The organism is Armatimonadota bacterium, assembly GCA_017303935.1.
GTDB lineage: Bacteria > Armatimonadota > Fimbriimonadia > Fimbriimonadales > Fimbriimonadaceae > JAFLBD01.
This window is the reverse complement of sequence record JAFLBD010000003.1, coordinates 230,686-287,673: the sequence shown is the minus strand read 5'-3', so window position 1 is coordinate 287,673 and position 56,988 is coordinate 230,686. Positions and strand designations below refer to the sequence as shown.

General features: G+C 52.5%; 59 protein-coding genes (2 of these 59 cut by a window edge). 34 read left to right on the top strand and 25 right to left on the bottom strand.

The annotated features are described in order from the left end of the window. On the bottom strand, positions 1-235 hold the 5' end (the start) of the coding sequence (locus J0L72_10480; protein MBN8691197.1) for a prepilin-type N-terminal cleavage/methylation domain-containing protein. It extends 698 nt beyond the left edge of the window; 235 of the gene's 933 nt are visible here — the first part of the coding sequence; it begins with the start codon at positions 233-235; the stop codon falls past the left edge of the window. 163 nt (positions 236-398) lie between these two features. Between J0L72_10480 and J0L72_10475 the strand changes: the two genes are divergently transcribed. From J0L72_10475 to J0L72_10440, 8 genes are all read left to right on the top strand, one after another. Beyond that, on the top strand, positions 399-749 hold the full coding sequence (locus J0L72_10475; GenBank protein ID MBN8691196.1) for a hypothetical protein: 351 nt from the start codon (positions 399-401) through the stop codon (positions 747-749). Between the two features lie 648 nt (positions 750-1,397). Then, the gene (locus J0L72_10470; protein MBN8691195.1) at positions 1,398-2,372 is read left to right on the top strand and encodes a PEP-CTERM sorting domain-containing protein; all 975 of its coding nucleotides are present in this window, start codon (positions 1,398-1,400) and stop codon (positions 2,370-2,372) included. Positions 2,373-2,462: 90 nt separating this feature from the next. Next, on the top strand, positions 2,463-3,863 hold the full coding sequence (locus tag J0L72_10465; GenBank protein ID MBN8691194.1) for an erythromycin esterase family protein: 1,401 nt from the start codon (positions 2,463-2,465) through the stop codon (positions 3,861-3,863). Positions 3,864-4,000: 137 nt separating this feature from the next. Next, positions 4,001-5,365 (top strand): hypothetical protein, encoded by a 1,365-nt coding sequence (locus tag J0L72_10460; protein MBN8691193.1) that lies wholly within the window; start codon positions 4,001-4,003, stop codon positions 5,363-5,365. A 64-nt stretch (positions 5,366-5,429) separates the two neighbouring features. Then, complete coding sequence (locus J0L72_10455; GenBank protein ID MBN8691192.1) at positions 5,430-5,774, top strand: helix-turn-helix transcriptional regulator; 345 nt, start codon at positions 5,430-5,432, stop codon at positions 5,772-5,774. Between the two features lie 53 nt (positions 5,775-5,827). Continuing rightward, positions 5,828-6,187, top strand: coding sequence for a VOC family protein (locus J0L72_10450; GenBank protein MBN8691191.1), 360 nt, complete (start codon positions 5,828-5,830; stop codon positions 6,185-6,187). Positions 6,188-6,295: 108 nt separating this feature from the next. After that, entirely contained in the window at positions 6,296-8,041 is a 1,746-nt protein-coding gene (locus tag J0L72_10445; protein MBN8691190.1) for a hypothetical protein, read from the top strand. Positions 8,042-8,043: 2 nt separating this feature from the next. Continuing rightward, complete coding sequence (locus tag J0L72_10440; protein ID MBN8691189.1) at positions 8,044-8,373, top strand: DUF4190 domain-containing protein; 330 nt, start codon at positions 8,044-8,046, stop codon at positions 8,371-8,373. A gap of 81 nt (positions 8,374-8,454) precedes the next feature. Here J0L72_10440 and J0L72_10435 read toward each other — a convergent pair whose 3' ends face one another. The 5 genes from J0L72_10435 to J0L72_10415 all read right to left on the bottom strand — a co-directional run bounded on the left by J0L72_10435 (position 8,455) and on the right by J0L72_10415 (position 12,383). Continuing rightward, a complete protein-coding gene (locus tag J0L72_10435) occupies positions 8,455-9,168 on the bottom strand; it encodes a hypothetical protein (protein ID MBN8691188.1) in 714 nt (237 codons plus the stop codon). A 165-nt stretch (positions 9,169-9,333) separates the two neighbouring features. After that, on the bottom strand, positions 9,334-10,218 hold the full coding sequence (locus J0L72_10430) for a hypothetical protein (GenBank protein MBN8691187.1): 885 nt from the start codon (positions 10,216-10,218) through the stop codon (positions 9,334-9,336). After that, the gene (dcm, locus tag J0L72_10425; GenBank protein MBN8691186.1) at positions 10,179-11,135 is read right to left on the bottom strand and encodes a DNA (cytosine-5-)-methyltransferase; all 957 of its coding nucleotides are present in this window, start codon (positions 11,133-11,135) and stop codon (positions 10,179-10,181) included. Before dcm ends, J0L72_10430 begins: the two co-directional genes overlap by 40 nt. A 157-nt stretch (positions 11,136-11,292) precedes the next feature. After that, entirely contained in the window at positions 11,293-12,174 is an 882-nt protein-coding gene (locus tag J0L72_10420) for a hypothetical protein (GenBank protein MBN8691185.1), read from the bottom strand. 41 nt (positions 12,175-12,215) lie between these two features. Further along, positions 12,216-12,383: a DUF1508 domain-containing protein gene (locus J0L72_10415; GenBank protein ID MBN8691184.1), complete on the bottom strand. Its 168-nt coding sequence runs from the start codon at positions 12,381-12,383 to the stop codon at positions 12,216-12,218. A 599-nt stretch (positions 12,384-12,982) separates the two neighbouring features. Between J0L72_10415 and J0L72_10410 the strand changes: the two genes are divergently transcribed. From J0L72_10410 to J0L72_10400, 3 genes are all read left to right on the top strand, one after another. Further along, positions 12,983-13,627: a hypothetical protein gene (locus J0L72_10410; protein ID MBN8691183.1), complete on the top strand. Its 645-nt coding sequence runs from the start codon at positions 12,983-12,985 to the stop codon at positions 13,625-13,627. 234 nt (positions 13,628-13,861) lie between these two features. Further along, positions 13,862-14,197: a restriction endonuclease gene (locus J0L72_10405; protein MBN8691182.1), complete on the top strand. Its 336-nt coding sequence runs from the start codon at positions 13,862-13,864 to the stop codon at positions 14,195-14,197. A gap of 357 nt (positions 14,198-14,554) precedes the next feature. Next, on the top strand, positions 14,555-15,073 hold the full coding sequence (locus tag J0L72_10400; GenBank protein ID MBN8691181.1) for a hypothetical protein: 519 nt from the start codon (positions 14,555-14,557) through the stop codon (positions 15,071-15,073). Positions 15,074-15,175: 102 nt separating this feature from the next. On the opposite strand, the gene J0L72_10395 is transcribed toward J0L72_10400, so the two are convergent. Further along, positions 15,176-16,135, bottom strand: a complete 960-nt coding sequence (locus J0L72_10395) for a PEP-CTERM sorting domain-containing protein (GenBank protein MBN8691180.1) — start codon at positions 16,133-16,135, stop codon at positions 15,176-15,178. A gap of 639 nt (positions 16,136-16,774) precedes the next feature. Then, a complete protein-coding gene (locus J0L72_10390) occupies positions 16,775-17,194 on the bottom strand; it encodes a hypothetical protein (protein ID MBN8691179.1) in 420 nt (139 codons plus the stop codon). Between the two features lie 52 nt (positions 17,195-17,246). Between J0L72_10390 and J0L72_10385 the strand changes: the two genes are divergently transcribed. Continuing rightward, the gene (locus tag J0L72_10385) at positions 17,247-17,888 is read left to right on the top strand and encodes a DinB family protein (GenBank protein ID MBN8691178.1); all 642 of its coding nucleotides are present in this window, start codon (positions 17,247-17,249) and stop codon (positions 17,886-17,888) included. A 50-nt stretch (positions 17,889-17,938) separates the two neighbouring features. Here J0L72_10385 and J0L72_10380 read toward each other — a convergent pair whose 3' ends face one another. The 3 genes from J0L72_10380 to J0L72_10370 form a co-directional block, all read right to left on the bottom strand. Further along, a complete protein-coding gene (locus J0L72_10380) occupies positions 17,939-18,934 on the bottom strand; it encodes a PEP-CTERM sorting domain-containing protein (protein ID MBN8691177.1) in 996 nt (331 codons plus the stop codon). 513 nt (positions 18,935-19,447) lie between these two features. Beyond that, positions 19,448-20,914 carry a hypothetical protein gene (locus J0L72_10375; GenBank protein ID MBN8691176.1) on the bottom strand — a complete coding sequence of 489 codons (1,467 nt, stop codon included), beginning with the start codon at positions 20,912-20,914 and terminating at the stop codon, positions 19,448-19,450. A gap of 494 nt (positions 20,915-21,408) precedes the next feature. Beyond that, positions 21,409-22,575, bottom strand: coding sequence for a hypothetical protein (locus J0L72_10370; protein MBN8691175.1), 1,167 nt, complete (start codon positions 22,573-22,575; stop codon positions 21,409-21,411). A 46-nt stretch (positions 22,576-22,621) separates the two neighbouring features. Here J0L72_10370 and J0L72_10365 point away from each other — a divergent pair, with 46 nt between their 5' ends. From J0L72_10365 to J0L72_10355, 3 genes are all read left to right on the top strand, one after another. Beyond that, the gene (locus J0L72_10365; GenBank protein ID MBN8691174.1) at positions 22,622-23,035 is read left to right on the top strand and encodes a hypothetical protein; all 414 of its coding nucleotides are present in this window, start codon (positions 22,622-22,624) and stop codon (positions 23,033-23,035) included. A gap of 112 nt (positions 23,036-23,147) precedes the next feature. Beyond that, positions 23,148-24,308 (top strand): hypothetical protein, encoded by a 1,161-nt coding sequence (locus tag J0L72_10360; protein MBN8691173.1) that lies wholly within the window; start codon positions 23,148-23,150, stop codon positions 24,306-24,308. A gap of 367 nt (positions 24,309-24,675) precedes the next feature. Continuing rightward, positions 24,676-24,900 carry a hypothetical protein gene (locus J0L72_10355; protein MBN8691172.1) on the top strand — a complete coding sequence of 75 codons (225 nt, stop codon included), beginning with the start codon at positions 24,676-24,678 and terminating at the stop codon, positions 24,898-24,900. A gap of 6 nt (positions 24,901-24,906) precedes the next feature. Here the strand turns inward: J0L72_10355 and J0L72_10350 are convergent, their stop codons facing one another. Continuing rightward, the gene (locus J0L72_10350) at positions 24,907-25,251 is read right to left on the bottom strand and encodes a hypothetical protein (GenBank protein ID MBN8691171.1); all 345 of its coding nucleotides are present in this window, start codon (positions 25,249-25,251) and stop codon (positions 24,907-24,909) included. 219 nt (positions 25,252-25,470) lie between these two features. Here J0L72_10350 and J0L72_10345 point away from each other — a divergent pair, with 219 nt between their 5' ends. From J0L72_10345 to J0L72_10300, 10 genes are all read left to right on the top strand, one after another. Then, positions 25,471-30,654 carry a hypothetical protein gene (locus J0L72_10345; GenBank protein MBN8691170.1) on the top strand — a complete coding sequence of 1,728 codons (5,184 nt, stop codon included), beginning with the start codon at positions 25,471-25,473 and terminating at the stop codon, positions 30,652-30,654. Next, positions 30,654-31,145, top strand: a complete 492-nt coding sequence (locus J0L72_10340; protein ID MBN8691169.1) for a hypothetical protein — start codon at positions 30,654-30,656, stop codon at positions 31,143-31,145. Before J0L72_10345 ends, J0L72_10340 begins: the two co-directional genes overlap by 1 nt. Positions 31,146-31,259: 114 nt before the next feature. After that, complete coding sequence (locus J0L72_10335; protein ID MBN8691168.1) at positions 31,260-31,421, top strand: hypothetical protein; 162 nt, start codon at positions 31,260-31,262, stop codon at positions 31,419-31,421. A gap of 365 nt (positions 31,422-31,786) precedes the next feature. Further along, the gene (locus J0L72_10330) at positions 31,787-31,951 is read left to right on the top strand and encodes a hypothetical protein (protein ID MBN8691167.1); all 165 of its coding nucleotides are present in this window, start codon (positions 31,787-31,789) and stop codon (positions 31,949-31,951) included. Positions 31,952-32,090: 139 nt separating this feature from the next. Next, entirely contained in the window at positions 32,091-32,525 is a 435-nt protein-coding gene (locus J0L72_10325; GenBank protein MBN8691166.1) for a hypothetical protein, read from the top strand. 614 nt (positions 32,526-33,139) lie between these two features. Next, a complete protein-coding gene (locus J0L72_10320; GenBank protein MBN8691165.1) occupies positions 33,140-33,475 on the top strand; it encodes a hypothetical protein in 336 nt (111 codons plus the stop codon). A 472-nt stretch (positions 33,476-33,947) separates the two neighbouring features. Further along, entirely contained in the window at positions 33,948-34,340 is a 393-nt protein-coding gene (locus J0L72_10315) for a hypothetical protein (protein ID MBN8691164.1), read from the top strand. Positions 34,341-34,372: 32 nt separating this feature from the next. Next, positions 34,373-34,792: a hypothetical protein gene (locus J0L72_10310; GenBank protein MBN8691163.1), complete on the top strand. Its 420-nt coding sequence runs from the start codon at positions 34,373-34,375 to the stop codon at positions 34,790-34,792. Between the two features lie 297 nt (positions 34,793-35,089). Next, positions 35,090-35,881, top strand: a complete 792-nt coding sequence (locus J0L72_10305; GenBank protein MBN8691162.1) for a hypothetical protein — start codon at positions 35,090-35,092, stop codon at positions 35,879-35,881. 119 nt (positions 35,882-36,000) lie between these two features. Further along, positions 36,001-36,426 carry a HEAT repeat domain-containing protein gene (locus J0L72_10300; protein ID MBN8691161.1) on the top strand — a complete coding sequence of 142 codons (426 nt, stop codon included), beginning with the start codon at positions 36,001-36,003 and terminating at the stop codon, positions 36,424-36,426. A gap of 199 nt (positions 36,427-36,625) precedes the next feature. Here J0L72_10300 and J0L72_10295 read toward each other — a convergent pair whose 3' ends face one another. Beyond that, positions 36,626-37,453, bottom strand: a complete 828-nt coding sequence (locus J0L72_10295; GenBank protein MBN8691160.1) for an endonuclease/exonuclease/phosphatase family protein — start codon at positions 37,451-37,453, stop codon at positions 36,626-36,628. Between the two features lie 371 nt (positions 37,454-37,824). On the opposite strand from J0L72_10295, the gene J0L72_10290 reads away from it, so the two are divergent. Next, positions 37,825-38,277 (top strand): hypothetical protein, encoded by a 453-nt coding sequence (locus J0L72_10290; GenBank protein ID MBN8691159.1) that lies wholly within the window; start codon positions 37,825-37,827, stop codon positions 38,275-38,277. Between the two features lie 274 nt (positions 38,278-38,551). Here J0L72_10290 and J0L72_10285 read toward each other — a convergent pair whose 3' ends face one another. From J0L72_10285 to J0L72_10270, 4 genes are all read right to left on the bottom strand, one after another. Beyond that, positions 38,552-39,193 carry a hypothetical protein gene (locus J0L72_10285; GenBank protein ID MBN8691158.1) on the bottom strand — a complete coding sequence of 214 codons (642 nt, stop codon included), beginning with the start codon at positions 39,191-39,193 and terminating at the stop codon, positions 38,552-38,554. A gap of 257 nt (positions 39,194-39,450) precedes the next feature. Then, positions 39,451-40,308, bottom strand: coding sequence for a hypothetical protein (locus J0L72_10280; protein ID MBN8691157.1), 858 nt, complete (start codon positions 40,306-40,308; stop codon positions 39,451-39,453). Between the two features lie 2 nt (positions 40,309-40,310). Further along, on the bottom strand, positions 40,311-41,651 hold the full coding sequence (locus J0L72_10275; GenBank protein MBN8691156.1) for a DNA methyltransferase: 1,341 nt from the start codon (positions 41,649-41,651) through the stop codon (positions 40,311-40,313). Between the two features lie 286 nt (positions 41,652-41,937). Beyond that, positions 41,938-42,180, bottom strand: coding sequence for a hypothetical protein (locus J0L72_10270; protein ID MBN8691155.1), 243 nt, complete (start codon positions 42,178-42,180; stop codon positions 41,938-41,940). A 306-nt stretch (positions 42,181-42,486) separates the two neighbouring features. Here J0L72_10270 and J0L72_10265 point away from each other — a divergent pair, with 306 nt between their 5' ends. Continuing rightward, positions 42,487-43,323, top strand: coding sequence for a fibronectin type III domain-containing protein (locus J0L72_10265; protein MBN8691154.1), 837 nt, complete (start codon positions 42,487-42,489; stop codon positions 43,321-43,323). A gap of 81 nt (positions 43,324-43,404) precedes the next feature. Here the strand turns inward: J0L72_10265 and J0L72_10260 are convergent, their stop codons facing one another. The 4 genes from J0L72_10260 to J0L72_10245 form a co-directional block, all read right to left on the bottom strand. Beyond that, complete coding sequence (locus tag J0L72_10260) at positions 43,405-44,640, bottom strand: hypothetical protein (GenBank protein ID MBN8691153.1); 1,236 nt, start codon at positions 44,638-44,640, stop codon at positions 43,405-43,407. Positions 44,641-44,838: 198 nt separating this feature from the next. Beyond that, the gene (locus J0L72_10255; protein MBN8691152.1) at positions 44,839-45,483 is read right to left on the bottom strand and encodes a hypothetical protein; all 645 of its coding nucleotides are present in this window, start codon (positions 45,481-45,483) and stop codon (positions 44,839-44,841) included. Between the two features lie 117 nt (positions 45,484-45,600). Next, on the bottom strand, positions 45,601-45,894 hold the full coding sequence (locus J0L72_10250; GenBank protein MBN8691151.1) for a hypothetical protein: 294 nt from the start codon (positions 45,892-45,894) through the stop codon (positions 45,601-45,603). After that, on the bottom strand, positions 45,894-46,883 hold the full coding sequence (locus J0L72_10245; protein ID MBN8691150.1) for a hypothetical protein: 990 nt from the start codon (positions 46,881-46,883) through the stop codon (positions 45,894-45,896). Before J0L72_10245 ends, J0L72_10250 begins: the two co-directional genes overlap by 1 nt. Positions 46,884-47,111: 228 nt before the next feature. On the opposite strand from J0L72_10245, the gene J0L72_10240 reads away from it, so the two are divergent. From J0L72_10240 to J0L72_10230, 3 genes are all read left to right on the top strand, one after another. Then, positions 47,112-48,365 carry a hypothetical protein gene (locus J0L72_10240; GenBank protein ID MBN8691149.1) on the top strand — a complete coding sequence of 418 codons (1,254 nt, stop codon included), beginning with the start codon at positions 47,112-47,114 and terminating at the stop codon, positions 48,363-48,365. A gap of 595 nt (positions 48,366-48,960) precedes the next feature. Beyond that, positions 48,961-49,650, top strand: a complete 690-nt coding sequence (locus J0L72_10235; GenBank protein MBN8691148.1) for a PEP-CTERM sorting domain-containing protein — start codon at positions 48,961-48,963, stop codon at positions 49,648-49,650. 166 nt (positions 49,651-49,816) lie between these two features. Beyond that, positions 49,817-50,752, top strand: a complete 936-nt coding sequence (locus J0L72_10230) for a PEP-CTERM sorting domain-containing protein (protein ID MBN8691147.1) — start codon at positions 49,817-49,819, stop codon at positions 50,750-50,752. Positions 50,753-50,878: 126 nt separating this feature from the next. Here the strand turns inward: J0L72_10230 and J0L72_10225 are convergent, their stop codons facing one another. After that, positions 50,879-51,370, bottom strand: coding sequence for a DinB family protein (locus tag J0L72_10225; protein ID MBN8691146.1), 492 nt, complete (start codon positions 51,368-51,370; stop codon positions 50,879-50,881). A gap of 178 nt (positions 51,371-51,548) precedes the next feature. Between J0L72_10225 and J0L72_10220 the strand changes: the two genes are divergently transcribed. Then, positions 51,549-52,259, top strand: a complete 711-nt coding sequence (locus J0L72_10220; protein MBN8691145.1) for a hypothetical protein — start codon at positions 51,549-51,551, stop codon at positions 52,257-52,259. 33 nt (positions 52,260-52,292) lie between these two features. Here J0L72_10220 and J0L72_10215 read toward each other — a convergent pair whose 3' ends face one another. The 3 genes from J0L72_10215 to J0L72_10205 form a co-directional block, all read right to left on the bottom strand. Beyond that, positions 52,293-53,243: a dienelactone hydrolase family protein gene (locus J0L72_10215; protein ID MBN8691144.1), complete on the bottom strand. Its 951-nt coding sequence runs from the start codon at positions 53,241-53,243 to the stop codon at positions 52,293-52,295. A 32-nt stretch (positions 53,244-53,275) separates the two neighbouring features. Then, positions 53,276-54,154 carry a prepilin-type N-terminal cleavage/methylation domain-containing protein gene (locus J0L72_10210; protein MBN8691143.1) on the bottom strand — a complete coding sequence of 293 codons (879 nt, stop codon included), beginning with the start codon at positions 54,152-54,154 and terminating at the stop codon, positions 53,276-53,278. 70 nt (positions 54,155-54,224) lie between these two features. Next, on the bottom strand, positions 54,225-54,947 hold the full coding sequence (locus tag J0L72_10205) for a PEP-CTERM sorting domain-containing protein (GenBank protein ID MBN8691142.1): 723 nt from the start codon (positions 54,945-54,947) through the stop codon (positions 54,225-54,227). A gap of 245 nt (positions 54,948-55,192) precedes the next feature. On the opposite strand from J0L72_10205, the gene J0L72_10200 reads away from it, so the two are divergent. From J0L72_10200 to J0L72_10190, 3 genes are all read left to right on the top strand, one after another. Beyond that, positions 55,193-55,816 carry a helix-turn-helix domain-containing protein gene (locus J0L72_10200; GenBank protein ID MBN8691141.1) on the top strand — a complete coding sequence of 208 codons (624 nt, stop codon included), beginning with the start codon at positions 55,193-55,195 and terminating at the stop codon, positions 55,814-55,816. Between the two features lie 126 nt (positions 55,817-55,942). After that, positions 55,943-56,770, top strand: a complete 828-nt coding sequence (locus J0L72_10195) for a PEP-CTERM sorting domain-containing protein (GenBank protein MBN8691140.1) — start codon at positions 55,943-55,945, stop codon at positions 56,768-56,770. Positions 56,771-56,829: 59 nt separating this feature from the next. Beyond that, positions 56,830-56,988, top strand: partial view of an RNA polymerase sigma factor gene (locus J0L72_10190; GenBank protein ID MBN8691139.1) — the 5' portion only. 405 nt of this gene lie beyond the right edge of the window; only the first 159 of its 564 coding nucleotides appear in the window; its start codon is at positions 56,830-56,832; its stop codon lies beyond the right edge, outside the window.

The window sequence follows — 56,988 nt, the reverse complement described above, 5'->3', positions numbered from 1 at the left end:
ATCCGCCCGTGTCGCCGGCATCGTCTTTGTAGAAGTAGCCTTGCGAATAGGTGTCATCGTTGTCGGCGGTGTACATCATGATTCCCGTCCCCACCTGCTTCATATTGCTAAGGTCCTGAGTCTTTTTGGCAGCGTTTCGTGCCTGGGCAAAAACAGGGAAGAGAATAGCAGCAAGAATGGCGATGATCGCAATCACCACGAGAAGTTCAATGAGAGTAAAAGCACGTCGTTTCATAAGTCACGCTCAGTCCCGATGATTTCGCGCGATTATGAAGACATTGTTACCGCGGTGTTAACGCTGAGTTAAGGCATATTCTTGGAAGAAAACTAGGCAGAACCCGAGTTCTTTTGCTTCGGGCACGGTACTCAATCTCTCCCGAGACTTCAAATTGGAAGCAATGCAAGTGAGTCCAGACTCGGCGATCCCGCTGGACCTGCCTTCAACGCCGTTTTCGGGTGATGCCGTGGCGGCCTCTTTGTCTGCCGCGCCGGGAGCGGTGAACCTGCTCGTGACCCAAGGCAACGCTCCGGGAATGATGACGGAGGTTTTGGTTCAACGGCTGGCTTCGGTTCACCGCGCGGCCTATCCCGAAAAGTTCCGCTCGGCCGGATTCTCGGCTTGGGCATCCGGCGGGACGGTATTGGTGCCGCTATCCGCTGGGGTCTATGCGGTCGCGATCCGTACGGTGAAGTCCGCCACTGGACAGTCTGGGCAGCTGATGGAGATCGGGCGAGCCGTGGTGTCGTGATGCTATCCCGAGAGGTTTGAGTTTTTTTGGGTTGCTCGTTTCTCCCCCCTACCCCCCTCATGGGCTTCGCCAATGAGGGGGGAACTCGGATGGGCGCGTGTGCCAAAGCGTGGGGGAACTTTTGGATTAGGCGACTTAGCGTGATGAGGCCGATCCTAGCGCAAACAAACCTACTGTGCGGATGGATCTGGTTCGCTGGGCTCGTCTTTAATTACGACTTGATGCGGAAAAAGGCCGGAAACACTCAGTACCACCATGATTAACGGTCCGATTACCAAGCCAAAAACAGCCGCCTTCACGGGATTGGCCTGTTCCCGAAAGAACAGGTACTCCACTAAGAGCGAAATGGACACTCCGAGTACCAGATAGTATGCGTTTTGCAGTAGTCTATTCATCCCACTCGGTCCGAAGTAAGTATAGCCACGATGCCCGCGACTTCGGTGAATGACCGCCAACTGCGAATATTAAATCGCGAAAGCTACTCGTTTTCCCCCCTCATGGGCTTTGCCAATGAGGGGGGAAAACGGATGGGCGGCGTGTGCCAAAGGGTGGGGGGATTGGCGACCAACCCAGGGCTGCAACAGCAGGGATTGGGCTAGGCCGACCCAATGATTTTGGATTCGAGGGTTTGGGTGTTATACTCCCAGCATGTCTCGGCGATTGGTTCTTGTATTGTGTGCGGTGGCAGTGTTGGCTCCAGGGGCGAGGGCGTCGTTTGACCTATCTCTCATTCCGCAGGTGACGACTGGGCGAATCCAGCGGCACGACCCGGTCACCAATGTGGCTCTCGGTAGCTTCGGCGCGCCAAACGCCAACAACGTAACACTCGACCAGGCCAACAACCGAGTGTTTGTATCCGACCCGTCGTCTGGCTTCATCCGTTCTTACAACTACAACACCGGCGATTCGATGGGAGTGACCTTTATCGGCGTTAACGTAGCACAGTTCGCGTATAACGCCAGTGTCAATTCATTGTTCTATGTGACAACCTCAGGCACAATTGGCCGATACAATTTCACCACCGGGGCGAATAACACGATTGCAGGAGTGGCTGGTGTTTCCTACCGAACGCTAGATACACGTGATGGCATCGTATCTTTGGCTGGCGTGACTTCCGGCAATGCCCTCCATTACACGGCCATAAACGCAAGTACTTTCGCAATCCAGGACCAGGTTGGCATCGGGTTCCTAGTTTCAGGGACACGGCTGGGGAAGGCGTGCCTGTCAACCAACGGTTCCGGGTACCAATTCGGATATACAGGAGTAAGTAGTACTGGCACGCTCTCCGTGTATTTCGGCGGGGTGACGACTTCCGGCTTCCTTACGTTTGCGACTTCGACGACTTTGCCCAATTTCAACAGCACCGTTGTTTTGCCATCGATCGCCAATGCCCACGATGGCTATTTTGCTATTGGTCAAGATATTGCTTCAACGACGTCGTTGAGAGTGGAAGGCTATACGAACAACGGCGTGCTGCTCCACCAAAATGTGTCCGCGGGTTACAGTTTCGGCGCTGGAAATTTCGGAGCGGCGAATGTGGTTGCCCCCGAACCCGCATCAATGCTGGCTTTGGCCGGAGCGGTTGGGCTTGTCTTACGCCGTCGCCGCAAATCGACCCGATAAGTTTAACCATAAGATGGGCGTCATCCCGACAAGATTCCTTCGGCAGCTTGGCTCATAAGAGTGGGCCCGGGGCAAGGATATAATCCTGCCATGAAATGGTTGAGACTTCTGGTCGTTACGACCCAATTGGCCGCCGCCGCTTTGGCTCTGGGTCAGGAAGCGCTGCCGTTGCCGACAGACGATGAACGTGCCAAATGGGAGCCAGGAGCACTCGCCTGGATGAAGCAAAACTCTGTTGCGTTTGAATCGGACGTGCCGATGCAGTCCGAGCTGAAACCGATGATTGAATGGCTGCAAGATGCGCGCGTCGTGGGAATCGGCGAGAGCACCCACGGCGATCGACAATCACAACTGTTCAAGACACACTTGATCCGCGAACTCGTGCGGCAAGGCAAGATCAACAGCTTGATGCTGGAGATCAACCGCGCTCCCGCGGCAGAATTTGATGCTTATGTGAACGAAGGCAAGGGCGACCTCGCCCGCTTGATGAGCGAATCTGGGCTGTTTTCGATCTGGCGAAACGATGAATTTGGAGCTCTGATGATGTGGCTCCGAGCCTACGTGATCAAGACCGGCAAGCCCATCCGAGTGTATGGCATTGACTGCCAAGATCCAAGTGCCGATTTCGGATTGGCTCTAGACCGCCTGAGCAAGAAAGACCGCCGAACAGCGGACAGACTTCGCAAGGAGTTGGATAGCGTTCTCAAATTTGAGTCCACGGGAAAAACTTATATTGCGTGGACCGGAAGCCAGCCCGAAGGCTCGTTTGCGCGGCACCTTGCTCTGGCAAAAGAATTGGTAGCCGCCATGGAGAAGACCGGCGATGCGGAAGGAATCTACGCGGCAAAAGCAGGGCAGCAGGCTCTGGAATCGTATGAATTTGAATTTGGTCCTGGCCCGCGCGATTACAGCAAGATGCCACCCGAGTACTTCTCGCGGCGCGACCGATTCATGGGCGAAAATCTGATGCATCGCCTCGGCGATGGCAAAGCGGCTCTTTGGGCTCATGATGGTCACGTGATGGGCAACTTGCCCAAAGAGTTTATCGACATGGGATATGTTACGCTCGGCTCCGCCGTCCGTACGCATCTGCAAAATAGATACTTGACGGTGACTTTCGCTTGGACAACCGGCGCGATTCACGCCAAGCGCATGGTCCCGGACGAGCCGATTGAGGTTTCCCAAAAGCGCACGTTTGAGCCTATGAAGCTCACTTTTGACCGCGCAGGCGACCTCGGCGAGTTCCTCGGCCGAGTCGGAAAAGATAGGTTCTTTGTGGACCTGCGCCGCGCCGATGAAGCGACTCGCGGGTGGGGGAGTTTGAACTATATTCGAGCGATGTTTGGCTGGGGCTTTGATCCAAATAGTTGGCGAGAAATGGCCCGTTCACAAGCGGCGCCTACACTCCCGATGACCGAGATTCTCGTCTACCACCGCACCGTGAGTCCATCCACGCTTTGGTTCTTGCCCACGGCTGCAACGGCTCAATAAACAGGCACTGCCAGGTTCGGTACCGAATTTGCACTGGGACACGGCACGAGCAATCTAGAGATTTCGAGCTGTGAGCAGGTTCAGCAAAACTGCACAGGGGCAAACCGTTTCTGGACGATAGCGCGTCAGAAAATACGATGTCTTTGCTCGCCGCGCTCGCCCTAGCCACCATGACCGTCAAATGGGAATACGTCGGTCCATCGGGGCCGAATCCCGCAGAGGTGACTACCGGCCCCGGGATGCACCACGCCATTCGCCAGGAAGTCGCCAGCAACCGAGTGCGGTACATCATAAACGACACAGAGTTGCCCTGGCTGAGCATCGGCAGCAACCCATTTGCGTACACAACCCCCGACGGGAAGGATTGGTACTACACGTTCTGGGATGGCAAAGAAAGAGTGCTTTGGGTGAATGGCAAAGAGGATGCGCGTGGGTTCGATTCGGCGAGCGTGGTGTCGGTCAAACCCAAGATTCGCGTGTTCACCAAAGGCGGCATTTCCCGGCTGGAGCGCGACGGCAAAGTCGTACTGCAATCGACCGACCTTTGGGCGGGAATGACTCCGACGGGCCTGCTCACCACGTTCAAAACGAACGAGGGGCGGTGGGAGGCTCGGCATGACAAATGGCGCGTGACAAGCGATGATTCGCCGACGTATTTTGTGCTCGCCGACAAGCGGGTGGTGCTGCAAGCAGGGAGCATGGCGTACATCGATGGAAAGCTGGTGGACGGCCTACCTGCGATCGGTCCGAACGACGATATTCTGCCGACGCCGAGCGGATATGGTTGGTACCTTGCAAGGTCAGATCGAAGATTTTGGCTCAACGGAAAGGAGGTCAAGGTGACTCGCCCCGGGCTTGAGCTCGTGGAAGATTTGACCTTCGAACGGGGCATTTTGATGAAGGAGCCCGTGGACAAGGACGATGAGGATGCTGGGTTCTATTTGTATCGTGCCCGGACAGACGGCATGACTTGGCCCGTCGCCAGCATCGCCGTGCACGACGTGACGGTATACTCTGAGGGTGTAAAAGGAGGCTACGCGATGCTTGTCGAACTTGGGGAAGACCATTACGCGGTGCTACAGGAAGATCTCAGCCGCGAGACGTCGGTGGCGAAGATCGTCTGGGAATCGAAAGGGAATTATCCCGAAACCACCGAGTACAGTGGCCTTGCCCTGACGCCCTCTGGCGACCGACTCGGGTTTGTGACGGAGAGCGAGCTAGGGATGACCGTCCATGTGAACGACCAACGGTTTGGCCCATACTCGAGCGTCGAATATCTGGAAGGCGACTCGGTGATCTTCAGCCCCGACGGCAAGCGATTCGCCTATGTCGCGGAGCAGAAGCGTGGCGATCCACTCTGCCTCATGGTGGATGGCAAACCCACCGAAGCGACCTTTGACCGAGCCGTAAAGTACGGCGATCCGGTTTGGGAGTCGAACTCGCGCATAAAGATGATGGTGGGGAAGGGTGGCAAGGTCTACCGCGTCACGGTGAACCTGTAGCTGGGGCAGTGACTGCCGAAAACTAGTTCCACGAACGGATTTACGCCGCCGAGCGTCCAACGGTATGCCATGTGGATTTGGCCTTCGACTTGCTGCGCAACCCCGTAAACGGTGGACGACACGGGCTGAGGTCACCCTGCGTCTCGCGCTCCTGTGCGAAGCCATTCGGCGCGACCCGAACCGCGATTGGTCTGTCGCAACCATGGCGCAATTGGCCCATCTCAGCCGGGCGCACTTTTGCCGCGAGTTCGGAATCCTGATGGGAGAATCTCCCAGCCGCTTCGTTCGCCGAGTGCGGATCGAGGCCTATACCAAGAAGATTTCGGAAGGGAAGACTCGCCAACAAGCAGCATGGACCAGCGGCTACAGTTGCGCCAGAGCCGCTCGGCGCGCCAAGGCCCGAATCTAAATTCAGCACATTTGGTCCCCACCGTTGGTGCCAATGCGCGATAAGATGTGGTCATGAGCGAACTCAACAACCTCTGCCACGTCGAGTACTTTGTCACCGATATCGCCCGAAGCCAGGCGTTCTACGAATCGCTATTCGGCTGGAATTTCCAGGCGTTCACCCCCGATATGGTGGTCTTCGGTATTGGCGATCAGCACATCGGCGGCCTGATGAAGAAGGATGTGGTGAACGCGGGAGACTCTCCTAGCCTGTGGTTCCGCGTGGCGAGTTTGGACGCGACCTTGGCGAAAGCGGTTCAGATCGGCGGTTCGACCGACGGCGAAAAGTCCCCGGTTCCAGGAGTCGGATTCTCGTCGGTGATCAAAGATCCGGATGGCAACGCTGTCGGTATCGTGGAATTCGTTGAGCAATAAGCCGGGCGCGACTAAATCGGTTATCTAGAAAACGCGTGAGGATTGCACATGTTCACCCGTGTGCAGCAAATCCTGTGGAACGAGCACCGAAAGTCACTATAATGGAGGATGCTCACTTCGATTCTGCTCTTGGCTACGATGCAGGCTTCCGGGTTCACCGCGTTCCGTGAACCACCTCCAACACCGCGTGCGACGAGAACCGACTTCAAGATCGGAGGGGGATATGTGCTCGAGTGCAGCTACTCCTGGTCCGATTGGAGCCCAGACGGCGAAAGCGGCCTGGATTATTGCAATCATGAAGGATCGAAAAAGGTCCATGTGAGCCACATCGCCTGCACGGATGGGACCTGCCATGTCGAGTGCACCCGCCCGCACAACTTCTATGGCCACGACTACGATGTGGTGGTTGAGATGGATCCGGGATTTGCTCCATCCATGCGAAAGTGGGCCGTCGAATTAGAGCGCTCGAAGAGCATCATCAGCTATCTGTTCCAGGGCGAAGTGTCGATGTCGCCAGTGATTGCCGACCTCCGCGACCAAATCGAATCGCTGCGGAAAGACCGCCAATACAGCCCGTATCTGGGCGAGCATTTCGCGAACTCGTGCGAAGGCGTGGACCGGAACCTAAAGTACGTGATGTCGACTTGCACCTTGTCGTACCGGTTGCGCGCGGCGACACTCGGAACGATCTATGTCGAAGACTCATTCCCAGTCGCAACGCTCAAAACGGTGGGGCAGGGGCTGATCCGGCGCACGCTCCATTGCAAATGTGACCCTGCCCTGAATCCGCCGAAGCCCGTGCGCGAAGTCTCGCTGCTCCCAGGCTCGAACCAAGAGCCAGTGAGCCAAGGCTATGCCGGCGTTTGGGAAGATAAGGACGGCGACGGAGAATACGTCCAGCTCGCGCTTTCGAACATCAGCAAGTACAAGATCGAGTTCCATTCCAGCAGCATGACGAGCTACCAAGTCTCCTGCGCCACTGGGCCGAATGCGCCCGCATCGCTGATCGTCGTGCCCGGATTCACGCTGGATAGCCGAGATTCGAAGGTGCAAGATCTGCTGGTTTGCGGCGGAGTGAAGCTCTCCCCGCGCGAAGGTATTGCCACCGGAAAAGGGCGCGCGGCCTGCCTTGAGATGAAGAAGTCGGAGCCGACGATCAAAACGCCCTACCGAGCGATCGAAACCACCCGCCCCGAGCTGATCGCGCTGGCGTTTCATCAGTCCCAAGAGCGCATCGCGGGCCCGTGGGATCAAGTCCGAGTCTGGATGTTCACGGAAGGCGCGACCTACGCTGAGATCAAGAAAGTGCTGCAGCCGATGGTGACGCCGAGCCGATTCGTGCGCGAGATCGAGGCGATGGGACGACTCGCGATTCCAGCCAACAATCCCAGCTTGAAGACCGCCTTCGACCCCGAATTCGTGAAGGCGGAATCGCTGACCTCGGCCGAGTGCGCCATCTATGCGCAAAAGGCCTGGATCGCCGACGAGTCCCGGTGCCTGAGCTGGATAAAACAGCAACCATCCGTGAGCGGGCAAGGCTTTGCCGCGTTCGTCGCTGAAGGGATGTTCCGCAACCCAGCCAAGACGCTGCCGCTCATCGCCGAGAAGCTCGCCAAGCTAAAGAAGGATGAATTCGCCCGGCAACAAGGGTGGGATTTGGTCGGCCAAGCGCTGTTCCGGTCGGATGCGAAAACCGCGGAGATGGTGCTGAAGCTGATGGAGAGCGCGCCGAACCGCGCGCAATATTGGTACCTGATCAATGCCAACCCGGCCCTCCCCCAAGAAATCCAATCCCTTGCAGAAAAGCTGGCGAAGATTGTCGAGCCAAAACCAGAATCCCGTGATAGAATGTGATCATGGATAACAAGCCACCTCCAGTGCAGGAAGAAGGCATGTACCCGCGCCCAGACCTGCACCCGCCGCAGACGCCGGTCGACCCGAAGTTGCGGTACGTCGCGCCGGTGAACACCTCCGGGCTCGCGATCGTGGCGGGCTACATGGGACTGCTCGCGCTCACCGGAATCATGGCGCCCATCGCCATCTTGATGGGAATCTGGGCCTTGCACGATCTCAAGCGCAACCCGGGAAAGGATGGCAAAGGCCGCGCCATCTTCGCGATCGTCATGGGCTCGCTGGTGTGCTTGTTGATCCTGTTCGCAGTCCTTTCTAGCAGGCCACCGTCCTAACCACCCCACCCCCCAAGCACAACTCGCCCCGTAGAGAAGATATCCCCACGGGGCGAGTTGGAAACAACAAAAGGAGAAGACTTACGCCGCTTTCTTCTTGGCGCTCGCGTCCGGAGCCGCCACAGCAAAGGTCACGCCCGAAACCGTTCCCAGAACCTGGATGGCGGTCTCTTGACCGGTCGCCGTGCTGACGTATTGGATCGCGACCGAATAAACTCCCGGAGCCAAAGGCACCGTCGTCGCCGGGCTACCAGAAGGAAAGGCGAAGTAAGCCTTGGTGGTGTACTTGGCCTTTTGCGGTTTGCTGTTTGCGCTGGTCAGCTTCTGGAACATCAGGGCCGTCACCGTGCCAGCCGAGTTACCTCCGCTCGCCGTCACCTTGATTCCGCCCGATTGCGCGCCCAAAGTGAAGGTCAACGCATCGCCAGTAAAGGCGCTGGCCGGAGGAGTCGCCGGAGCGGTTCCCGCCATGTTGTTCACCTGATAAAACCGGCTCGAAAGCGCGACATACCAGTTGAATCCAGATCGCTTGGTCTTGACTCCGGTCACAGCTTCGGTCTCGGTGATGCTGGCCGCATATGCGTTCCAGGCCGCCGCCTGAGCCGCGGTCAGAGTCTTCCACGCCTTGGTAGCCTTGGAAAAAGCAGACCGGGCCAAAGATTGCGCCGGAGTGTTGGGGTTGTTCACAAACGGCCGATCGCTAAGCTCGGTGCCGTTTTTGGTGTAGCGATATACAGCATTCCCGGCACGCCCACTCACGCCGCTCAGGAAGCTCGATAGTTTAAGTTTTGCCATGTGGCTTTTGGTTCCCGCCGCCACTGCATGACGCTTACCCGCCACCCAGCACCCGGCTTACTGGCGATGATTGGCAGTTGTGGATAGGTTTTGGAGGTGAGAATTGAAAATTGCGGTGAAATGCGCAAGAAAATCGATGAATCTTGCATCTACCGAGTATGAGCGTCAGAAATCATGAAGCGGAACAAGGAATGGATTCGGAGTACTTTCTGAATACGGGAACTCACTTACTGAATCAACAAGCTCCGAATAAGACATAAATACGGCTCGGCCCGGACGAAACTCGATATCAAGTTCGGAAGGCCATGTGTCAGACATTTCCACGAGTGCGACTTCCCATTCAGGATAATAATCGTGCGACGTTCGTATGAACCTCGTGAAATAGTCGAAGTTGATTGTGCCAAGAGCAATTGCAAATCCGCCACCATGGAGCCTACAAAGAGGTGCCTTTCGAAATACCTGCTCTAAAGTTCTCTTCCAGGCATTATTCGGTATTATCCCGGGTTGCTTCACCGATTGCCTGAGCTGCTCGTTTGTCGGATGCTTCATCGATGCCCATTCCAATACGTGCTGAGTTAGGGCACTTGTCGAACTCGTTTCTCCGCCAGCTTGTACTTCAAGAATGCAACTCGTTCGACCGATGTAGTCCTTGTCATCATTCACCAAAATGTAATCAGTGCGAATCGAGCTTGAGGGGCCCTTAGTTTCCCCCTGAGCTCGAAATCTTATAGTCGATTGCGTACCATATTTGAGGTCCTGATGGGATGCGCCCGGGAATAGTACTTTCGAGATTCCTAATAAGATCGACTTGTTTTTAGGACTTGGACTGACGCTAAGAGAGGGCAAAACTCTATTCTCACATACTGGAAACAATTTCTCACCGGATACCACAGAGCAAACCGGTTGAGTTGGGTTTGTTTTCTTCCTGAGCTTAATACATTCTTGGTGAGTGAATGGACAACTCGGGATCGGAGATCCTTCTTTGTAAGGAATGATCTCAGTTGATGAATTTACGCATTGACCGAGATATTCTCCGACGTGTACAGCCACGATCCAACATTACCAGTTTCCGCTTTTTCGGCGCTAACGATGCGCTTCGCAATCCACTCTGCTACATCAACGTTGACTGCATTTCCTAGTGCTCGGAATCTACGTCCGTCCAGTTCTCTGGAAAGCCCTGAAGTGCTTCGTACTCCGAAGCCAGCATTCGTCGAACAAACAACGTCCGATGATCCTCGGCTGTCGAGGGTGTAGGCTTCGCCGTCGCATCTGAATCCCTTTGCTTGCGGGCCGGCGTTTGGCTTTCTGCCGATCGTCGCGTGTTGAATAACGTAGATATCTGCGTCTCGATGGCCCTTTGCAGATCGGGAGGTAGCGTGCGCGCCTGGGAGGCGTGACGGTCCATCCACTTTTCCAATTGTGGTGTGGTCAAAAAAGACTCGGGCGGCGCCGTCTGTTTCAAGACTTGCGACAACGAACGTACGACGGCGACGCTGGGGTGTTCCGAAGTACTTACTGTCAAGAACTCGCCATGCAGCACAATACCCGAGTTCATCCAAAACTGAGAGGACGATTCCAAAATCCTCCCCGTCATGGGAATTAAGGAGCCCGACCACATTTTCGAGGACAAGCCACTTTGGTCGAACTTCTGCAGCAAGCGCTGCAAACTTGTGAAAGAGTCCACTTCTGATACCATCTAATCCCTTCCTTTTTCCTTGGTTTGCTAGTGACAAGTCCTGGCACGGAAATCCTCCGCACCAGATTTCGGCGCTGGGCACGTCAGTGGCGGTCACATTGTTAATATCCCCCACAAGCGGCACATCTGGCCAGTGTTTTTGCAATACTTGCTGGCAAAAACCGTCACGCTCACACTGAAACACAACTTTGCACCCTGCCCGCTCGAAACCGAGGTCGAAGCCCCCGATTCCGGCAAAAAAAGATGCGACGCGTAGTGTTGCGGTACTCATGTGTGTTGAATTAACTATACAATTTCTGGACGCCAGCCATTGCAATTCGGATTCAAATTTCGGGTCCGGCGTTGCCAGTGACCTGAGATGAGAATCCGGTTTGATTCTATCACAGAATTATCAAATTGGTCGGAAGTTGTTGCTACAAAAAAGAAATTTAACTGCCAGTATTCTTCGAGCGAAGAGGTGCTTTATCATATTGTCCTTGAGGTTCATAGTGCCATATCCAGAACTTTGTCCCCTTGCGTCGTGTCGCCAGGCGCCTCGTGCTTTCAAGGCTCACTCCTAACCTCCGCTTTCCGCACTCATCCTTAACATAAGCAACAAATTCCCGCTTTGCTCTGGTCGCCCGCGTCGTTGGACTCTCTGTTGTGTCACCTGAGCCAAGCTCCAACTGCGACTGACCACATCTCGCCCGGTAGTGCGCCACGCATCCATCTGCGTCCTGGAGCGAGTGCCTACATACTCCCGCGAGCAGATCCGCAAGTCCAAGTATTGGTGTTTGTTTTGAGCAACGTTGTTCAAATTTTGCAATCCGAATGAAATGCCTAGAATTTCCAAATAGGTCCTCGATTTGGTACTTGTGAGACCGGTTGCCTCTAGTATTTTTCAGAAACTCTATGAGTTCATCCTGCTGCAAATCTGACTTTTGATCATGGCACCAGTGCCACTGTTTATCTCCGATCCAGTCGGCTACTGATCGAAGGCCGTGGAAGAGCATCCGATGAAAATCCGCACAATCGTCTCGACCATGCAATCCATTTCGACGGCTATCTTGCATGCTCCATGTGAGGCATAGTGCACGACAATCTGGACAATCGAGAAATGCCGTAAGGGCAACCTTGGCCGCCTTGCAGCGTCCGGCGTCATCAATATCTTTAAACTTAATCTCGGTGCGACAACTTTCGGACAGTGCCACTTTGCAGTTCTTATTGAGTCGACCAATTGCGCGGCTCGGCCCAGCAATAAAACTCAGCGACCGAATCAAATCTTCAGTTCCTGATTCATCGGAAACAATAACAAACGGCTCTTCGGACATATTTTAGAAGGGGCGAGGTTTCCGTCGCCCCACTTTTTACTTTACTCGTGTATCGGTGCGCCAGATGAACCCTTGACCAGGGTTATTGCACTGAGGCAATCCTGTTTGTTCTGGTATCCCTCGCCACTATTTGCAATCTTTCGATTATTCGCCGCATAGAGGGTCCAACGCCATTCAGAGTTCGTGTCCTTGTAAATGTAGTAGTACAAAATGTACCTCCTTCGTATATTGCGATTCGGATTGGCCCCGCTCGCCTCGCACCTGTTGCGAAATTTGCTTCATCAACCGAACCTTTCTGCGCTTTGGACTCGTCACTAGAGCGATGTTGCCTAGAATAGCCTTTGAAAAACGGTGACGCAAATCAGAAGAGAGCGGCTCTACCCTCCGATCAAAGCTGGTGGGCCGCGACCTCTTCACCAGTAGACACGTGTGCCAATGCGGAAACGATTCTAACTTTCTTTGATTTTTTTGATCCGCTTCTAGGGTTCTGCAAATCTAAAAGCCCTAACGTAGACATTGGTAACCTTAGTATTCTGTGCAAACGAGCCGAAATTTGCTTTGCTTATACACTTCTTGGGTTTGTTAAAGAGACTGAACTAGATATCCGAAGTGTTTCATTGTGTCAAATATCGTTGGCACTTACCACTCGCTACAAGCGTATGGCCTCTTATCCAGTACCTCCGACATGTAATGCGTAAGTGGTGCCCATGTGTGCGTGCAGTGTGCGTGCAGTGTGCGTGCAGTGTCCATGCATCTCGCCGCATGGACGGGCTGAGGATTTTGGGGGGAGGCGCCAACAATCCACGGTATGGCAAAGGTCAAAGAAGGCATCGTGCTCGGCGGAATCAGCGGGAGGGCTGGCAACGCCGTTTTTGCCCAAACCCCAAACGGGACGGTGCTGCGCGAACGGCCCCTGGTCAACGATCCAAGGTCGCCGCGCCAACAGGCCAATCGCCAAAATCTGGCCCGAATCGGCGATGCGTGGCGGAATCTCACCCTGGCTCAGGCCGAATCTTGGGCCGATTATGCCAATCGCGAAGCGGGAAGTTCGAGCAGTAACCGCGCCAGGCCGAACCTCTTTTTCACCGCTTTGTCTTTCAAGTTTTTGCAGATGAACCCGGGGGCGGAGCTGCCTTTGGATCCGCCCGATTCGCCTTTTATGGGCGATGCGGTGCGGTTTTCGGTTTCGGCGGTGGGAGGCTCGGTGGAGCTGACCCCCGACCGCAGCAATTCGGACGGAGTGGTGACCGAAGTGTTGCTCCAGCCGCTTCTTTCGGCGCACCGCCGCACGTATCTCAGCCGCTACCGTTCGGCCGGTTTTGTGACGTTTAAGGGTGGCGTTCCGGAGCAGTTTGGGGTGGATTCGCGGTTTTGCGCGGTGGCGGTTCGGTTTGTCTGCGCGGCGACTGGGCAGTCCACGGCTCTGGTCGAGCTTGGCAAGTTTGGGGTGTAGTCCCCCTCTCCCCCCTAATTCCTTGATGACACTGAGAGTGTGCCTATGGAGAATTTTGGAATAGGATTGCTGCTTTCGGAGTCTGCCCCGGATTATTCCGGAGCTTTTCTTCGCGCATTTTTTCCGCTTTTTCTGGTGTTTCTTTGCCTGATTTTGATGGGGCTGCTTTGGATCATTTTCAAACGCTGGATACGACGAATACAGCCTCTTCCGTCCCTTGGGCAAATCGAGCAGATGAGCGGAGAAGAGTTCGAGCGCGCACTCCGGCAGATTTTGGAGCGCGAGGGATGGGCGGTCGAGCTGACTCCGCGTTCAAATGACTTTGGAGCCGATCTGGTCATCCATCGACAAGGAAGGCGAGTCGTGGTTCAAGCCAAGCGCTGGCGACGGCCCGCTGGGATCAAATCGGTGCAGGAAGCCGCAGGCGCACGGGATCGCTACCGCGCGGATGAAGCCTGGGTTGTGAGCCCGAGTGGGTTCACTCGCTCGGCTGTCGAGCAGGCGAGGGCCAGCAGGGTTCGGCTCAAAGACGGCGACTGGTTACTAGCCAACTTGAAAGTACCAAAATGAAGTGCCGCGGCGATTTGGAGACCAACAGTGTTCGGTATAGCCCCTCTCCCCCCTAACCCCCCTCATAACAAGTAATGAGGGGGGGAATCTCGGAGCTTTCGCCTGGTGACTGATAAGTGAAAGGGGAAATCGCCAGCCCAGCTTTGCCTCTGTGAAGGGAAGCGTCGCCATGCATTCCAATTCTTTGAATGCTGTAGATCGGGAGTGGTTGCCGGATTGAAACGAAAGGCCGAATGCTCCGAAAAATCCCCCCTCATTGGCGAAGCCAATGAGGGGGGAAGGGGGGAGAAGAGATGATTCGCTCTAGCCAATGGCTCTGGAGTTGAGGCATGATGGAGGTGGGGTGAACCTGCGGCGATGGACGAAGCACCGATACTGACGAGTTTTGAGATCAAGGGCGAAGAGGTGATCTTCTCGGCGCGACCGCCGAATCTCGTCTCGACCCTGGAGATCGTGATTTTGGCCGTGCTCACAGGGGTGTGCGTGGTGTTTGGGACGGTCGGCGTGACGGACTTCGCAGTGCTCTCGATTGGGCAATACTTGTGCTTGGTGTGCGGCGCGCTGACGGGAGCAACTTTGGCTTTCCGGTTGAGCCTGTGGCTGATCCAGTATCGCGCTCGATACGAGCTTAGGCTGAACCTGTATTCGGGATTGGTGACGCTCTTGGATATCCGCGGATTCGACCCCGCTCGCCGGGCCACATTCAGCGCGGAACAGGTTGGGGCGATCACTCTGAACGAGGGCCGGATGTCGCTCACCTGGGCGGAGGAATCGGAGCCTGCCTTGGCGGGGAAGTTCGTGAACGAGTTGCAGAAACTGGCTTACCTTGATGCTGTTCTGCGGTCGAATGAATTCTTCGGTTCGAAGATCGAGTAGTTGGCTTTTCTCCCCCCTATCCCCCCTCATAACAAGTAATGAGGGGGGATTTGTCGGAGCGCTCCCTACAAAACAGAGTCGGGAGGGGAAGTTGTGGGCGAATTAACTTGCGCGGCGGCGTTTGCGGAGTAAGGCAGCGAGCCCTGCGCCGAGGGCGATCATCGTTCCTGGTTCGGGAGCGATGAGGACCGCGATGTCGCGTGGGTCAGTAATGCCTGTTCCGCCAATGACCGTCGGAGAGATGAAGTCATTGGTTCCCGAGTAATACTTGGCGACGCCGAATCCGTTCGAAGTCATACCAGCAACGTGTACCAAGTCTTCGTGTCCTCCAGCCAGTCCTTTAATACTGGTAAACCCAGAGATACCAAAGCTTTGAATAAACGCGAGCGAGGAGTTAAAGACAAAGCCTTGCGTCACCCCTGCTGTGTGAACTAGCAATCCGTTCGCGGCAGTTAGGTAGCCAGGATTCGCGCTGGACGTCACTGTATTGGAGTAGCCGATGAAGCCTCCATTCCAACTACTACTCACAGGGGTTTGGTAGAACAGGTGTCGAGAAAACGCGCTCTGGATGGAACTGCAGTAGACGGTAGAACCGATCACAGCTACTCCTTGCGTCTGATTTCCAGCTTCAGTCAAAGAGAGGTAAGAAGCACCATTGAGGTTTCCGTTAAGCTGGTAGTTGAAGAGGTATCCGCTACCAAATCCATTCCCTGAGGTCACAAAAACGTTGTTACCGACCACGCGGAGTTTGGAATCGCTTCCCGTGGAATAGTACAAGCTAAAACCGCCGAGATAGTCGCCCGTGTTTCCGTTGAACTTTCGTACTCTCGAATTCGAGCCTGGTTGGTCCAAAACCCAGACTTCGTTATTCGGTCCGAGGGAAACAGAGACCGGGTTGCTGAGGAATCCTGCTCCGAACCGCCCCAAGCTGACTCCGTTGATCGGGTCGATTCGGTGGATCGACTTGGTGACACCGTCGGCCACAAACATCATGTCGAAGCTGGCGTGCGCCAGCGTTCCCATTCCGGCGGCGATAATGAGGGTAAGAACGGTGCGCTTCATGGTTGATTCCTTGATGACTGCATTATAGTGGAAACTTTGGTGTGGTGGAAGAGTTGCTTTCACCAGGTTTGCCTTTCTTGTCGACATCTGTTGCGGTGGAGCTGAAGGGTTTCGCTTCCTCTCTCCCCCTAACCCCCCTCATAACAAAGTGAAGAGGTGGGGGACTTGGTTCCGGCTCCGATGACGGGTGTGGTTACCTTGGATTGAACTTGGCTTTGCCACTTGCCTCACATCACTTGGTGGATTCTTCTTTGGATTTCGTCTGGAATCGGTTCAACATGAGGATTGTTGCGAAGTAACCCAATACGCCACCATTAGCACCACCAAGGCTGGTGATTCCGAGGAGTCGCGCCATGGGATAGAAATTAGAAAAGGTGACAGTAACAAAGGCGATCAAACCGATTAAGATGAGCAATGGAAACAAACACAGGTACATGATGGGCTTCCCGGCTGGTCTTCTGAGAAATCCTGCTAGCCCAACGCCCGCCACCAGACCCTTCAGAAAGAATCTGAGAAACAATTCAAGAACGAGAGCTGTGTCCATATTCTTAGTCGAATCATCCTATAAACGCTGTAATTGATACAACTATTCTCATATTCGACACACCTTCATAAGGAACTCTAAAGGTCTCCGCCGTCCTATCTGACCATCGATGCAATTGTTGCGATAATGACCAAAATTGAACATCTTGATGGACTGGACCGCGCCTTATTCGCAAAGTACACCAACGCCGAAATGAGAGCCACGTACACCAAGACAACTGCGAGCAATTGATCGAATGGAATCTTGTCTCTTACTAGTATTGCTGACGCCACGAAAACTGCACTGGCGAACGTGATGAGGGAGTCTGTTCGGCTGTTGCGAATTTGCCAAAGGATAACGATGACCGACGTGATTGCCGCAGAAGCAATTGCAATGTTGCCAAAACCTTGGAGCCTCGGATTGCCTACCAAATAGATACAAACTGCTTGCAACAGTGCGGCGCATTCCGAAAGAATCCCAGAATGCCCGCCATTCTTTGTGCTCACATTTTCTAACGGCAACTGGCTTTGCGCCATAGGTTTAGTTTGGCACGGAATTTCTCCCCCTAACCCCACTCATAACAAAGTAATGAGGGGGGGACTTGGTTCTGGCGCCGATGATGGGTTGGGAGAAGGTGATGGTTCAGCTGCGTTGCTACAGAATCTGATTCATGTGACCAAAGAGCAAGAATTCGGCAAACTGGACGACGGCGAATCGTGTAGTCTAACCGTTATGGAACTTCAAGCCGCACTCAAGGGGCAGTACAAGGCAGGGCTGGCGATGCTCCGCCAGTGTGTGGAAGATTGCCCCGACGACCTGTGGGCCTTGGCGCCGAGCGGGCATCCGCGGACCTTTTGGCGCATTGCCTACCACGCTCTGTTCTACACCCACCTCTATCTGATGCCAATGAAGTCGGATTTTGTGCCTTGGGAGAAGCATCAATCCCAAGCGACTTGCCTGTGGGATGACGACGAGGAAGGAATTCCTCCCGAGGAGACGACTTATTCGAAGTCGGAAGTCCTGAGCTATTTGGACTGGATCGTCAAACAGGTGGACGCCTGGGTGGACGCGCTTGATCTGGCATCGCCCAAATCTGGATTTTCCTGGTACCGGATCCCGAAGCTGGACCACCAGCTCGTGAACTTGCGCCATCTCGGAACGCACACCGGGCAGTTGCAAGAGCTCCTCTTTGCTCGAGGTATGGATTCGAACTGGATCGGCCGCCGGTAAGGCGGAAATTGGCTAAGTCTGGGCTGAATTCACCCGCAAACCGAGGAAACTTACTTTGCCGTGCGCTTGCGGCGTCGGAGAGCAAAGGCGCCGAGACCCAGTGCGGCGAGAGTTGAAGGTTCGGGGACGGGCTGAGTCCAGAGCAGGGCTTCGTCCCGGAAGGTGGCAGAGTTTCGTCCGATCCCGACGATGTAGTAGTTCACCCCGTCTGTGGAGATGGAACGGGCGACGGAGTTGGTGAAGCTTGCGGGTAGGAATGCGTGCAAGTCAACGTGTGAGCCAGAAGACCCGGTCCAGAGGCTGGCGCGCTGGATTCCGCCAAATACAGAACCACCGACTTGGTAGGGGCCGCTGACACCCCATGCAGTTGAGGCAGTTGCACCGGTCGGGTGCAAGTCCACCCAGGAACCAGCAGTTCCTGTCCAAAGGCTCGCGTGGTTTGAACCACCGATTACAGCGTAACCCGCTTGGCTAGCGGCGTCTGCTGCATAGGCGATCGAAGAAGTGGCTCCGGATGGGTGCATGTTGACCCAAGATGCCGAGGTGCCGTTCCATTTTCCGGCGGAGGTCACGCCGGCAATGTTGGCGTAACCGGATTGGATCGAACCAGAGGCTCCGTAGGCGACGGATTGGCTCGCCCCGGTTGGATTCAGGTTCACGAAAGAGCCCGCTGATCCGGTCCAGTAGGCGGCGACTACAGTACTAAATGCGTAGACGGCACCGGCTTGAGAAGTAGGAGTGGCGGCGTACCCGATGGAGCCTAGAGCAAAGCTAGGGTTGAGTGAAATCCATGATCCGGCGGTGCCCGTCCAAAGGCTGGCGTGGGTAGTGACTCCGATATGCGCGTAGCCAACTTGTGAAACGGAAGATGCCCCCCAAACCTCGGAGTAGTTTGCACCGCTCGGGTGGAGGCTTGTCCAAGAAGCCGAACTGCCACTCCACATACCTGCGTTAAGCACGCCGCTAATATTGGCGTTCCCTCCTTGAGTGCTGCCACCTGCGGCGAACCCTGCAGAAACAGATGCGCTGGCGGGATGCAGATTCACGAAAGTCCAAGCATGCGCTGAACTTAGCGTTGCGCAGGTCAGTAAAGTGGTGAGAAAGGCATGTGATTTCATCGGGCTTCCGTGGGTCAACCGAGAAACGTAGCCCAGTTAACAATACGAGTGTATAGGAAAAGAGTGGTTTCTACAAGAGCAACTGAGGAGTGTCCCACAATTGAGCCCTCAAGATTGGTGGCGAATTTCGATGATCAATCCTTAAGGATGAGCCCGTGCCATCGTTGAAACCGCCCAAACACGCTTGCTAATATGAGGGATTGCAGGGAGTCGGTGGGCGGTGGTTCGCCGACGTAGACTTCAAAAAAACCGCCTTCTTTGGCAAATTCGCTTGCAAAATTAATAACTAATTGGAGGTAACGAAGAATCTGAGAATTGGCTTAAGTTCATGCTACGACTGCGCGAGTTTAGAATATCGTGCAGGGAGGACCTTTGCGCGAATATTCGCTAGACGTCTGCTCCAGGCAACCACTTAGTAACTTTCCACTCTGCAGCCGTTGGCTAATCGCCCGCTAAGGATAAATACTCACCAGGATTCCGCATGATTACGCGTGCTGCGACCCGCGCTTCGGCATCCGAGGGATGGGTGTAGGTTGAAACGAGTACGCTGCGAAGATAGGCAGTAACGCCTTCGGCCTGGAATGAGACGTATAGCGGCCACTCGCGTCCGGCAGCGGTAAGTTGAAACTGACTACTATTTGGAGCTAGAATTCTTGCTGCCTTGCTCTTGTATGGAACGACAGTGGGCATGTCGGTATCTACAAACAAATGACAATTGCCGAACCCATCATCCATAAACTGAAAAAATGCGTCGAAAGCCGTACGCAGGCTGAGTTCAGCTAGCCAGACCGGCGCGCCATCGATGAGTTTTCCAATACGCCACTTGGAACGAGTACGGCGCTGTAGAACAAAGAAACTGCCGTCCGGTGTTCCAAAGACGAGTCTAGCACTTGGGTGTTCACCGGCTCTAACGCCGATATAAAACCCAACTCCGTTTGGTCGAGCACACCACAATGTTGATGCAAAGCGCAAGAATGCACGCGAATCACGCCCATCTACTTTCCATGCTGTATCTCCTGGAGGAATGGGTGCGAGACCTTCGGCAATCTCAGCAGTGGGGTTAACGACACCTGCTGATTTGTAATCGGATCCTGCGTAAGTCATCACGGAGTCTGGCGAAAAACGCCGCCATGTGGGCGTATAAAATGACATTGTTGAGTTCGCCATTCCACCGTCCATCGTCAACTGCACCGTGCCAACACGTATCCGGCCATCGCCAGGATGTATTTCAACCCCATTAATGCCGAGGCTACCGCGCTTGAATTCACCGACAACGAGCTCGAATCTATCATCGCCAGGGTCATAGCCGAGCCGGTCTTCAGCGCTCATACTTGCGGTAGGATGGATCCGCCACTTCACGCCTTCATCAACAAATGTAACCTCTACAGGTTCATCCGCGCAGACTCCGAGGCTAGAAATCGAATGGAGAAATTCAACTTCAATACGAGGTTGGTCCGAGGTTCCTGACTCTGCATTTCCTCGACCAGGGCGCGGCGAAGTTTCTATTTCGGCTCCACCTTCTGTTTTCTCAACGGTAGGCGGCAGAGGCACTGGTGCGGACCTCTTAAAATCCAATACGCACGCTACCGTGGAAACGGCAAGAAAAATACTTGCGGTTACCAACCACCTCTTATGGTTGTAGCCGAGCCTTTGCAATTTTATTACTCGAAGCAACAAAGCCGCGGCAACCGCTCCAACTACGATCCAAAACTGAATCACCGGACGTCCGCCGAAAAATGTCGCGCCAATTGCGCCTGCAATCGACGTAACTAGCTGGTTGGCATATTCGGTAATGAAGCTCGAGGATTTCTGTTCGTCAGGTACCTTCTTGCCGCCGAGAAAGGCAAAATGGGCTCTTGTCTTTAGCTTCAGCGCCTGCGACTCAGCGACGCACGCGCCAAAGTCCAATCTGGGATGAACTAGGGCCCCATCAACACGAATCCCGTCCTGAATCCGATTCCGAAAGCGATGACTTGATTCACATTCGTGTAACCAGTCGGGCACCGCAGCGCAAGCGTTAATCAGATATGCTCGAACCGCGATGTATTCATCGTGGCAACGACTAACGGCCGCCGGATCATCCGCGATCCGACGGAGTAAGCCTACGAAGCGAGCCCTTTCCCTCTTAAATCTTGCAAGTTCGGTGATAAGTGATCTTCCTTGTACTCAAAACCGGTCCAAACCTGACGCAGACCGCTGCAGGGCAAAATACTAGGTGCCCAATGATTCAGCGAATACAGGACAGGCCCCATCATTATAACGGGGATGAGAGTAGAAAGTGTGCGAGAATTTGATTTTGAAAAGAGATTGTTTAACTCCATTCAAAGTAAGGGCGCGCAAAGATGGACACACGTTCGTAATCACGTGATAAGTGATCCGTGCGCAATACTGCATCATGCGTACTATCGAGCAACGATTGCGGGGCGGGTGCGGGTTGGCTTAAGCGGTTTCGATGGGTGGATGATGTAATGACTCCAATCCTGTGTCTTTCCGAGCGCATCCCTTGGTGCATCTGCAGGAACGTATTCTGTAGTGATGATTTCGCCCTTGTTGTTACGCTTCCACCCACATATAACGAGTCTGCATGAGCCACTACCCTGACGCTCAATAATGGCAGCGGAATGCTTGGAGCCTGAATAACTCACCATCGATGGGCTTCCGTAGATAGGGCGAATGGTCTTTGAGACTGCATCAAAGAGTGCGATGTACACTGGCGGAGTGGCGCCATTCAAATAGCTGACATCCATGGTCATTGTGAGAGAACGTTCACCGACCCACCTTAAGTTGTCGGCACCATACCAAGATTCGTTTGGAATATTGAGTGCCTCCAATGCTGTTTCACCGAAGCGATCTTCAACGAAACCCAACATTGACGGTGCTCCAGAAATGTCGACCGTACGCGCAAGCATTCCGTATTTGGGATTCCAGCTAGAAACATAGTCTGCTCGCAAATCCAACCTGCCGCCAGACAGGAGCTTCTTATACCAACGGATGTTTCCTGCCTCGTCAAGCACGATCATCGCCAATGCATATGTTGAGCGGTTGTTGTCGTTGGAGCCCTTATTGACTTCAGCGATCAAAACGTTTCCATCCAAGGATGCGCTGTCAAACGTTAAACCTGTTGGAAGTTTACGTTCTTGTTTTCCGAACCACCACCGGTGCACGCGGTTGTTGGGTTTGACCTCAATTTTCTTTGTGATACACAGCACGTCTCCGATCCACCAAGCGTAGGTATTGGGCGGCAAGCGTTTAGCGATCTTTCCGGATGGCATATCCAAAATGAGAGTTTGATACCAATCCGATATCATGATCTGCTTCCCATCGGGTTTCCACCGGTCAATAGCCCAACCATTATCTGAGACCGGAAGTTCTATGGTGCGAGTAGGATTGAACAATCTGAATGTCGATTTTTTTACAGAGTCTCCGTCTTCCGGGCTAAATATATCGATCATCGCCAGTGTTTGACCATTTGGGCTCCATTCCAAAGACCATTCCTGGCCATTGAGAGGGATTTGGCGCACGGCCCCGGTCGTCGAAAGAACTAGACTAAGAACGGCAGGAACCATCATTTCATTCTGACGATCAAGATGCAGGTTTCGTGCGCAATACTGCAACATGCGTACTATCGAGCAACGATTGCACCGTCTAGAGCGAAATGTGATCGGGCAAATCGTCTTGGTCACCCTCGCCATAATCCTTTGGTTGGCTTATAGTCTTTTGATGCCAACTTTGGCTCTCCGAGATCAAGTGCGCGTTGTGGCAAGTCAGAAAGGGGAACTTCATTTTCAGCCAGGATCAGACGGGCCATTCGTCATCACCCACCTCTGCTGGAAGGGCGGCCAAGACGTAGCCGCTCTAACTCGACCGATCGCCATCATCGATTCCGAAGGTGCTAGCCAAGGCAAGAAAGAGCTGGAGAATTTGATCTGGGTGGACCTCGACGGGGCAGCCGTCAAGCCGCCGCCGGCAGACGAGATCGTGGCAATCTACTATCGTGCCGAGTGGAGCAAACCACCACTAGCGCGTTGATTCAGTTCATTTGGCTTGGGCTCTTTCTCCCCCTAACCCCCCTCATAACAAGTAATGAGGGGGAACTTTGGGCTACCTTGAACCTCAATCCGGCTTTGGAGTAAGGTGAGCTATGGGACGGCAAAGGGCACTGTTTTGTGCAGTCGGACTGGTTTTGGTGGGGTGCCAGGAGCCGGCTCAGCGCCCGATGCTGAATCCTGTCACCGGATCTGGAATTGCCGACCAGTATGTGTGTGCTCCCAAATCGGTGTCAGGCTCGGGCGTTCACATGTTCGATTCCTGGCTGTACGTTCGCTATAACTCCAGATTGTATGAATTCAGATTGGAGTCCTTAAACGAGACTACTCCTAGCGCCAAGAGGCTCGATGGGCAGTTGAGTGGAAGTTCGAGCGGAAGCGTGAGCCATGTCGTGCCCGGTCCCTATGATAGCTTTGCAGTGGTTTGTGAAGGTTTCGATGATGCCTCTGCGGCACTGTTTCAGGCGACTAGTGCAACACTTTTGGATTATTGCCTGATAAATATTGATGGTGAGGTCCAATTTAGCCAGAATGGAGAAAACTGGATACTTAATACAAGCGGCACATTACAAGTCCGAAATGTTTCGACGATGCTCGGCCGCGATAAAGTTCTCTTGCCTAATAATTACGGAAGTTACTATCTCATTCCTGGAGCCAGCGGGCGCCTAGCGTTAGTAGTTGGTAATTCCAATGACACCCCCGAAGTTCGATTTTGGTACGATCCTTTGCTCGATCGGATGTATCCGGCGTCTACTCTGCCTATCGATATCGAGAAGAGGAGCCATTGGGTCGACCAAGGGCACGTGCTCAGTGAGTTCAAAGGCAAGATTCAGGATCACGGAATCATCCCTGGTTTCAAGCCAGTGAAGGCATCAGAAAATGGGGTTGCACTTTCGCCTTGGTCGGTGACTCGCAGTGAAGACAAGAAAACCCTTGTCGTGCGGAGCATCTATCGCGGTGGCCCGACTTGGACATTCAAACGCAGCCAAGGTGTTTGGTCGCAATATACAGCCACTTACGGTAAGCATGCCTTATACGATAGCGGAGAGTTTTATGACCTGCGAACAGGGAAGTTGGCGGCTCGCCTTGAAATGGACGATGATCAAGATTACGTCATCATCACTGATAAGTACATCACGGGTACGACGAAAGCGCTAGCGCGCAGGGACATCGCAGTTCCGATGAACAGCGAAAAGGTATTCGAAGTATTGTACGACTTGTTGGATCTGGGAGACTCGGGAGAGGAGCAGCAATAATTCCGGCACCTGCGAAGGTATAGAATAGTTCGATACGATCCAATTGAGAACGGGCAGCATAAGCATGAAAAGGGCACAATTACTACTAATTACCACGATCGCACTAGGATCATTTGGATGCGCACCTATTATCCGTGTCGGGCCCGTATTCAGGGTGGTTGATACGGACTCTAAGATGCGAGTGGGGACTTGGGAAGTTACGGTTCCTGCAAGTTATAAAAAACGAATAAGCCCCACAAAGGATTATCTAATTGCAGAAAATGAAAGTATTCGAATTGACTTAGCTGCAATTCGAAAGGATAGGAACTTTGATCTAAGAAGAGCTTTTGAGAAATCAATCGAAGAAATTTTTCGCCGTGAGAAAATCGTGACACTGAAACAAGTTATGGAATTGGGTAAGGCACACGGCCTGGATAGTATCTTGTTTCGCGCCGATGTGCGATTTCAGAGCAACGATATTGGAGTCATCATGATGCTTGCATCGGAGTCAAAGGATACATCGGGACTCGTTTTTGCTCGAATCGTTGGCCAAGACCCGGAATCTGTGTCCGAGGTCGAAAAGATTCTAAAGACCTTAAAGTGCAATCAATGATTGCGCTCAATGCGCATTCGAAGTCACTCCAGCCACCGTGGCGCAGGCGGGGCGGCCCTTGGAGTCTTTGCCTGGGACCTGAACCAACACCCGCCCGGTAGTTCCCGGAGCGGCGATCTGGTTCGCCCAAAGTTTGATGCGGCCATAGCGCTTGCCAGTGGGTTCGAGCCAAACCAGATACACAAATCTCCGGCCGTCGCTATTGCGCACCACCGCAAGGCCAGTCGGATTCTCTCCCTTCCAAGAGATCTCGAACGCGAGTTCGCGCTGTAGCGAGCTTCCGACCTGCAGCAAGCAATCGAATCCCTCCGGCGGATCCACGATTTCGACGGTGACTTGCAGGGATTCCATGATGGGATTCACGGTACCCCGTTCATGTCAGGAGAATTTTGACGACGATTTGAACCTAAACAGCAACTTTTTTCAAAAATAAATGACAATTACGCAACATTTTGGCAAATATTTGTTATGATAGGAAAAGCACTTTGCTGTGCGGTGACTGTCATGTTGCTCAAATCACGATCTCGCTTTCTAAGTTCAAATTCCGGTAGAAATCTCATCTCGCGATGCGTGGCTGGAATCCTGCTGCTGAATTCTGTGGCACCGGCTGTCGTTAGCTTAGTGCCTGTAAGAAGCCAGAATATTGTGCCTGGAGTGGCGCCAACCGTTGCCGGGGCTATGATGTCCACAGAACCTTCTGAATCGGGCCCTTCAGCACCAATTCAAGCGGAGGCCCCGAGCTTCAGAACGCAACTGAATGACGTCGGACGACTGACGCACAAAACGAGTCCGCAAGAAGTTCGAGAACTCATCAAGAAAGCTGAAGCCACTGGTCTGAGCCGTACTGAACGAGCACGGGCGCAAATCCGCGTGGGCGAAGGCTACTTGGGACTCTTTGAACCAGCGATCGCCGAAGACTGGTTCCTGAAAGCGAGCAAATCCGCGATCCAAGACAGTCCGGAATTTGGGATTGCCCGTTACGACCGTGCGATTTCATTGTTCCGCCAAGGTCGCTACCAAGAAGCTTCTGACTCCTTTGCCACCGCAGTAAAGGGCAATGCTTCTGGGTTCAATTATCGGGATGCAGTCGGCTTCTACGCGATGGCGAAGAGCTGCGCGGGATACCACCTGAAGCGAGCCGAAGCGGGCATCACCGAGCCGTTTCACCTCGATCCTCTTTGCGGCGTTGCCGCGATGGGGCAGATTTTGCGGAAGCTTGGCAAGGAATTTTCGGAAGAGTCATTGGTCAAGAAGATTCGCCACACCGGGGAAGGCAGCTCTTTCGATGACCTCAAAAATGCCGCGCCCAAGTTCGGGTTGTCAGCGCATCAGATCAAAGTTTCAAACAACGAATCGCTGAAGGCTTTGTTCCGATTGAACAAGGGGATTCCGATTGTCGCGAGGGTCGAGCACGACCACTTCATTGCCGTTGCCGGAGCCGATGAAAAGGGTGTCGACTATTTCTGCAGCGACTGCGGGGAATGGCCCGGTGGCCGGAATCATCTGACTTGGGAGCAATGGCAGTTGATGGAAGCGGACGCGTTTCTTGCGGTCGCTCCAAAAGGGTCGGACTACCAGCTCGCTTTGGCGGCATTGCCAAAATCGTCACAGTCAACGATTGACGCTCGCTGGATGAGTCCGGTCGGTGCCCCGACGGGGTTCCAGGGTCTTCTAGGTCAACTCGTCACGGCGGGGATTGGATACATCGGTCCCTACTCCACAGTTTGCGGCGGACGGCTTGAAGGCCTGTGCTGCCCATGCGATCGACCTGCTTGTATGACGATCTCGCGTGGCCCTGCGATGGTGAACGTTGCAACGGGGGCATCCGAAACGGGATTCGCTGGTGGAAGTTCAGTTTTCAATGCAATCGGCGGCCCGTCGGTCAGCTATGGCGGAATTTACAACAGTCAGGCAACGACCTATTGCGAGCTCGGTAACGGGTGGTCCACGCCCTATAACGTCGGTGTCATTCGTGATCGAGGATTAGTAGAACCGAACGGTTCGATCATCGGGTTTAGGCATCCGATCGGCGTTCCTTCGCCTTCAGCCTCTAATCCAGGACCCGTGGAATGCACGGTCGGCATCGAGCATGCCGTGAAGGTCACTTGGTACTGGGATAGTGCTACTGGCGGTGATCGGTATGAGATCGAGTATAAGGATCGATCAAAGTGGGTAACTGAGAGCTCTTCGGGCCCAGACTATTCGATTCCAGGCGTCTATGCGTCGCCGATTCCAGCCGGCGCGGATAGCTATCGCCCGATTCAATACATGGTCGATCGGTTTGGAGACCGGATTGAACTGGTTCGAACGGCGGTTGCGAATCCGAATTTCCCGACCACACAAATTCCGGTTCTGTCGCAAATCAAAGACAAGAATGGCAGCGTACTTTTGACGCTGAATCTTGATTCCTCCGGGATTTTGGAATCAACCGTCGACGCTTTCGGCCGCAAGGTGAAGTACGAGGTCGAGGAGATTGCCAACGATCTCGGCGGCATAAATCTTGATTTCCCGAATGGGAAGTACTTAAGGAAGGTTTCGCAGCCTTACACCGGAACACCGAGTTCTGTTCCGCTTGCGACGGAATACACCTACGGCCTCTTCGGCAACGGTGATGGCCAAAGTTATCCGTACCTGCAGACGATCAGTCAGCCAAATCCTGCCTACTACAACTCGACCCCTTCCGGCGGCGCAATGTCCACATGGACGTTCGAATATCCGGCGGCACCTGCAGCAGCGGTTGTCGAAGCAATTGTGGACCCGAACGGGAATCGGACTGAGTTCACTGAAGTATCGGAGTTCCGGACAAAGGTAACCACGAAGGATGCGACGAACACCGTCATTGACGAGTTTTCGGCGGACTTCAATAACAACCAGCAAGTTGAGGCGATTTATAACGCGGATGGAGTCAAGGTTTCTGAAGCGTGGTACGACGCGAGCGGCGACGTTTCGGTCACCACCGAGCACTACTCTTCGACCAAATCGATCACAACGAGGTACGACTATCAATACCCTCGGAATCTGGTCTACACCTATCGCCTAGAGAGCCAGGGCTTCTCAAATCCGCTACCTGGAATTGGAACCCAGTTCAAATTCGACGAAACTTCTGGCGCGTACTGGGGCGGGGATCTCATCGAGGTTCAGGAAGGAACTGGCGCAGGACCATACAACTTCACACCGACTCGGGCGAAGACGACCTACACGAGATATGCAAATGGTCTAGTCCAAACCGTGAGCTCGCCTGCGCCGGGGCAGACAGGAGTCAGCGCGACTCTCCAAACGACGACGTATACCTACGACGCGCTCGGCAATATTCTCCAGATTCAGAGTCCTGGAAATAACGCTGAAACCGTCCACACGACTACACTCAATTACACCACCGACGGAACGTACACAACCACCGCTAAGAGAGGGCAGCCGGTTGTGGTCACGAACAGCAATGGCGAGAAGACTCACTTCCGCTATGACGTCCGTGGGAACCTGATTCAGACTTGGGACAATCTCGGAAACACCACCGATTTTGCCTATGATCCTCTTTCGGATCAGCAAACGCAGGTTCAACTTCCTGCTACCGGCAACACCGGTACTGGGCGTGCGACAACCGTCAATACCTACGCGTGGCTAGGCGGCCCTGTAAATCGGGTCGAGTCCTTTAGTGAAGCCGGCGGAACGGCGTTCCGCACCGTAAACCTCAGTTACGGCAAGACGGGCGAACTGCTTTCTAGAACTGGAAGCACGGAGGATGTTTATGTCTCCTACGATGGCCTGTATCGCACCAAAACGGTGCGCGACGGATTCAATAATGCCGGCCACACCACGACCTATACCTACAACACCAAAGGTCAGCTGACTCAGTTCAGCCAGCCATCTGGCGCAACCGGTTCTACAGCCGATGTGACGCAATTCACGATCTATGACCTGCAAAACAACCCGCTGAGCAGGACCGACGGTCGCGGCATGGTGACGAACTTTGTTTACGACGAGCCGAACGGCAATTTGTCGTCGATCCTTTATCCAGCCGCGCCATCAGAGGACGTGACTCTGACCTACGTCGAATATCAGCGTCCGACGGGTTGGAGCAACGGTACAGGTTCTGAAACGGCTACCTACGATGAATCCGACATGATCCTCAGCCGGACCACGGCCTACACGGGGATGACCGGATCGAAGACGATCAGCTACACCTACTACCCCGACGGCAGTCGCCAGTCGATGTCGCATCCTGGCGACTCGTTGGGATACTCCTACGACAAAGCCGGGCGATGCATCGGATTCTCGACTGCGGAAGGCAACAGCTCGTTCACCTACGATGCCGCCGGACGGATGACTCACCGTTATCTCCCTAACGACATCTACACGAACTATTCCTACAACCAGTTGGGTTTGTTGTCCCAGGTTGCTAACTACGCCGAAGCGCTAAAGAGTAAATACGATTCGCTCGAATACGATGGCGCATTCAACCTGAAGAGCCTGTATCACGACATCGATGTCGTTCCAGACATGGACGGATCGGTGAACTTCTCGTACGATTCGAAGGATCGCCTGACTCAAGAAGTGAGCACTCGATATGGCGGATACACCGAATCGCAGGCGTACGACAACGCTGGGAATCCGACCACTTTCCGAAGTGCCACGGGCTTCCAGTACAACAACGCCAACCAGCGCACCGGAACGGATTTCACGTACGACGGCAACGGAAATCCGACGAAGTGGAAGGGCGTCAACGCGACCTTTGACAAAGAAAACCGGATGCTGTCGTTTGGCACACAAACGAACGGCTACCGCGCAGACAACCTGAGGGCTTGGCGGCAAGACGCGTCGACGGCGCCGAAGACATTCTTCTTGTATGACAACGGCAACGTCGTCTGCGAACTGGATGCATCTGGTGCTGTCGTCGCCCGGAATGCCTTCGCGCCCGATGGACTCGTTTCAAGAGTCGAGGGCTCTACGGCCTACTTCTACATGTTTGACCAGCAAGGCAATGTGGTCAACATCATCACCGATGAAGGTCAAGACGCCATCTTCTTTGCGTACAACGCATGGGGTTCGCGCAACTTTGCCTATCCCGACGAAGAGAAGCATGGGCTGAAGCAGCCATTTAGCTTTAACGGCAAGTGGGGCTACTACCTCGACACAGAAACGGGCCTCTACTACTGCCAGAACCGGTTCTATGATCCGACTGCCGGCCGCTGGCTCACCCGCGATCCGATCGGCTTCTCTGGTGGGATTAATGTGTATGGGTACTGCATCAACCGTCCTACTACGCTTACAGATGCAACCGGCCTAACTCCAGCGAAGGAAGTAGAAGAACTCGAGCTCGCTGCCATCGCGGCTGAAGAAGCTGGCAATACTGCATTGGCTGAAGAACTTTGGGCAGCTGCAGGTAAGCTCGCCGGCGCTGGGTTAGGGGCCGCTTCCGCCGATGGTGACCCTAGTAATGAGTTAACCACCGTTGCTCAAACATGCCAGGGCGGAATATACCATTTGGTAGATAAGTGCACAGGGCTTGTTAGGTATGTAGGGCAAACCAATGACTTTGTACGAAGAAACTGGGAGCATTTGAGAGATCCAGATAAGGTAGGGTTGGAAATGAAGATCGTAATGAAAATTAATGATCCGTTTGAACGACTTATTCGAGAGATGCAGGAGATTTCGTTCCAAAAGGAAGCAGGTTGTGATTTACTTAACAAGAGAATGCCAATTGGTCAGAACAATCCACTTTACAACCTCATCAAGGCAAGCTTAGGAGGAACGTAGTGAAACGTATTGTTCTAAAGCCAGGAATGTTGTTTGGAGTTCCCTTACGGGATCAAGGGTATATCCCTGGGATAGTCACTCATAAAGGCAAATATTCCGGTTTTGCGGCCTTTGGGCAGACGCTAATGCCCGTTGATTGTTCGACAGAAATGATCGAGAGGGCAATAGCCTGTGCCCCTTGGTTTCGTGCTTATATCGCAGGGATCGGCTTTACGCGACATCACTGGAAGTTATTTGCAAGAAACGTGCAAATTCCTTCTCCCCTGGTGCGACTCCCGCTATTTCGAGTGTGTAGTGACGAGCCTCCAACCATGTATCTTGGCGGGCTGGACTTCTATCCGGTGTTCGTGGAAGAGCCGTCGGATGGCGAGGAAGTGCTCAATTATGTTGGCTATGGCTATGCTGCGCTGATGCAAACACTTGAAGAATTTGCAGCGGTACCGAAGGATGAAGTTGAGGAATGGAAGCGAAGGGAAGGAATCATTTCTTAGGCAACATCTGCCAAACAGTAACTTTTGCACTTTCGCCTATAAGAACTCTGAAATATTCTTTGTGCTAACTATTGGATGGATGCCCGCTCCGTTCACAATTGGGAAATCGGGGAGATGCTGCATGGCCTTGTGACATCCGACCCTCTGGCTGCAGGTGAAGGGTTCGGTGATTGGATCGATCCGGTAGTTAGTGAGGCAAATGATGGCTACTCTGGCTGGAGTTATGGAGGCAGAGCTGGAATTGATCCTGATGAACTTATGGGTGACATCTATTGAACGGGTAAAGTTCACGAGGCTGACTGTAGATGACTATGATTGGAGGAATTGATCACGGACCCGAGGGCGCTAGGAGCGGATTCGCAAGAGATGACGCCGCACTCTTGCAACTCTTGACGCAGAAATTTAAGGATCAAAACGAAAATGTTGAAATGACCTTCGGCTTCTTTCTTGAAACATGGGGATCAATAGAACCGGAACTGTGTCCTGAAACAAAACTAGGACGGATACATGCTTCGAATAGCAAGCTGGATGTTGGAATTACAATCTACTTGTCAAGAGATTTCTTGTATTCGAATGAGTTCGAGAGGAGAGAGATGTTTGCCAAACTGATTGTTGAAGGAATTCGGCGAATATGCGCAAATATGAAGAAGAAGCATTCCAACTTTGATTCTGGGAACTGGGAGTCAATTGTCCAATCGGCTGTTGACGAGTATCTGAAATTGCCGTCGCCACTTCCGGTTTCGGGTGGGGAAGAGTTTTGGGAGACTGTCGATCAGAAAGGGCTCCTGGCAAATCGAATCAAGTAGCATAAGCTCTACCGTGCGCGATTCTCAGTGATTAGAACGGCAACTCGAGAAATCAAATAGGTGGTAATGACTGGGAAAGCGACTGAAAATTAAGACAGCGTTCACTTTTAAACTTGCTAGTGGCGGTTTTGCTGGAGGCGTGGTCACTCATCTTGGTCCTGGACTCATCGGATTGGCCGTGATTTCAACACACAAATTCAATGAGATGCCGACACTGACACAACTCGAAGAAAAGTTGCATCACGAGCCATGGTTTCGCGAGATTATTAGCAATTATGGATACAGTACTGGACGGTGGATGTCCTTGGGAACATTCGAAAATCTGGACGACGAATGGCAGAAGCTGCCACTGTTCTACATGTCAGAGCATATTCCCATAGTGGAATTTACGGAGACATTTAACGTTGGGAAAAGGCACTTTCGTGGCGATATTGAAGACAGAGAGGTGATGGACTACGCTATTCCCGGTCCAAACATAACTGAGACTTTTGTTGAGCGCGTACTCAATCTTGACCCAGAGAGTCAGCAAAAGAGGCTAGACCGATATCGAATAGGTGCCCCCCACTATGGGTAAATCACTCCCTTGTCGTTCCTTTGATTAGGTTTTGTTCTGTACTTGAGAAAGTCGCGATGGTAGTTGACCGAAACAACGTTGGTGACTGGGATATTCACTCGCAAGGTGCAGCCGGTTTGAGTGAAGCTCTCCGCGCCGCAATGTTCTAGAGAGCAATTAACTGTGCCAGAAGGTACACTCAAGTGCCACTATGTGGTGGAGGGTTAGTAAGAATTGTTTGGACAGCCAAAACATGAGTCTTGAGTTTTGCGGAGTCAGACTGTGGCTCTAGTGATATTGGTCGCGATCTGTATTGGGACGATTGGACTTATCGTAACCTTCGGCAACTACTATGTATTGCTTATTAAGAAACAAGGCTCAGTGGGTGGATTTCTCGGTGGTACATTGCTATCGATTGCACTTTGGATTGCTTACGAAGCAAGCGGACATCAGTTTCATTGGGCTGTCACATTGCTTCCTTTTGTCATTGATCCGGGTTCTGGACCTTTGATGTTCGCGGCAATCAAATATCACTGGAAGCGCTGGCGGTCAAGAAAGTCCTTTTGACGCCTGAACTCCAAATTCGCATGGCACGTCGAATCTGAATGCGTCGCCGCTTGAGGTATGTTGGTCATATGATCCTCTTTGCAGATCTGTTTCCGGAACCAATTAAGCAGACTGGATTTGGGCCGGCATGGATTTTCTCCGGTGAGCGCATGAGTATCATCATTTTTCACGAATCCGGTGAGATAGTCCCGGGCATCTTGGCCAATGGAGGTGCATACTATAGGAGTATTGGGAACATTGTATTAGATAAACTTGGAATAGAAGGCCAAGCAAGAGCTGACGCCAAGATAACCCGAAATGATGCTGACATTTATCGACTTAAAGAACTATGGGTTCAGCGACTTGTCGAATTTGGAGATCTAGAGGGATTGTTATCCATTCCAGAACCTGGCCCGCCTGTCTAGATTCTGAATCCTCCTGCAATACTCTCGGCTTTTGTTAGCCAACTATCCAAGTCTAATTAGTTTTTCAACCTTTTCCGTAAATGCGTTTGGAGTAAAAGGAATTGTGATTTATCTGATGGAAGTCGACTTGTTTCTTCTGTTTCTTGGTATCATGCAAGCACTCATCATTTTCAAATGGAGATTGTATGGAGATCATCACGTTAAGGCATTATTGATGGCGTCCGTGGCAATTTGGCAGGTTTTCATCTGGAGAGCCCTATCTGCTAATGGGATTTTCACGATAGTGACTGAGCCAGCTACTCTATGGATGCCATTCGGGGGTTCCTTTTGGGGGCTGAAGTTGGTTTCCAGTCCGAACATAGTGAAGTAAACTCAGAACTGCGTCAACTCGACCCGGCAAATCGTCCGACGGGGCGTGCGCCCAAAGTAATAGACCGCACCCTCACTTACCTGGTAAAACTATAGAATGGCCATGGAACTATTTATGAGATTCTTCAAGCGCAGAAGCAAGCCGAAGGAGCCAGCCGAGCTTGTCGAAGACAGTTTCTTCCCGATTGTTGCATTTGATTCTGAAGACAATTACTCAGAGATCTTTCCGACAATCGGAGAATTAATGATTACGATCGAAGCCCATTATGATGTGAAACCTGAAATTACATTCTTTTCACGGAATGGGCTACCGCTTCAATTGGAATACTACATCTATCAGGCCAAATGTTCTGGAGCAGAACTGCCGCCAGATTCGAGCTTGTATCGCAGAGCTTTGATCGCTCTAATTGAGAATGAGTCTGATCTGACATCATCATGGCGTCCGCCAGGATTTCAAGAATTGAAGGATGAACTAGGAAATCAGGGCCACCAGTAGAAGAATTTGCACTCCTTTCTCAAAACACTGTAATGAGGGATAGGATTTGTGATGATTACGGACGCGGGACGGCTTTAAGGATAATTGACGTCCACCGTCGGCGATCGATCAGCGATGATCAGAAGCCGGCGGATGGCCACTTCCATGGTGAATTTGGGTTGATGTATAAGTACGTCATTCGAGCGGAGATTTCAGATTTAAAAGAGTTGTACGAGGTGTGCAAGGAACTCATGCCGAAGGCAAGGTTCTTCTATTACCGATGGTCGGAGGATAATTATCTGAAATGGCATAAATTGCCAGAAGTGGGAGATGTGAGCAACTTAAGGTTCTCACGCCTCCTGTTCTTCTTAAGGCTGTATGCGTTTGAACAAAGCCCGTTCTCCGTTACGAAGTTGGCGAAAGTGTCGAAGTATTTTATGAGCCTGCCTCTCGAGAGAATCCTGAGGCATTAGGCGAATGGCATATGTTGGAAGGCGGGAAGTGTATATTGATTCTAAGGGATGAAATTCGGAAGAAACTGCCCAAGGGACTGGAGATCGAGTCGCGAATTTGGCCACCAGAGTAAACCCAAGTTCTGAAAGCCAATTGGATGCCAATGACATTGTCGAACCCTCAATCTTAGTCAGGGTGTAGACTGAGCATGAATCGCGCCACACGCAAAAGTCACCGTAGATCGACTGGCTACCGCTAGGTGATAGAGGATTTTGTGGCGGTGCTATGCTTGGATATGTTGTTCGAGGAACTGAAGAATGAATTGGCGATCCCTGTTTCAAAGACGAAAGAAGCCACTAGGTGAATTTGAATCGGCTATTTTGGCAAAGCTGGCTAGTATTGGCGATCAGGTTCAGTTTGCACCTACCGAGCTTTTCGTCCAGGCAGCGGATCACAGTCAGGTCGTGTTTGGAGGCGAGCTCCCGACAATCAAGGCGTGGGAACCTGGCCCTGGCCAAGACAACATCTATCCGGTAGCAGTCGTATTATCTGGTTCGCATACGGTCGCAACAATCTCCGCAGTAAATCACAAAGTTGATCGAATTGAATACCAAATGGCTGTGGATTCGATTGATCCTGACACGATAAGTGTACAGCTTCTACAAGTACCTAGCACGGTACATGGAGATTTAGAAGCTGTGGAAATTCCAAAGTCTGTTGATCTCGGCAAACTGCTAGAGGTGCGTAGCCTTCCCAGCGATGTGTGGGAGAGACAGATGTTGTTGCGAACTAACCAAGCCGTTTGTGATGCATTGTCGAGCACGCCACTTCGCGGAATGGACAGACTCTTTGAACATGCCTCGATCCACGCCGCATCGCCGAAAACATATTGCTTTCCCTGGTTCAAATATAAGGTTCTGGTTTTTGCCGAATTTGGCAATATGTATCGCTTTATCTTTTGGGATCCGAATCGCTCGGATGAAGGCTTCTTTGTTAATGTGCATGAGTATGAAACGGAACCCGTGCCCTTTGGTTTTCGTTTTATGGATGCGCTGAAGTTTCTGTTCAGCGAGATTGATCCTGACGATCTTGACGGTAATGACGATTGACGTGATGATCTTAACTAAACTTGGAGGCCGTGAGAAACTTGTTCTCCGCCCCTAACCCCCCTCATAACAGAGTAATGAGGGGGGCTGCTTACTAGCGGCTTTTTGAGAGGACCTCTACAATGACATCTTTTCCTGAAATGTGCCAGAGAATTGTCGATACAGGCGATTCCGATTTTCTGAAATCTCATTTAGACTCCCCTGATCCGAGAGAGAGGATGTTTGCCATTCTGGTTGTGCAGCGGCTGAAGTTATATCAGTATGTCCCTCAATTGCGAAATTTCTTGAAAAGTAGTTTTGATGGCGATATTGCAGATTCAATTGTGGCGCTCAGCACTCTCGAAGACCGCGAGGCGTATCCCGAGATTATTAAATTCGCTTCTTATCCAAACCCCGAAGTTAGATCTACTGTTCCATTTGCAATTCGAAAACTTGGCGGAGAGGCAGATCGTGCAATTCTCATACGACTATCTAGAGACGGAGACTATGACACTCGGTTAAATGCGCTGGATGTATTAAAGTTTCTAGATGAGGCACTGTTGCAATAGTAGCTAGTGGCAAATTTGGGGACTCTTCTCTATTCATTATAATTCTCTTTGTCGTTTAGATTTTCTCGTGCCACGTGCATATAGTGTGGGAAGCAGATAGTCGGAAGGACGAAGAGAAGTAGGTTCTCTCCCCCCTAACCCCCCTCATAACACAGAAAGGAGGGGGAGGGAATTGCAATAAATACAGACGTGTGACTGCTTAGTGATTCTCTGACTTCCACCGAAAATCGGCGATCAAAGAGTGATGATCGGAGCCAGCTGAAGGGCCGACCCAGCAGCGGACCGGAACATACTCGGGGCTGGAGAAGAGGTGGTCTATTCGCACGAGAGGGAACACGAGAGGAAAGCGATCTGGGAAAGTCCAGCCAACCCCATTCCCCACCTTACCAAACGCGTTCTGGAATTCATTGGAGAGCGTTCGGACGTGAGAGTGATTCGGTGGATTGTTCAAATCGCCGCCAAAAATCACTGGGCCTACCACGCTGGAAACCGCATTTCGCGTGTCATCGAAATCCCGCTGTTGAGAAGCAACGGTGCGCTTTAGGCCCTCCATTCCTTGACGCCATTGCGGCACAGACCAGTGAGTTGTTAACCCAGTAAATGGGTGCGGCGCGTGAACTTTCGCCGAGAGAATCACACGCCCAGGAACGCTAGAAAGGGGCGAACTATGCAGATTCGACAGCGGCCATCGCGAAAGAATCGCGACATCGCCATCCTGGACCATGTGCCAGCCGTCCAGCTTTGACCGCAGATAAGAAGCAGGGCTGGAATCGCCTCCCAGGTTCTCCTGAAAATAGATCACATCGGGCTTCAGCTCCTGCACCATTTCCAGAGCCTTCGGTACCTCTCGGCTGTGGAGATGGACATTGAACGTCATGACCCTTACGTCCTGCTGGGAAGTGTTTGAGTAAAACATATCCCATTGCCAGCCCAGTAATCGACTAGAGAAGAACGCAAAGAACAACAGTGCGGTGATTTCGCCGGGCTTGCGAAGTCCACGCAAAATCCGAGCAACGGTCCAGGCCATGCAGATCGCCCCAGGTGTCACTACGACAAGAGGAGGGAGGTATGAAAAAACAGGAAAAGGCCAAACCCAGCGATCACCGTAAACAGACGCGAGCAACCACACCAGTGTCAGGGCCAAAAATATGAAATAGGGCAGTTGCTTTTTGTCCTTCATCGCTTCGCACAACAGCACTCGCGATGACTAAGTTCCGGGGTGCCCACAGTTCGACTAACACGAAATTGTGTGCGCTAGCCGAATCATGGATAGTCTCGCTTGCTGGTGAAATTCCGCACAATCTCACCGTGTACCAAGCCATCGGCGTGAATGGGCGAATTGTGGACAAGAAGTAACACCTTGCATACTGCGAAAGGTATACATAGATCAGCGGCGCAATGACGTACAACTTCGAAGAGCCCGAGTTTCCTGAAGCCCCGAAGCTAGTCCAGTTCGGATTAACGGCCAAAGATTATGAGGACCTGGCCGAGGTCGATAAGGCCATCAAGTCTGCGTCGTGGTTTATCCCGGCGCCAGTGGATATCACCTGGGTCCCGATGATCCGTACGATCCCTGTTCTTCCGCTGACGTTGCCGCCGATCTTCGTCAATGCTAAGGCACTCGGCAACTACTTTTGGCCGTTTTGTTTTGCATGTGGCGTGATGATGGTGGTGCTTGGCCTGATCTGTTACAAATGGGAATCCAAATATCAGAGCCAACGAGAACACCGCTTCGCCGAACGAATGGCGGTTTGGCGAAGGCGGGTTCGTGCTCGCGCGCCGAGCCAAGTGCAATATCGGGATACATTACAGCCTCTGATTGAGATCTTTGAGACCGCACACGCGAATTAGTATCGAGAACTGGCGACACCGCTTGTCATCAGGAAGTTGTCGAGCGAGAACGCTCACGAGCAAATACGCGCCCCCATCGCCCGACGGATCGCCGCACTCGAAGGCGCATACGGTCGGGCGTTAAAGCACTACCGCACCCCCCAACCCTCCCTCGACGACATTCTGAGTAACGCAGGGAAGAAGTAATCCCCAGCCCCCAAGCCACAAACAAAAACGAGAGCGCCCGCCGAAAAAATCGACAGGCGCAACAAGCAATGGCAAGACTTAAACGTCGTTAAGCAGCAAACTTCAACGATCGGCCCGAACCACCAGCCCAAACCGAAATCGGATTGGTCGGAGCAGCAGACTGACCGTCGCACTTGGCAACAATCCGGAACCAAACCGAGGTGCCCGGAGTTCCAGCGTAATCAAACTTGGCCTTCGTGGTCGAATCAAAGATCGTCCAATTGCCCGAAGGCGAATCAGAGGTCTCGATGTTAAAGATGGTGCCGGGCTTGTTGCCGTTTCGGCCCCACTTCAGTGAGATCACGCCTTCGCCATTCACCGTAGCCACCAAATTGGTGGGAGTGGTTGGCGGCGTGGTGCTGGCCGGAGTGTTGTGCGGAGCCAACATCAGCGCATCCAAAATCGCATCGGAGATGGCAGGATTGGCGCGCCAAATCTTGGACCAACCGGCCACATTGGCTCGGGCGGCCTTTTTGGCGGCGTTCTTGGCGGTCACGGCTTGCTTGGCAGCAGCTTTGGCGTTTTCGCTCGCAGCATAAGCGGTCGAAAAAGCGGTGTAAAGTGTGCCCATCGTGGTGATATCAGCAGGCGTCAAACCGAGCACGGTCTTGTTTGCCTCACTCGCCGCCTTAAAGTTGGTCAGCTTTGTCACCAACGGAGCATCAGCAGTTTCTTCTGTTATGTAGGACATGGTTGTCTCCCCGTCCTCCGCCATCGAAGTCGGAGCACTTATTGGTGATATCGGCGCCCCTCTGCGGGATTTTTAGTGAGACAGTTCAAAATCACCCAGCTAAAGGTATACATTGCTTAGCGATTGGCGCGACTCCGCGTTCACAGTTCAATGACGTACAACTTCGAAGAGCCCGAATTCTCCGACGCACCAAAGCTAACTGACTTCGGCTTGGTCCCGGAGGATAATCAGAGTCTCGTCATCGTCTGGGACTGAAGCTAGATGCCCGGCACAGGTGGGCGAATTTCAAATACCGAGTCACTAGCAATCGTAAGGTTATCGATCCCCGCGAATGAGGAACGTTCGACGGGTTCAAATTCCACCACATAGATTTCTGACGGGTTTATGCATTTGACAGCGATCGGAATTACAATGTCCTGCGTGACCTGCCTCATTCCAAATGGTGCCTTGGCTTGCCGTAATATCTGGTCTTCCAAGATATCATCCTTCCGCCCTTTAGCTTCGCACGTCACAATAACTTCACGATAGGTACCTGGAGTAACCTCTTCATGAGCAAGAAAGAGCGCATCGATTTCGGTCTTCGCTAATTTGACGCTCATTTGAAGAAGATCAAGTTGCCTGATCGACCTCTTTGACACCAGTGAAAAGTGAGACTCGACGATCCGAAGCCGAGCAATAACCTGAATCAGCCAAGGCTCGTCCGAGCGGCCCAACCGACGCGAGGCCAGAGGCAAACTGACGCTTTCAATTGCATGTCGTGGCGTATCAGCGCCTGGTGATGCAAAAACGACGGGCGGAAATGCTGAGGATTGGCCATCGGCGATTCGGACAAATTCGAAACAGGCGTCATTCCCGGTCACTTGGCGTGCGGTGAAGCCGCATTCCAGTACATAAGGTGGCCAATTTCGTTCAGCGCTCGCTCGAACACGAACGAAGTCCTTGAAGAAATTTGCGGGATTTTTCGCGCTCATTTTCTGGTTCGGATGATCTGCGTTAAAATCCTCAATGCCTTTTGCTACTTCGTCGAGGGTGACGATCGGGTCCGACAACACCTTGGCCTTGGGGTCGTATTTCATCTTAAAGATCGACTCTATGATAATGCTTTTGGCCGTCATGATTATCCCGGCCACCTAAGGACGAGTACCTCCTCTCGAAGTTGCTGTTTCGTTGCAGTCGCAAGCCTTGTTCGAAATAGATCGAGTGAAACGACTTCGTAACCCTGTGATTTGGCTATTTGGCCCAGTAAGTCACCGGTAGGGATGTGTACTTGTAGATATGAGGCTTGATCGCCAACGACATATCCCAGCAGTGCTCCAGGTCGCAATTTGGGTCGCAGGCTGTCGAGGTGCCGCGCCATGCCGCCAAAATAGAGTTTCGCAGCCTTGTGATATAGCTTTTCAAATCCTGAAGTCTTTCCGAGGGCAATCCTTCGTCGCTCGATCTCCTGGGCAATTTGTTCTATTTCCGGCACATCTCTCACGAAAAGGTGGTCGTCATCGGCGACGTACACGTTTCGGGTATTCGATCTGAGCAGCCCTTGCTTTAACTCGCGTAATTCCTTCTTGTTGTTGATGTGCCCCAGAATTACCGATTCCAGCCTTGTTGTTCTCGTGTAATCCTTTTCGTTTGGATACGGCGGTGAAGTGAAAACAGCTGAAATCGAACAATCCTCCAGCTGAGACACATCCCTTGAATCTGCTTGTATCAACTGTGAAGGGATATTACGTCGGTCATTGTAAGTCTCGATGTCCGTACTCATTCGTTCACAATGCGACAGCCATTCGCCCACAACATCGACGTCAAATTTGGGTTTGGAGACCCCCACTTCAGGACCGAATTTGAGGTTTCCGGCTCTCGTGACAAGTGTCCAAGCCAATGCGAGAAGTAGGTGATTGGTGAGCTCGCTTGGGGCGGACGCTATCCATTTCTTTAGCACAAGTGCGCGGTGCAGGGGCCTTGGACTGATTGAGTCCTTCAGAATGAGAGCAGCGGCATCACAATCTAGGCATCGGAGCCCGTATAGGTTAAACTGCTCTGCCTCACGGGCGATGTTCGATAAAGTTGCAGCCTCTGATCTTGGCAACAACTCTTCAATTTCTTTGTTCGCTCGTTCGGCGATCCACCTGGCTATACGCGACAATTCGGCCGGTGAGATCGACCAATCAGTCTTGGTCCGACTTGCGAGGGCAGCCATCGAATTTGCTTCGAAACCCACGCTCGCAATGCCATTCTTCTTACACTCAACGATTGTCGTACCGGTACCGCAGAATGGATCTAAGACCACATCGCCGGGCATGATTTGAAATTTTGTTAGGTACTGGCGCACCAAATGAGGTGGAAAACTAAGTACAAAACGGTACCAAGCGTGAATCGGCCTGTCTTCAGCAGAGAGCTTGTTATGAAGTGGACTGCTTATGTCCCATTGCGGACGGTCCAGGTCGTGAGCGGTCGTGTACATGTAGTTATTGGACGTAGTCAAGCTACCGGTCGGAGCTTACCTTTGCACTAACAACAATGGTTCCTAGGCTGGCGAAGTTCATTGAAAACGGGTCGGGTGATTATGACGATTGCAGATTCAGTCACAAATCCGCTACTCGTGAACGAGCAACGTATAATGAAACAGCGTAGGCTTGTCCGGAGGGAGTCCGCTCGGGGCGTGAAGGTTGACCGTGTCGATGGTCCGTTGACCTGAGCCTGCATTTATCGACCTTGATTGGTCGCCGCCGTGGCGATTGTAATCTTGATTAGTTCGTGCGGTCGTATTCTTCCAGGTCAGACAAATCTGTGCCAGTCGCGGCAGAACGGCAGCCCATTTCTGCGAGTTCCTTTGCGCTCATCGGCTCACCGTGCTCGTTCAGGAGATCATAGTGTCTCTTGTTGTGCTGCCGCATCTGCTCGGATAGGTCGTAATCAATCGGCATGCCTTCCAGATTTTGGTGTTTGGCCATGTTCTCCGCGACTCGTTTCTTAATTTCTTCTTCGGTCATTGTTCTACAGGTTGTTATACAGAATGTTTGGAGCTGGGCAACTATTGAAAACGAGAAGCAAGCCCGGAATGACGAACCATTGACCGGCCATTCCTTTCAAGCCTCAAGCAGACTACCAAGAGGCGGGCTTGCCAATGAGATTATACGTGCACATCTTCTAAGAAACGACAATTCGAAATAAATTCCCCCCTCATGCGCGACCGCGCATGAGGGGGTAGGGGAGAGAAGGGCAGCATTCTAAGCAAGAATTCCGCCGGAAACTCCGTGTCGGTCGGAAGAAACTTGGCAGATTCCGAATGACGGCCCGTGGTTTCCGCCGTACGCGCCGCATTCGCCGACCGAATCCGCAGGGAAGTCGACTTTCTCCACGCCACTTCCGCCAGACGCCAGACGGAATTCGGAGGATGCCACGCGGATTCGGGCACCGTTGAACCTAAACCGGGCGATTTTGACCAAAAGGTGAAGATCGGGACAGGCTCTGCCGAACCTAAAAGTAAGGCTATGGAACTTGTCACGCAAAAGATGGGCGATGCGGAATATCTCGCCAGTTTGAAGGTGTTTTTTGACGCGGCGCAGCTGTACGCGGACACTTTGGGGCTGGATAAGCCGGAGCTGACCGAGCTGCAAGCCCAGATCGGCCAGTTTGAAAAGCAGCTGCAACAGACTCAGGCCGCCAAAAACGCGCTGAAGGCGACGGTGACCGAAAAGGACGCTCAACGCGACGTGGTTCGGGATCTGGTGGGCACTTTTGCGCGGCGATGGCGCGCCGACGAGAACATTCCCGACGAGATTTTGGCGGGGCTTCGGCTGGCGCCGCATCGATCTTCGCCTGTGCGATCGGCCCCGGCTCCGGTGACCGACCTGGTGATCACCGCGAACGGCGAAGGCGAGCTGAGCCTGCGATGGAACCGGAACGGCAATGTGAAAGGGACCCTCTTTATGGTGGAAACCGCTCCCAACGGCTCTGGGCCTTGGGTTCTGCTGGATTCGGTGACCTCGACCAAGTTCTCGATTTTGGGCGAGCCTGGTGTTCCGATTTGGTTACGGGTTCGGACAAAGCGCCGGGGTCTGACTTCGGTGGCTTGTTTGCCTGTTTCGATGTGGGCTGGTGGCGTCGGCTCCGGTTTGCTGCTGGCTGGGTAGGTTGCTTTTTCTCCCCCCCCCCCTAGCCCACCTCATAACAAGTAATGAGGGGGGTGTTTATCTGCCGTGACAAGCGACGGGTTAGTCTTCGCGGCGGTGGGGGAATGGGTCGGACGGCCGGGTTTTGTGGCAGACCGTGCATTCTTGCAGTGTGTCTGCGAAGCCCTGCAACGAGATTACTTGTTGATTGTCTTGCGGCTGGGTGGCGGGCAAGATTGTGTGCGGGGTGTTGTGGCAGACCACGCACTTCACGCCGCCGTGCCCTTTGGAATCTCTAAAGAGCTTGCCGGGTTCTTCGAAGGCAAAGCCTGCGCGCTGGTGGCAACTACCGCAAGTGGGGAGGTCGACCCATGGTCTTCGAGCCGTGTTCCCGACATCGGCCATGGTGCCGTGGCAACTGTTACAGTTCATTCCGCGAGCGGTGTGAACGTCTCGTTGGCATTGCGTTCGGACGCCAGGATGGCACGAATAGCACTCATTCTTGGTTCCGAGTTCGAACTGTGCCATGCGGCTGGCGTGTGCTCCGTGCATGGCGTGCGAGAACGTTGAAACTCCGGCGACGCCGGGTGCGCCGAGCGCTGGATCGGCGTGACATTTGGCGCAGAGCACTGGTTTTTGAGCTCGCAAATTGGTGCCATGAAGTTTATCGTGAGCGGACAAAACATCGGGCGCCATGCGCTTGTCGGTGTTGCCGATCGTGAACTTCGAGCCCTTGGTCAGGTGGCATGTGTCGCAGTGCATTTCCCACGAAACCGGGATAACCGGCGCGGTGACGTGTACGATTTGACCGTTGCGTTTGAGTGTCAATTTCGCGAACTGATAGGCGTTTTCTTGCCCATTGTCCATTCGCGGGGTGATCGGGATTCCGGGCGCGATGAAGTCACGGTCTGCGCTCACATTCATCGTTCCGGTCAGTCCTTTGCCGAAGAGTCCCATGTTTGGAGCCAGATTGACGCCAAAGTACAGTTGTGCGTATTGCCAGAAATTTGTCTTGTTTGCGGACGTGGTATTGCCGGGCATGCTATATTCCACCGTCACGCCTTGGGTGATGATCTCCGGGCTACCGTGGGTTCGGTCGATCACGGTTGCTCGCATGGTGTTTGCTGGGGGCAGCAAGCAGAACTCGCTGAAATCCTCATTCATGCAGTGCATTCCGAGATCGTTGTAGCCAATCACGATGTAGTTGGGCAGCGATGCCCTAGCATTGGCCGATTTCATGCCTGTTGTGCTGGTGAAGCCGACGACGATTGCAATGGCTCCGTACAAAAGTACGCTCCCTTTGGCCATCGCAGCAAGAATTCTCTTCTTAGCCATCATGCAATTAGAGAGGCACTATTTTTAGCGATGGATACAAGAACTTATCGCTATCTTTTTGTGCAGATAGAATGTAGAAACGATTCTAAAAATGTGTTTCTGTAATTGAGGTTCGGTTGGAAATGAGATTGTAGAACCGCCTTAGTTGGATAATGGGTATCAGCCAACAAAGAAAGAAGAGTTAGGCGAATTTCGAGACTTCTAGATACTCTGTACGTTGAATACGGTGAGTATTGCGGAATCGAAATCGGTTGATACTGAGCCACACAAAGACGCTGCTTTCCGTTCGCATCGGTAAAAAGTGATTTCGACTTCAAGAGGGGAGAAGGTATACCAAAATCCAACGGATTTAAGGGCTTTTGTTAGGAGTTTTTCCATTCGATAACCGTTCTCGTGGAATTCGAATTGAAGATCTTTTAGTTTTGAAGTCGCATACTTCTCCCAAATACCAATTGTGGTGTCCATTGGCAGTCCGCAGGTCCATGCTAAATCGGTTTGATGTGCAGCGAAGAGCTTCTTGAATGCTAAGGAATTGCCTTTGCAATCATAGCTCACGGTAATCACCGGATCGAACCCGAATGATTCTATGATCTGATCATAGAGATCATATCCTTCGAGGGACGCCGCGCCAGGGATGAGAGGTTCTATAGCTGATTCCTGAAGTATGATCGAATCGCTTGTATCATCCCATCCGATTACATGCTGGATTTGGAACATCACGATGTCTTCTAATGCGCCTAGCGGATCAAGGCATCCTTCTGCGGCAACAATCGTTGAACCTATAAGATAGGTAGTGTGGGCATGCGGCTCCTCGCCATGGCTTTCACTTTTGGTGATCGTGATCATGATGCTTTACTATCGCCAAAAATGTTACACGGATTGATCTGAATCATATTTATCGAGTCAAGAGGTTATGTCCTTGGGCATTTTGCAGATCATCGATGAGACTTACGATAATCCTATCTACTCTTCAAGCTCGCTGTCTGGTGGAAATTCCCAAGGATGTAGATCTTTTGGAAATTCTGCTAGTTCCATGAATTTATGATCCTCAAAGAGGTCAGGATGGTTGATATCGGTATAGCGTCTGGAGTTCCATCCACTATTCAAATGGTGGTACAAATGAGCAACAACACTGTATAACTCGGCATTGCTAACATCCTTGGTTTCTAATTCGGTGATGAGTTTAGTCAAGTCTTCGTGAGCCTCTTTGAGGTGAAACCGAAGTACATCTGATCGTGCCCACTTAACCTTATCCATTAATTTCTTGGTGATTGAGAGTGTTGCCTTCTGCTTCGGCGGAGGAGTAATGCGGCTAAGGGAAGGGCAGTGGCGAGGATGCCTGATGGCTCTGGGGCGACGATGTTCACCGCGCTCCAGGGACGATTACTGGGAATCGTATAATCGATGACAAAGCTATCGACGACTGCCATGGTCGGGGTGGTTGCGATCTGGTTTACGATCGTGGTGCCTGCCGCAGATTGCCCAATGACCCAAAGACCATCGTGACCAGCAACGGTGGCAGGCTCGGAGTCCAGTGCCCATCCTGTGCTACTCACACTGATAGAAGACGTCGATGAGATCAGCCCGGTGCTCGAAATCGTAATAGATCGTAATGTAGGAGCTGGTGACCCGCCACCTAGTCCTACGAAAGTGTAAATGCGATACCCCAGCCCATTTGGGGTCACAGCGATTTGCCCACACGAGCCTTGCATTGCGCCAAGAATTTGTATAGAGTCAACCAAACCTCCTGCCGAATAAGTCTCGATCAAATGAGTGTTACTAGATGTCTTGCCCATCGCGACGTAAAGGCCACTATTGAGTCGCTCGATCCGTGAGTAGATGTTCGTAGTGCCTAGTGTCGCGATATTGGTGGCTCCGCCGGTTGACATGTTGATCTCGCGAATGTTGTTTCCGACGATGCCGGTCAGTCCGTTGGCGTTCAGGCCCGCGATCGGATTAGAAATAAAGTTAGTGATAACCGACGATTGATTCAGGAGTTCGCCCGTCGAGTAGTTGTATCGGGCGTACCTTCCAGTGGAGCTTTGAACCCAGATTCCGTCGGCTGAATTGACCACGTGTCCTGGCGTGTTTGGTCCGAACGAGCCCAAATTGACTTGGTTGTTCGGATCAATTCTTCCGACTCGGCCCGTCGCGCTGGGGAGAAGGATTAAGTCAAACGAGCACCAAGCCGACGCGTGGATCATCATGCATGCGGTGATCAGCCCGGCTTTCACGATTGAGTTCATGGGATGACTATATCATAAGGTCATGTAAACCCAAAATTTGTAAAACTTGTGACGGTGTGCCTGAGCTTAGATTTGTATTTTGATCGATGGCGACGTCTTTGAAAAGCATCGGATTGGAAGAATTGTGATTCCTGAATCCGGCAGTTTACGATCACCTTACGATAGGTCTGCAAACTGTCTTTTCGAAGCTGAGCGATTTGATTTCGCGCAGCTGAAGGACACATTTGAATGAAACCAAAGGCACTTCTGATTCTATCGGCGAGCTTGATCTGCTTGTCGATGTCCCAATCTTCCGTCGCTGCGCCGACCACGTTCCCGACTCTTTGGCTCGCTGGCCAGTCGCAATCTGAGACTCCCGCGCCGAAGCTAGGCAAGGGCATTTTGGTCAACTGTGTTTTTGGCAACACAGGCAGCATCGTCGTTCGAGATTCGGCGGGGAAGGATTCGACTTTAGTGGTCAATGCAAACACGGTGTTCATGAACGACGGCACCACTGGCAGTTTGACCAAGATGGCGCAGGCCGAAATGAAGAAATCGGTCAGGTGGATCCAGCAAAAAGTAAACGGAATTCAAACCGCCCTTCGAGTTTGGGACGAACAGAGCTACACGACTTGGGTGAGCGCTCATCAAGGGTCGCGTAATGGTCAAGTTAAAGGACTCTATCCAAAGGTACTGATGCTTGGCGAGCACTTTTACAATATCGATGACAACACGAAGTTCATTGTCGCCGGAAAGGAAGTGGCGCGCAAGAAGCTAGAAGGCATGGGCACGCTTTGGGTGAAATGTACGGTCAAGAACGGCGTGGCTACGGCCGATGTGATCGCCGATACTTCGGCTTCTTTGGGAGTTCAAACCGGTAGTTCTGGCTCAACTCGGCCAAATTCGGGACGCCCGCCTTCAACTGGCGGCGCGGTGGGCGGAAGCAGCACCGGGACCAGCCCGACCGAGCGCACCAATGGCGGCCGACCTGCAAGTACCGGCGATGGAAGCAAATCTCCGACCGAACGCGCTCGCACCATGACGGACAGTGAAAAGCGAACAATGGCCCAAAATGGTTACAAAGTTAAGGTCACGTTGCAATTCTTGGACACTTTTGACGGCCCAACCGGAAACGTCGTCGGGCAGGTTGCCAATGCGGTCGCTGACGAGCTGGGCAAAGATGATAAGACTGTCGAAGTTTTTGGGAGCGTGATGCTGGCCGGGCAAACGGCTTGGGTTGGTACCCGGGATAAGGCGGGCGACGCTAAGTTCAAGAAGGGCGACAAGATCAGCTGCAAGTCAAACGGTTCGACGACTTTTACGATCAAAGGAACCACGATGAATTTGAACGTTGATATCAAGGATCGAGATCAGTACAGTGAAGACGATGTGTTGCTGAAGCACAACGAGAACTTTGATTTGTACAAGCTGTGGCAAGATCAGAAGATCGTCGTCAAGCCAAAGAACTCCAAGATTCAGGTTACGATCGAAATCGTGAACTAGTTCAGGGGGATTCGCCAAAGCACTCTGTCGGGACCGAGTTGTGGTGCCTCCGACAGAGTGCATTTCTTTGTGTTCGACTTCGGGCCCCAGACTTGAACAAATCATCCGTGTGCCATAGATGGCCTGTACAATTGCTAGTATTTTCAGCCCAGGGAACCTAGGAGGACCATTTGCGAAAAAAAGTTCACTTAAAAGCAGGATTCTGCGATAAAATGCTGTGACTGGATTCTATTGCTGTACTTGGCGTAATTTGCTCGGGACGGTCGCTGAGGTTCAGTGCTTACTTTTCCGATAAGAAGGGATGATAATGAAAAGTCTAATGATTCTTGCTGGGCTCGTGTCTGCATCCGCAGTCTTTGCGGTCACTTTCACTGAGTCGGGCACTCACAACACCCGAAACACGGGTCAAACTTTGGCTGGTGTCGTTGCTGGCGATAACATCGTTGGTACCACGACCGGTACTTCGACCACTTCGACCACTTCGACAGCTGCTGACTACTACAACATCGGCATGGCTGCTCAATCGGTCGCCATTTACGAAAACCGAATCACCTTGTCTTCGACGATTGCTGGTCACACCGGTTCGATCCGAGGCATGACCGTTTCGTCAGGCGTCGCAAGCACCACCAGCGATACAGAATTGCAGGGATCGTCGACGTCCACTACTCCAGCTCGATTTAACCAGTGGTACAGCTTTGGTGCTGCACACACCGTGCAATATCGCGTGGGCGGCACAACTGCCACAACTGCTCAGTATTCGGCAGATATCACTCAGCGAATCGTGACTCCAACCAACTTGGGCACCGTTCAATTTGGTGCGTTGACGATTGCAACAGAATCGGCTCTCGCAGATACCGAGCTCTTCGTGTACGACAGTGCGTTTAACCTCGTTTATCTGAACGACGATGACAATGCTACAACTGAATCCTCGGTTAACGCTACTTTAGCAAACGGTCAGACTTACTACATCGGCGTGGGTCGATATAACTCGGCAACGAGCACGATCAACACCCTCGCAGGTAGCGGTGGCGTTGCTGGCGACTTCTTGACTGGTTCGGTACACGCGAACTCTGGCTTGATTACCAGCGCATCGACGTCGACGACGAGTTCCTCGTTCGATCTTCTGTTCGGTTCGACCGTCGTCGGAAACGGTGCTTGGACCGGCATTTCGGATGCCTACAAGGTTCACTGGTACACCGTTCAAGCTGTGCCAGAGCCAGGCACCATGCTCGCTCTCGCTGCAGGCCTCAGCGCAATCGCTGCTCGCCGCCGACGAAAGAGCTAAGTTCTGGATTAACTATCCTTAACTCTAATTGAAAACCCCAGTCCGTGAATTCGGACTGGGGTTTTTTCTTTGTGTTTGAGTCTCGCTTCAATTGAACTTCACACAGTTTCGCAGGATTAGCGTTAGATTAGCGAACCCTTGTTTAGACTGTATTTTGGAGTTTCTTATGAAGCATATTCAATTATTCTCACTTGGTGTTGTGTTGTTGTCCGGGCTGCCTAGCCTTGCTGGCGCACAAAATCTCTTCTTGTTAAGTAACGGGAACACTCGAAGTGGCGTGCTGGATTCCAGCACCATGGACTGGACCGAGAGCAAGTTCGGCGTTCGATTTATGCGCGGAGCGGAAGACGAATCGTTGTACATTAACCAGATTGATATCGTCGGTGGCGTGAACTTCGACGAGAATCTCAACCTCTTCAACGATCTCGACTTTGGCGGCTATATCAATGGCAACTACATTCAAGGCAACTATACGCTCGGTACTGAACTCACCGGGGAAATGGACATCAATTTCGATGGATTGGTCCGCCGAAATGGCGTGGTGAGTTCGGACGTTGCAACGGGGATGTATGACTTCACCGCCCTGATCAAGGGTGGCAGTTCGTCCAGCGCGCTCGATACCATCGGTTCGATTGACTTCCATCTTGAAGTTGTCCCGACGATCACGGCTTCTTTGACAGGAGCGGTGAGCCCAGGAACGATTGGTTGGGGTGAAACAACTCACGTCACCGCAGAGTTTCTGAACACTGGTAGCAGGGCAATTCGAACCAACACTTGGTATGTTTCGGCATTTGCGAAAGACGCTAACTATTCCGATCCTGACAACTTCCTCGAATTGGTGGACTTTGAAGGGAACTGGTTCAACCAAGTGCTCTTGCCTGGGCAATCACGTAATGATGGCCACTCGGCATGGAAGTCTAAGCCGGTTAACGATCCGGGCGAATACATTGGACGCAACGGCGTCATCGGTGGTCTGTATGAAGGCGACTCGCACGGTTGGCGAATGACGGGCGACCGAGTGAACGTGGTTCCAGAACCGACCTCGCTGATCGCTCTTGCTCCAGGCTTGCTCCTAATGGCGCGCCGTCGCAAGAACAAGTAGTTATCTATCCACTTTCGTAATATTGGGGCTGGGTGAATGCGCTTCACCCGCCTCTTTTTTCTGTCCGGATGCAGCGAATCCCCGCGCCCAAATGGAACGCGAGGATTCGAATTGATCCAAACGGGATTACATCCAGTGCATTTCGGCGTCGCCGTTGATTGCTTGGATGAGGTTGAGTTGGCCGTCGTGGTACCAGAGGTGGTTCACGAAGATGTTTGCCAGTGCCGCTGCTGGCATCGTCATGCCGAACGGAGCGTCGATAATGGTGTCGAGCCGCTCTTGCGAAACGTTTGCCAGTGCTTCCTTGAGCTTTGCGCCCGAACTCTTGACGAGTTCGATCAAGGCAGCCTTGGACTTGTTGGCTTCTTCGATCGCCTTCTTGGTTGCGTCGTCAGGGAATGCTGGGGTCTCGTTTGAGCTCAACATTGTGGTTGTCCAGTCCATCATCATGGCGACTTCGGTCGTAAAATCGAACGGGGTTCGGGCCTTGCCGCCGACCGAATTGAAGATTTGCTCGTCGGAAAGGGCGTCCAGATCGCGTGTGTAGAAGTGAACTTGTTGGTCGAGCCAGGCACCAAGACCGGCACCATATTGGGTTTGAGGTGTTGAAGTATTCATAGTGGATCTTTCCACTCACATCTTAGCAGAAAATTTGCCATAGGTAGACAAAAAGATACATATTTTGAATTTTCTGTTTTGCCACTTTTCATTCGCATCGAAAGTGCAGTGCGCAACCTCGTCACCATCGATGACGTCTACCGTTAGTATGGGTGGAAAGCGCTTTTCGGATAAGGAAATGGCCAAGATCATTCGGAAGGCGTCTGAAATCCAGAATGGAGGAGGTTCCTCGCTGGACGGCGTGTCGGAATCAGAATTGCGGGCAGTCGCCACAGAATTGGGAATCGACCCCGAAAATCTGAATTCGGCTATTCGCGAAGTGGAGTCGGACATTGGTTCAAGAAATTTCTGGGGCGGACCCTATGAAGTCGATATTGCGCGCACGATTCCAGGTGTCCTGACCGATGAGTCCTGGGAGGACGTGGTCACTCAGCTTCGAAAGGTCTTTGAGGAAACTGGAGAGATCGCACAGCGAGGCACTACCCGTGAGTGGAGTTCGACCAGTGCGGGCACAGAGTACAAGACGGCCACCTTTCGGCAATCTGGCGACTCGGTCGAGGCAAAGATCACCAACAAATTTGGTGATATCGCGTTCTTGATTCACCTCGTTTTGGTCGTTTTCCCGCTTTTCATCACGATTGGAGTGCTTTCCAAAGTGAACTTGGCATTCCCGATAGAAGCTGGAATTGCAGTCGCGACGATGCTGGCAGGATTTTTTGGTAGCCGGAAGTGGGCGACGTATTTTGGTTCTCGCCGAAAAGCATCAATCAATCAGCTGCTAGATCGATTGGAGGCCAACCTTTCAAGCTCTTCTCGCGAGAATTCACTAACAGCAGAATCGTATCAGCAGGACCTCCAAGACGTAGAACTCAATCTGAACGGTGAGTAGGGAATTTTTAGAGCCTGGGCCATTCATATGGCTTCACTTTTTCTTCCAGGTGTCTTTGGGTTCCATGATCGAGCGAGGCGATGGCCCTGTGAGCCAAGATTTGGCCGCTGGATCATTGCGCAGGAAGGCATCCCAAAACGCAGTGGTTAACGCAAGAATGGCCTTATGGTGGTTGGGATTTCGCTTTCTACTGTCTCCCGGTAGACCTCGTTCGCTAAACGCGCTGTGCTCTGCACCAAACAGGACGACTTCGAACTTATTGCCGCTTGGTAGAGCCGGATAGACTTTGGTTCGGGATTCTGGTGTTTGGCCGCCAATGGGGGAAGAATCTTCGGTGCCGGTCATCAGCAACCACGGAATTGTCACCTTGCTGAAGGCGCGAGAGTTTGCCGCGTCTAGTCCTGGCGAGCTTGGGCTGTACATCACCGCGGCGTCAATACGGGAATCGGTCCACTTTTGACCGATCATGGGATAGTTTTGCCCGCCGACTGCCTGGGAGGTCATGGCGCCAAAGCTGTGCCCGGACATTCCAACATGGTTCAGATCGATTCGCGCTTTGAATTGAGAATCGGTCTTGTTCAGCGACGTCATCTGATCCAACACGAAATGGACATCATCGACCCGGAGCTCCAAGTTCTGGCCGTTTGCTGCAGCTTGCATGGCCCGCATTCGATCACGCATTGGAGTGTCCTTCCAAACCGATTCGTCACTTCCTGGATGTTGTACAAACAACACCACATAACCACGTGAAGCCAGATGCCTGCCCAAATAGCCGTTGTTTTCTCGGGACCCGCCAAGCCCGTGGCTAAAAATCACCAATGGCTGGGGGCTAGTGGACTTCGGTAGATAAACCCGAATAGGAACATCACGATCTCTTTTGGAATCGTGTAGTGTTCGGTCCACGAACTTCGGTTCATAGCCCGCCGGAATCGTGCTCGGATTATAGGTCCCTGCTAAGAGAAGACAAGTGACGTTCAAGATCATGATCGGCAAGACGACAAGGGCGTGGTGGTTGTTCACTCACCGTTGTCTGGCGACCAGCCTTTGGCCCTAACCGATGGTCCGCCGGTGGTACCAAGCGGCACTTTGTAATTCATCGCGAGGCCAGATGTGCCGTCAGGATTCGAGACCAAGGATACTGCGCATTGGTTGGTACTGCCCCAAACCGATTTCGTCCATTTCACATGGCTGTCCAAGAAGACCATTGTGGTACCGCCGGAGTATCCTCCGCGTGTCGCCTTCGAGTACTCCGACGAGATCGGACCGCCTGGAGTACAGTCCTGGGTGCGGCTGTAAAGTTCATCGAGTTCGTCTCCTTCGATTTCGGTGTCGGTCGCCTCAAGAATCATGTAAGCCTGTGAAGGATTAGCCCATCCGCTAAGCGACTGATTTTCGTCGCAGATATGTTCGTTGATCGCGTAGGTGGCATAGAACCCCAGCGCGACCCGCCCGTTTGCCGGGTTGGTAGTGGGAGTCAAACCCCATTCTGCGGCGAGCCCATTTTGAACCGCGAAGGAAACGCGTGGATTACTTCCGGTTTCGTCCAGATACTGCTTCTGCACGCGGCCAGCCAACGGCGAAACGTAGATTCCTGAAGCCGTTTGAGCGACATTTGCCGGTCGCGATTTGACGTACGTCGAGAAGGTGAAAATCCAATACCAAGATCCTGCATTGATCGTTTTGCCGTTCCATGTGCCGCCATTTGCGGGAAGGTTGTCGTCATAGTCACCGGCATAGAGCATTCCGGCAAGACCTAGCTGCTTCAAGTTGCTGACGTTAGCAGTTTGCTGTGCCGAAGCGCGAGCTTGGGCAAACACTGGGAACAGGATCGCCGCCAAGATAGCGATGATGGCGATGACAACGAGTAACTCGATGAGTGTAACGGCTTTTTTCATGAGGCTCTATGAAAAGAGTCCCGGCCCGGAAAACCGGGCCAGGGGAGTGTGAACGTAGACGAGAATTTTGTTAGCGAGCAATTTTTCGTCGTCGAGCGAGGGCGGCAACACCCAGGCCGAGAACGGCGATGGTTGTTGGCTCAGGAACTACGGTTCCACCGACAGTCACCATGTCGAATCGAAGAGTTCCGCTTGTGGAGTAGCTGCCAGTAGGGCTAGCTGTCGCATATGCAGTAGTCGACGGAGCGAACACTGAAACCACTCGGAAGGCGAAGTTTGCATTGCCTGCAACTCCAGCGATGGACGAGAGGTCGACGGATCGGTTGTTGAACCAAGTATCGCCGGCGTTACCTTCGAAGATGCCATCGTTCAAAAGCCCTGCCGACGTGAACGTAGTTCCATCGATAGAATATTGAAATTGGGTGAATCGGGTCGAAGTGTTGCTGTGGCGTTGGTCCCAAGTGACGATGACGCTGCTATAGCCCACGGTCGAAGTGTTGAACTGAACGCCACGGGTGCCAGAACCTGCGCCTTGAGCCGCCCAGGTTGAAATGTTCCAAGCAGTGTCATCCACGCTGGTTTCTGGGTCGGTCGAGCCGCCGTTTGAGTTGCCCGAAGCGAACGTACCGGTGGTTCCGCCAATGAGAGCCGCTGAACCGACTCCGATGCTGGTTGCGAGGGTTCCTGTTGTACCGCTATTGTCCGTGTTGTTAAAGTTCCACTGAGTGAACGTAACCGCGTTTGCTGAAGCAATAACCCCAATCAGCGCGGAAAAGATAAGTGTTGATTTCATAGATGATCTCCCTTTCGTGTCCTCCACTCCTGCATGGATGGCGACGGGGAGATTCTTTAGCCTGAATGTTAAGGCAAGGCTATCACAATTGGGAGCTGAGAAATTCTTAATAGATTCCTAACACTCGTTTGACTAAGAACGAATGATCTGCGTAAAAGAATCTTGTTTGCAAAACATTCTAAAGGGGATTTCTGGACTGTCATCTGAATGACTTTTTGCGATGCGGCTGGTAAAATCCCCAAAGGATGAGTGGGGAGTTGTTTCCAGGGCAAACTGAAGATGCCAGGTTTACCCTCGAACAGTTGAAGTGTTTGGCTTCGGCTGCACGTGCTGAAGTGTTCTGGAATACTTCGGCGAGATTGCCTCGCTCGATCAGTGAGATCGCGGAATCGCTCGGGCGATCGCCGAGTGCCACGGCGTATCATGTCGCCGAACTGGTAGAAGCTGGATTGGTCATTCCGGTCGGCGAGCGAAAGAAGCGCTCCAGGACCGAAAAGCTGTACGTGGTTTCTAGCATTTCGATCCTTTCGACCCCTGCCGAAGAGAGCGCCGAATACCGCCAGGCGCTAATGCAGGGTTATGCTGCGATGCTACGATTGATGCTGCGGGAGCGGACAGAAGTCACGCATGCTTTCCAATCGAGCCCGGAGCTTGCAGAGAGTGTCACGTTTCGCCGGAATCTGGCCCGCATTCCGCTCAAAAGGGCGGTCACTTTTAGGAAGCGGCTCTCAGAGCTGATCAATGAATTCTCAGAAAATGAAGTTACGGCAAGTGACCTTCTTTTTGCGATGACGGTGAGCTTGGCACCCACTCTTGTCGAAAGCCGAAGAATCAACGGAAAGATAAAAAAGAGCAAATCTGATCCTTGAGGGTGGAGCATTTCGTGCCAATAATCCTCGTGAGAATACTAGGTTTTTCTGTTTTCATTATCGGATTCGGATTGATCTGGCGGATAATATCAGAAGCCAATTTTTGGCTCTGAAATGAGGAAAAGGATGAGGAATATTACTCTTTTAGGTTTGGCGTGCATGGCTGGATTTGCTTCGGCCCAATCGCTGACCACTTTGACAACCACAGGCGGAACATTCGCTGTGAACTCGGGAAGTTTTACTTCGCTTGCGACAGCTTTGGGCGGTAGCTGCAATTTCACACCGACCGGTAGTTCTGATTATGCCTTCCGAAACATGTGGGCCTATCGCCAAGCAGGCGAGACCCGCGAGTACATGACTTCTGGTTCGGGAGCAACTTTTGCGAGCACGGTTGACACGTTTACAATGACTGTCGATCGAAACTTCGGCAACACGGGTACCAACAACCTGCGGTTTGTCTTGAATTATCGATTGGTTTCGCTCACTCCAACGAGCCCAATGTTGATCGCGACCATGTCGGTCCAGAACATCGGCACTACAGCAGCGACATTGACGTTGTTCAACTACAACGACTACGACGTTCCTGGCACTTCGGGTGACGCTATCTCATCGAGCTACACAGATGCAAACGGGATATTCGCTCGCCAGAGCGATTCGACAATCACAACGAACTTTGTAGAGCACTACGCAGTTGGTGCTTCGGCTTATCGACACGGCACGCTCTATTCGTCGATTTTCAACAACACGGCTGTGGATAACCTGAACAACACGGTTACTGCTGGAACTGGTGACTTTGGTACCGGTTTCCAATGGGCAGATCGAACTTTGCAAGTTGGCGAAAGCACTTCGTACACGATGTACAGCTCGCTCAACTCTGCTGTGCCTGAGCCAGCCACTATGACTGCTCTCGGCCTCGGCGTTGCTGCATTGCTTCGACGACGAAAGAAAGCCTAACTTAGCTTTCTGATCTAAATTCAATCCCGCACTCCAGTTTGGAGTGCGGGATTTTTCTTTTGGTTGCCGGTAAAATCCACAATCCGAACGCAGTGGATATTGAGCGACTCACCCTGAAGCATCGAGATGCGGTTTATCGGCAAATGGTACGCGTTTGCGGTAACCACGATGACGCGGAGGACGCTCTCGCGGATGCGTTGTTGGCCGCTTTCAGTGCC

Excerpts from the sequence above, each read along its gene's own strand:
- J0L72_10475 (MBN8691196.1), top strand. The coding sequence starts at position 399 with ATGCAAGTGAGTCCAGACTCGGCGATCCCGCTGGACCTGCCTTCAACG.
- J0L72_10470 (MBN8691195.1), top strand. The coding sequence starts at position 1,398 with ATGTCTCGGCGATTGGTTCTTGTATTGTGTGCGGTGGCAGTGTTGGCT.
- J0L72_10465 (MBN8691194.1), top strand. The coding sequence starts at position 2,463 with ATGAAATGGTTGAGACTTCTGGTCGTTACGACCCAATTGGCCGCCGCC.
- J0L72_10460 (MBN8691193.1), top strand. The coding sequence starts at position 4,001 with ATGTCTTTGCTCGCCGCGCTCGCCCTAGCCACCATGACCGTCAAATGG.
- J0L72_10455 (MBN8691192.1), top strand. The coding sequence starts at position 5,430 with ATGCCATGTGGATTTGGCCTTCGACTTGCTGCGCAACCCCGTAAACGG.
- J0L72_10450 (MBN8691191.1), top strand. The coding sequence starts at position 5,828 with ATGAGCGAACTCAACAACCTCTGCCACGTCGAGTACTTTGTCACCGAT.
- J0L72_10445 (MBN8691190.1), top strand. The coding sequence starts at position 6,296 with ATGCTCACTTCGATTCTGCTCTTGGCTACGATGCAGGCTTCCGGGTTC.
- J0L72_10440 (MBN8691189.1), top strand. The coding sequence starts at position 8,044 with ATGGATAACAAGCCACCTCCAGTGCAGGAAGAAGGCATGTACCCGCGC.
- J0L72_10435 (MBN8691188.1), bottom strand. The coding sequence starts at position 9,168 with ATGGCAAAACTTAAACTATCGAGCTTCCTGAGCGGCGTGAGTGGGCGT.
- dcm (MBN8691186.1), bottom strand. The coding sequence starts at position 11,135 with ATGAGTACCGCAACACTACGCGTCGCATCTTTTTTTGCCGGAATCGGG.
- J0L72_10420 (MBN8691185.1), bottom strand. The coding sequence starts at position 12,174 with ATGTCCGAAGAGCCGTTTGTTATTGTTTCCGATGAATCAGGAACTGAA.
- J0L72_10410 (MBN8691183.1), top strand. The coding sequence starts at position 12,983 with ATGGCAAAGGTCAAAGAAGGCATCGTGCTCGGCGGAATCAGCGGGAGG.
- J0L72_10405 (MBN8691182.1), top strand. The coding sequence starts at position 13,862 with ATGAGCGGAGAAGAGTTCGAGCGCGCACTCCGGCAGATTTTGGAGCGC.
- J0L72_10400 (MBN8691181.1), top strand. The coding sequence starts at position 14,555 with ATGGACGAAGCACCGATACTGACGAGTTTTGAGATCAAGGGCGAAGAG.
- J0L72_10395 (MBN8691180.1), bottom strand. The coding sequence starts at position 16,135 with ATGAAGCGCACCGTTCTTACCCTCATTATCGCCGCCGGAATGGGAACG.
- J0L72_10390 (MBN8691179.1), bottom strand. The coding sequence starts at position 17,194 with ATGGCGCAAAGCCAGTTGCCGTTAGAAAATGTGAGCACAAAGAATGGC.
- J0L72_10385 (MBN8691178.1), top strand. The coding sequence starts at position 17,247 with ATGAGGGGGGGACTTGGTTCTGGCGCCGATGATGGGTTGGGAGAAGGT.
- J0L72_10370 (MBN8691175.1), bottom strand. The coding sequence starts at position 22,575 with ATGATGGTTCCTGCCGTTCTTAGTCTAGTTCTTTCGACGACCGGGGCC.
- J0L72_10365 (MBN8691174.1), top strand. The coding sequence starts at position 22,622 with ATGCGTACTATCGAGCAACGATTGCACCGTCTAGAGCGAAATGTGATC.
- J0L72_10360 (MBN8691173.1), top strand. The coding sequence starts at position 23,148 with ATGGGACGGCAAAGGGCACTGTTTTGTGCAGTCGGACTGGTTTTGGTG.
- J0L72_10350 (MBN8691171.1), bottom strand. The coding sequence starts at position 25,251 with ATGGAATCCCTGCAAGTCACCGTCGAAATCGTGGATCCGCCGGAGGGA.
- J0L72_10335 (MBN8691168.1), top strand. The coding sequence starts at position 31,260 with ATGCTGCATGGCCTTGTGACATCCGACCCTCTGGCTGCAGGTGAAGGG.
- J0L72_10330 (MBN8691167.1), top strand. The coding sequence starts at position 31,787 with ATGAAGAAGAAGCATTCCAACTTTGATTCTGGGAACTGGGAGTCAATT.
- J0L72_10320 (MBN8691165.1), top strand. The coding sequence starts at position 33,140 with ATGATCCTCTTTGCAGATCTGTTTCCGGAACCAATTAAGCAGACTGGA.
- J0L72_10315 (MBN8691164.1), top strand. The coding sequence starts at position 33,948 with ATGGAACTATTTATGAGATTCTTCAAGCGCAGAAGCAAGCCGAAGGAG.
- J0L72_10310 (MBN8691163.1), top strand. The coding sequence starts at position 34,373 with ATGAGGGATAGGATTTGTGATGATTACGGACGCGGGACGGCTTTAAGG.
- J0L72_10305 (MBN8691162.1), top strand. The coding sequence starts at position 35,090 with ATGAATTGGCGATCCCTGTTTCAAAGACGAAAGAAGCCACTAGGTGAA.
- J0L72_10300 (MBN8691161.1), top strand. The coding sequence starts at position 36,001 with ATGACATCTTTTCCTGAAATGTGCCAGAGAATTGTCGATACAGGCGAT.
- J0L72_10295 (MBN8691160.1), bottom strand. The coding sequence starts at position 37,453 with ATGGCCTGGACCGTTGCTCGGATTTTGCGTGGACTTCGCAAGCCCGGC.
- J0L72_10290 (MBN8691159.1), top strand. The coding sequence starts at position 37,825 with ATGACGTACAACTTCGAAGAGCCCGAGTTTCCTGAAGCCCCGAAGCTA.
- J0L72_10285 (MBN8691158.1), bottom strand. The coding sequence starts at position 39,193 with ATGTCCTACATAACAGAAGAAACTGCTGATGCTCCGTTGGTGACAAAG.
- J0L72_10280 (MBN8691157.1), bottom strand. The coding sequence starts at position 40,308 with ATGACGGCCAAAAGCATTATCATAGAGTCGATCTTTAAGATGAAATAC.
- J0L72_10275 (MBN8691156.1), bottom strand. The coding sequence starts at position 41,651 with ATGTACACGACCGCTCACGACCTGGACCGTCCGCAATGGGACATAAGC.
- J0L72_10270 (MBN8691155.1), bottom strand. The coding sequence starts at position 42,180 with ATGACCGAAGAAGAAATTAAGAAACGAGTCGCGGAGAACATGGCCAAA.
- J0L72_10260 (MBN8691153.1), bottom strand. The coding sequence starts at position 44,640 with ATGATGGCTAAGAAGAGAATTCTTGCTGCGATGGCCAAAGGGAGCGTA.
- J0L72_10255 (MBN8691152.1), bottom strand. The coding sequence starts at position 45,483 with ATGATCACGATCACCAAAAGTGAAAGCCATGGCGAGGAGCCGCATGCC.
- J0L72_10250 (MBN8691151.1), bottom strand. The coding sequence starts at position 45,894 with ATGGATAAGGTTAAGTGGGCACGATCAGATGTACTTCGGTTTCACCTC.
- J0L72_10245 (MBN8691150.1), bottom strand. The coding sequence starts at position 46,883 with ATGAACTCAATCGTGAAAGCCGGGCTGATCACCGCATGCATGATGATC.
- J0L72_10240 (MBN8691149.1), top strand. The coding sequence starts at position 47,112 with ATGAAACCAAAGGCACTTCTGATTCTATCGGCGAGCTTGATCTGCTTG.
- J0L72_10235 (MBN8691148.1), top strand. The coding sequence starts at position 48,961 with ATGACCGTTTCGTCAGGCGTCGCAAGCACCACCAGCGATACAGAATTG.
- J0L72_10230 (MBN8691147.1), top strand. The coding sequence starts at position 49,817 with ATGAAGCATATTCAATTATTCTCACTTGGTGTTGTGTTGTTGTCCGGG.
- J0L72_10225 (MBN8691146.1), bottom strand. The coding sequence starts at position 51,370 with ATGAATACTTCAACACCTCAAACCCAATATGGTGCCGGTCTTGGTGCC.
- J0L72_10220 (MBN8691145.1), top strand. The coding sequence starts at position 51,549 with ATGGCCAAGATCATTCGGAAGGCGTCTGAAATCCAGAATGGAGGAGGT.
- J0L72_10215 (MBN8691144.1), bottom strand. The coding sequence starts at position 53,243 with ATGATCTTGAACGTCACTTGTCTTCTCTTAGCAGGGACCTATAATCCG.
- J0L72_10210 (MBN8691143.1), bottom strand. The coding sequence starts at position 54,154 with ATGAAAAAAGCCGTTACACTCATCGAGTTACTCGTTGTCATCGCCATC.
- J0L72_10205 (MBN8691142.1), bottom strand. The coding sequence starts at position 54,947 with ATGAAATCAACACTTATCTTTTCCGCGCTGATTGGGGTTATTGCTTCA.
- J0L72_10200 (MBN8691141.1), top strand. The coding sequence starts at position 55,193 with ATGAGTGGGGAGTTGTTTCCAGGGCAAACTGAAGATGCCAGGTTTACC.
- J0L72_10195 (MBN8691140.1), top strand. The coding sequence starts at position 55,943 with ATGAGGAATATTACTCTTTTAGGTTTGGCGTGCATGGCTGGATTTGCT.